General features: G+C 74.0%; 49 protein-coding genes and 3 pseudogenes (1 of these 52 only partly in view). 26 read left to right on the top strand and 26 right to left on the bottom strand.

The window, feature by feature from the left end:
• The 7 genes from AC07DA_RS34075 to AC07DA_RS34045 form a co-directional block, all read right to left on the bottom strand.
• Nucleotides 1–670 carry the 5' portion of a serine/threonine-protein kinase gene (locus AC07DA_RS34075; RefSeq protein ID WP_479132091.1) on the bottom strand. 746 nt of this gene lie to the left of the window's left edge, so only the first 670 of its 1416 coding nucleotides appear in the window; it begins with the start codon at nt 668–670; its stop codon lies beyond the left edge, outside the window.
• 219 nt (nt 671–889) lie between these two features.
• Nucleotides 890–2251, bottom strand: coding sequence for an MDR family MFS transporter (locus tag AC07DA_RS34070; protein ID WP_479132090.1), 1362 nt, complete (start codon nt 2249–2251; stop codon nt 890–892).
• Nucleotides 2248–4155, bottom strand: a complete 1908-nt coding sequence (locus AC07DA_RS34065) for an ABC transporter permease subunit (protein ID WP_479132089.1) — start codon at nt 4153–4155, stop codon at nt 2248–2250. Before AC07DA_RS34065 ends, AC07DA_RS34070 begins: the two co-directional genes overlap by 4 nt.
• A 56-nt stretch (nt 4156–4211) precedes the next feature.
• A complete protein-coding gene (locus AC07DA_RS34060) occupies nt 4212–4748 on the bottom strand; it encodes a GNAT family N-acetyltransferase (RefSeq protein WP_479132088.1) in 537 nt (178 codons plus the stop codon).
• Nucleotides 4749–4829: 81 nt separating this feature from the next.
• Nucleotides 4830–5627, bottom strand: coding sequence for a VOC family protein (locus AC07DA_RS34055; RefSeq protein ID WP_479132087.1), 798 nt, complete (start codon nt 5625–5627; stop codon nt 4830–4832).
• 168 nt (nt 5628–5795) lie between these two features.
• Nucleotides 5796–6659: an SDR family NAD(P)-dependent oxidoreductase gene (locus AC07DA_RS34050; protein ID WP_479132086.1), complete on the bottom strand. Its 864-nt coding sequence runs from the start codon at nt 6657–6659 to the stop codon at nt 5796–5798.
• Between the two features lie 46 nt (nt 6660–6705).
• Nucleotides 6706–7026: a hypothetical protein gene (locus tag AC07DA_RS34045; RefSeq protein ID WP_479132085.1), complete on the bottom strand. Its 321-nt coding sequence runs from the start codon at nt 7024–7026 to the stop codon at nt 6706–6708.
• Between the two features lie 125 nt (nt 7027–7151).
• Between AC07DA_RS34045 and AC07DA_RS34040 the strand changes: the two genes are divergently transcribed.
• Together AC07DA_RS34040 and AC07DA_RS34035 are read left to right on the top strand one after the other, a co-directional pair.
• Nucleotides 7152–7826 carry a hypothetical protein gene (locus tag AC07DA_RS34040; protein ID WP_479132084.1) on the top strand — a complete coding sequence of 225 codons (675 nt, stop codon included), beginning with the start codon at nt 7152–7154 and terminating at the stop codon, nt 7824–7826.
• A gap of 225 nt (nt 7827–8051) precedes the next feature.
• Nucleotides 8052–8666, top strand: coding sequence for a sigma-70 family RNA polymerase sigma factor (locus AC07DA_RS34035; protein WP_479132083.1), 615 nt, complete (start codon nt 8052–8054; stop codon nt 8664–8666).
• 567 nt (nt 8667–9233) lie between these two features.
• Here AC07DA_RS34035 and AC07DA_RS34030 read toward each other — a convergent pair.
• The 3 genes from AC07DA_RS34030 to AC07DA_RS34020 are packed head-to-tail and all read right to left on the bottom strand — an operon-like array spanning nt 9234 to nt 11892.
• On the bottom strand, nt 9234–10130 hold the full coding sequence (locus AC07DA_RS34030; RefSeq protein WP_479132082.1) for a metal ABC transporter permease: 897 nt from the start codon (nt 10128–10130) through the stop codon (nt 9234–9236).
• Nucleotides 10127–10975, bottom strand: coding sequence for a metal ABC transporter ATP-binding protein (locus AC07DA_RS34025; RefSeq protein WP_479132081.1), 849 nt, complete (start codon nt 10973–10975; stop codon nt 10127–10129). The genes AC07DA_RS34030 and AC07DA_RS34025 overlap by 4 nt, the downstream gene beginning before the upstream one ends.
• A complete protein-coding gene (locus AC07DA_RS34020) occupies nt 10972–11892 on the bottom strand; it encodes a metal ABC transporter solute-binding protein, Zn/Mn family (protein ID WP_479132080.1) in 921 nt (306 codons plus the stop codon). Before AC07DA_RS34020 ends, AC07DA_RS34025 begins: the two co-directional genes overlap by 4 nt.
• 209 nt (nt 11893–12101) lie before the next feature.
• Between AC07DA_RS34020 and AC07DA_RS34015 the strand changes: the two genes are divergently transcribed.
• The 4 genes from AC07DA_RS34015 (at nt 12102) to AC07DA_RS34000 (ending at nt 15064) form a co-directional block, all read left to right on the top strand.
• Nucleotides 12102–12782: a helix-turn-helix transcriptional regulator gene (locus AC07DA_RS34015; protein ID WP_479132078.1), complete on the top strand. Its 681-nt coding sequence runs from the start codon at nt 12102–12104 to the stop codon at nt 12780–12782.
• A complete protein-coding gene (locus AC07DA_RS34010) occupies nt 12779–13759 on the top strand; it encodes a pyridoxal-phosphate dependent enzyme (RefSeq protein WP_479132077.1) in 981 nt (326 codons plus the stop codon). The genes AC07DA_RS34015 and AC07DA_RS34010 overlap by 4 nt, the downstream gene beginning before the upstream one ends.
• 61 nt (nt 13760–13820) lie before the next feature.
• The gene (locus tag AC07DA_RS34005; RefSeq protein WP_479132076.1) at nt 13821–14180 is read left to right on the top strand and encodes a cupin domain-containing protein; all 360 of its coding nucleotides are present in this window, start codon (nt 13821–13823) and stop codon (nt 14178–14180) included.
• A 182-nt stretch (nt 14181–14362) separates the two neighbouring features.
• The gene (locus AC07DA_RS34000; RefSeq protein ID WP_479132075.1) at nt 14363–15064 is read left to right on the top strand and encodes an SDR family oxidoreductase; all 702 of its coding nucleotides are present in this window, start codon (nt 14363–14365) and stop codon (nt 15062–15064) included.
• On the opposite strand, the gene AC07DA_RS33995 is transcribed toward AC07DA_RS34000, so the two are convergent.
• Together AC07DA_RS33995 and AC07DA_RS33990 are read right to left on the bottom strand one after the other, a co-directional pair.
• Nucleotides 15065–16423 (bottom strand): vWA domain-containing protein, encoded by a 1359-nt coding sequence (locus AC07DA_RS33995; RefSeq protein WP_479132074.1) that lies wholly within the window; start codon nt 16421–16423, stop codon nt 15065–15067.
• Nucleotides 16420–17277, bottom strand: coding sequence for an AAA family ATPase (locus AC07DA_RS33990; RefSeq protein WP_479132073.1), 858 nt, complete (start codon nt 17275–17277; stop codon nt 16420–16422). The genes AC07DA_RS33995 and AC07DA_RS33990 overlap by 4 nt, the downstream gene beginning before the upstream one ends.
• A 157-nt stretch (nt 17278–17434) precedes the next feature.
• On the opposite strand from AC07DA_RS33990, the gene AC07DA_RS33985 reads away from it, so the two are divergent.
• A complete protein-coding gene (locus AC07DA_RS33985; protein ID WP_479132072.1) occupies nt 17435–18007 on the top strand; it encodes a TetR/AcrR family transcriptional regulator in 573 nt (190 codons plus the stop codon).
• A gap of 37 nt (nt 18008–18044) precedes the next feature.
• On the opposite strand, the gene AC07DA_RS33980 is transcribed toward AC07DA_RS33985, so the two are convergent.
• The gene (locus AC07DA_RS33980) at nt 18045–19358 is read right to left on the bottom strand and encodes an FtsX-like permease family protein (RefSeq protein WP_479132071.1); all 1314 of its coding nucleotides are present in this window, start codon (nt 19356–19358) and stop codon (nt 18045–18047) included.
• Between the two features lie 3 nt (nt 19359–19361).
• The gene (locus tag AC07DA_RS33975; RefSeq protein WP_479132070.1) at nt 19362–20147 is read right to left on the bottom strand and encodes an ABC transporter ATP-binding protein; all 786 of its coding nucleotides are present in this window, start codon (nt 20145–20147) and stop codon (nt 19362–19364) included.
• Between the two features lie 159 nt (nt 20148–20306).
• Between AC07DA_RS33975 and AC07DA_RS33970 the strand changes: the two genes are divergently transcribed.
• Entirely contained in the window at nt 20307–21101 is a 795-nt protein-coding gene (locus AC07DA_RS33970; RefSeq protein WP_479132069.1) for an SDR family NAD(P)-dependent oxidoreductase, read from the top strand.
• Nucleotide 21102: 1 nt separating this feature from the next.
• On the opposite strand, the gene AC07DA_RS33965 is transcribed toward AC07DA_RS33970, so the two are convergent.
• The 6 genes and pseudogenes from AC07DA_RS33965 to rhaI all read right to left on the bottom strand — a co-directional run bounded on the left by AC07DA_RS33965 (nt 21103) and on the right by rhaI (nt 28818).
• Nucleotides 21103–21738, bottom strand: a complete 636-nt coding sequence (locus AC07DA_RS33965) for a LutC/YkgG family protein (protein WP_479132068.1) — start codon at nt 21736–21738, stop codon at nt 21103–21105.
• Nucleotides 21735–23236: pseudogene (locus AC07DA_RS33960) on the bottom strand (LutB/LldF family L-lactate oxidation iron-sulfur protein). The gene AC07DA_RS33965 and the pseudogene AC07DA_RS33960 overlap by 4 nt, the downstream one beginning before the upstream one ends.
• A complete protein-coding gene (locus tag AC07DA_RS33955; RefSeq protein ID WP_479132066.1) occupies nt 23233–23988 on the bottom strand; it encodes a (Fe-S)-binding protein in 756 nt (251 codons plus the stop codon). The pseudogene AC07DA_RS33960 and the gene AC07DA_RS33955 overlap by 4 nt, the downstream one beginning before the upstream one ends.
• A 68-nt stretch (nt 23989–24056) precedes the next feature.
• Nucleotides 24057–25445, bottom strand: coding sequence for a rhamnulokinase (locus tag AC07DA_RS33950; RefSeq protein ID WP_479132098.1), 1389 nt, complete (start codon nt 25443–25445; stop codon nt 24057–24059).
• A gap of 56 nt (nt 25446–25501) precedes the next feature.
• Entirely contained in the window at nt 25502–27541 is a 2040-nt protein-coding gene (locus AC07DA_RS33945; protein WP_479132064.1) for a bifunctional aldolase/short-chain dehydrogenase, read from the bottom strand.
• A 116-nt stretch (nt 27542–27657) separates the two neighbouring features.
• Nucleotides 27658–28818: an L-rhamnose isomerase gene (rhaI, locus tag AC07DA_RS33940; protein ID WP_479132063.1), complete on the bottom strand. Its 1161-nt coding sequence runs from the start codon at nt 28816–28818 to the stop codon at nt 27658–27660.
• Nucleotides 28819–29102: 284 nt separating this feature from the next.
• Between rhaI and AC07DA_RS33935 the strand changes: the two genes are divergently transcribed.
• The 11 genes from AC07DA_RS33935 to AC07DA_RS33885 all read left to right on the top strand — a co-directional run bounded on the left by AC07DA_RS33935 (nt 29103) and on the right by AC07DA_RS33885 (nt 40652).
• Nucleotides 29103–30620 (top strand): sugar ABC transporter ATP-binding protein, encoded by a 1518-nt coding sequence (locus tag AC07DA_RS33935; RefSeq protein ID WP_479132062.1) that lies wholly within the window; start codon nt 29103–29105, stop codon nt 30618–30620.
• Nucleotides 30617–31657 carry an ABC transporter permease gene (locus tag AC07DA_RS33930; RefSeq protein WP_479132061.1) on the top strand — a complete coding sequence of 347 codons (1041 nt, stop codon included), beginning with the start codon at nt 30617–30619 and terminating at the stop codon, nt 31655–31657. Before AC07DA_RS33935 ends, AC07DA_RS33930 begins: the two co-directional genes overlap by 4 nt.
• On the top strand, nt 31650–32645 hold the full coding sequence (locus tag AC07DA_RS33925) for an ABC transporter permease (protein WP_479132060.1): 996 nt from the start codon (nt 31650–31652) through the stop codon (nt 32643–32645). The genes AC07DA_RS33930 and AC07DA_RS33925 overlap by 8 nt, the downstream gene beginning before the upstream one ends.
• 29 nt (nt 32646–32674) lie before the next feature.
• Nucleotides 32675–33760: a rhamnose ABC transporter substrate-binding protein gene (gene rhaS / locus AC07DA_RS33920; protein ID WP_479132058.1), complete on the top strand. Its 1086-nt coding sequence runs from the start codon at nt 32675–32677 to the stop codon at nt 33758–33760.
• A gap of 20 nt (nt 33761–33780) precedes the next feature.
• The gene (locus AC07DA_RS33915; protein ID WP_479132057.1) at nt 33781–34101 is read left to right on the top strand and encodes an L-rhamnose mutarotase; all 321 of its coding nucleotides are present in this window, start codon (nt 33781–33783) and stop codon (nt 34099–34101) included.
• A gap of 17 nt (nt 34102–34118) precedes the next feature.
• On the top strand, nt 34119–35543 hold the full coding sequence (locus tag AC07DA_RS33910; protein WP_479132056.1) for a BNR repeat-containing protein: 1425 nt from the start codon (nt 34119–34121) through the stop codon (nt 35541–35543).
• Between the two features lie 87 nt (nt 35544–35630).
• Nucleotides 35631–36656, top strand: a complete 1026-nt coding sequence (locus AC07DA_RS33905; RefSeq protein ID WP_479132055.1) for a LacI family DNA-binding transcriptional regulator — start codon at nt 35631–35633, stop codon at nt 36654–36656.
• A gap of 108 nt (nt 36657–36764) precedes the next feature.
• Nucleotides 36765–38066: an alpha/beta fold hydrolase gene (locus AC07DA_RS33900; RefSeq protein WP_479132054.1), complete on the top strand. Its 1302-nt coding sequence runs from the start codon at nt 36765–36767 to the stop codon at nt 38064–38066.
• A 28-nt stretch (nt 38067–38094) separates the two neighbouring features.
• On the top strand, nt 38095–38838 hold the full coding sequence (locus AC07DA_RS33895) for a PIG-L deacetylase family protein (protein WP_479132053.1): 744 nt from the start codon (nt 38095–38097) through the stop codon (nt 38836–38838).
• Nucleotides 38839–38865: 27 nt separating this feature from the next.
• The gene (gene sigJ, locus AC07DA_RS33890; protein WP_479132052.1) at nt 38866–39816 is read left to right on the top strand and encodes an RNA polymerase sigma factor SigJ; all 951 of its coding nucleotides are present in this window, start codon (nt 38866–38868) and stop codon (nt 39814–39816) included.
• On the top strand, nt 39810–40652 hold the full coding sequence (locus AC07DA_RS33885) for a pentapeptide repeat-containing protein (protein WP_479132051.1): 843 nt from the start codon (nt 39810–39812) through the stop codon (nt 40650–40652). The genes sigJ and AC07DA_RS33885 overlap by 7 nt, the downstream gene beginning before the upstream one ends.
• Here the strand turns inward: AC07DA_RS33885 and AC07DA_RS33880 are convergent.
• Nucleotides 40614–42110, bottom strand: a complete 1497-nt coding sequence (locus AC07DA_RS33880) for a cytochrome P450 (RefSeq protein WP_479132050.1) — start codon at nt 42108–42110, stop codon at nt 40614–40616. The two genes, AC07DA_RS33885 and AC07DA_RS33880, sit on opposite strands and share 39 nt — an antisense overlap.
• 109 nt (nt 42111–42219) lie before the next feature.
• On the opposite strand from AC07DA_RS33880, the gene AC07DA_RS33875 reads away from it, so the two are divergent.
• Nucleotides 42220–42828, top strand: a complete 609-nt coding sequence (locus tag AC07DA_RS33875) for a TetR/AcrR family transcriptional regulator (protein ID WP_479132049.1) — start codon at nt 42220–42222, stop codon at nt 42826–42828.
• Between the two features lie 87 nt (nt 42829–42915).
• Nucleotides 42916–43641 (top strand): DUF2470 domain-containing protein, encoded by a 726-nt coding sequence (locus AC07DA_RS33870; RefSeq protein ID WP_479132048.1) that lies wholly within the window; start codon nt 42916–42918, stop codon nt 43639–43641.
• Here the strand turns inward: AC07DA_RS33870 and AC07DA_RS33865 are convergent.
• The 4 genes from AC07DA_RS33865 to AC07DA_RS33850 all read right to left on the bottom strand — a co-directional run bounded on the left by AC07DA_RS33865 (nt 43609) and on the right by AC07DA_RS33850 (nt 47979).
• On the bottom strand, nt 43609–44799 hold the full coding sequence (locus tag AC07DA_RS33865; protein ID WP_479132047.1) for a lactonase family protein: 1191 nt from the start codon (nt 44797–44799) through the stop codon (nt 43609–43611). The genes AC07DA_RS33870 and AC07DA_RS33865 overlap by 33 nt on opposite strands.
• Nucleotides 44800–44911: 112 nt before the next feature.
• Complete coding sequence (locus AC07DA_RS33860) at nt 44912–46078, bottom strand: hypothetical protein (RefSeq protein ID WP_479132045.1); 1167 nt, start codon at nt 46076–46078, stop codon at nt 44912–44914.
• Nucleotides 46079–46122: 44 nt separating this feature from the next.
• Nucleotides 46123–47376, bottom strand: coding sequence for an FUSC family protein (locus AC07DA_RS33855; protein ID WP_479132044.1), 1254 nt, complete (start codon nt 47374–47376; stop codon nt 46123–46125).
• A 108-nt stretch (nt 47377–47484) separates the two neighbouring features.
• Entirely contained in the window at nt 47485–47979 is a 495-nt protein-coding gene (locus AC07DA_RS33850; RefSeq protein ID WP_479132043.1) for an FBP domain-containing protein, read from the bottom strand.
• Nucleotides 47980–48111: 132 nt separating this feature from the next.
• On the opposite strand from AC07DA_RS33850, the pseudogene AC07DA_RS33845 reads away from it, so the two are divergent.
• Nucleotides 48112–49038: pseudogene (locus AC07DA_RS33845) on the top strand (DUF3626 domain-containing protein).
• On the opposite strand, the gene AC07DA_RS33840 reads toward AC07DA_RS33845, so the two are convergent.
• Entirely contained in the window at nt 48978–49622 is a 645-nt protein-coding gene (locus AC07DA_RS33840; RefSeq protein ID WP_479132042.1) for a PAS domain-containing protein, read from the bottom strand. The pseudogene AC07DA_RS33845 and the gene AC07DA_RS33840 overlap by 61 nt on opposite strands.
• 151 nt (nt 49623–49773) lie before the next feature.
• Here AC07DA_RS33840 and AC07DA_RS33835 point away from each other — a divergent pair.
• The 4 genes and pseudogenes from AC07DA_RS33835 (at nt 49774) to AC07DA_RS33820 (ending at nt 55693) form a co-directional block, all read left to right on the top strand.
• Nucleotides 49774–52969, top strand: a pseudogene (locus AC07DA_RS33835) (cytochrome P450).
• A gap of 110 nt (nt 52970–53079) precedes the next feature.
• A complete protein-coding gene (locus AC07DA_RS33830; protein ID WP_479132096.1) occupies nt 53080–53973 on the top strand; it encodes a phosphotransferase family protein in 894 nt (297 codons plus the stop codon).
• 94 nt (nt 53974–54067) lie between these two features.
• Nucleotides 54068–55357 (top strand): ROK family transcriptional regulator, encoded by a 1290-nt coding sequence (locus tag AC07DA_RS33825; RefSeq protein ID WP_479132041.1) that lies wholly within the window; start codon nt 54068–54070, stop codon nt 55355–55357.
• A 60-nt stretch (nt 55358–55417) separates the two neighbouring features.
• Nucleotides 55418–55693, top strand: a complete 276-nt coding sequence (locus tag AC07DA_RS33820; protein WP_479132040.1) for a hypothetical protein — start codon at nt 55418–55420, stop codon at nt 55691–55693.
• Nucleotides 55694–55872: the final 179 nt, after the last annotated feature.

Genomic DNA, 55872 nt, shown 5'->3' with positions numbered 1-55872 from the left:
GCTGGTGCAGGAGCGCGACGGCGGTGTCGGCCTGGAACGGCGGGCGGCCGCTGAGCAACTGGTAGAGCACGCACCCCAGGGAGTACATGTCGGACGCGGGGCCGGCGGGCTTGCCCAGCGCGCGCTCGGGCGCGAGGTAGAGGCCGGTGCCGACGATCTGCCCGGTGGCGGTGAGCGCGGCCCCGGGGTCGTCGAGGAAGCGGGCGATGCCGAAGTCCCCGATCTTCAGCGTCCCGTGGGCGTCCAGCAGCAGGTTGGCGGGCTTGATGTCGCGGTGGACGATGCCCTGCGCGTGCGCGGCGGCGAGTCCCGCGGCGGCCTGGGCGGCGAGGTCGGCCACCCGGCCCGCCGGGAGTGCGCCCGACGCGGCCAGCACCCCGGCGAGGCTGTCGCCGTCGACGAGTTCCATCACCAGGTACAGCCGGTTGTCGTACTCACCGAAGTCGAGCACGCCGACCAGGTTCGGGTGGTTGAGACGCCCGGCGGTCTGGGCCTCCAGGCGGAACCGGGAGGCCGCCGTGGCGTCGGTGTCCTGGGGCAGCAGCAGCTTGACGGCCACCGCTCTGGCGAGCGTCTCGTCGTACGCCCGCCAGACCTCTCCCATTCCACCGCGCCCGATCTCAACATCCAGCCGGTAGCGGCCCGCTAGCAGCACTCGTCCTCGTCTCATGCAGTGGGAAGCTCGTCGCCGCAGCCCGAACTCCCCGCGTCCGGGCGGGGATTGGTGGGGGGTGCCACAGCCGACCCAGGATACTGGCGCCGGATGATCATTATGCGCCGCGGCGGTGAGCCCGGGCGGTACGGCCCCGGAAACAGGTCGCAGACCCGGGGCGCACGCGGGGCCGCACTCCGGGTGGCGCGTCCGCGGGCGTGCCCGCCGGAGGCCGGATCAGCCCGCCGGAGCCGTTCCCTTCTCCCCGGCCTCCCGTTCCTCCCCGGCCTCCCGTTCCCCCTCGGCGTCCCGGTGCGGCAGCAGCGCCACCGCCAGGGCCGGTACGGCCGCCAGGACCAGCCACGGCACGGCGGCCGGCAGCCCCAGGTCGAGCAGGGAGCCGGTGGCCGCGCTGCCGGCCAGCACGATCAGGCCGGAGACGGAGGACAGCGCCCCCATGTACAGGCCGATCCGGCCGTCTTCGGCGAGGTCGGGCACCCAGGCGCGGGCGGCGGGTACCACGAGCATCTGCCCCACGGTGAGCAGCACGACGAAGCCCGCGGCCGGCAGCAGCCCGGCGGTGCCCGTCCACCCGGCCGGGCGCGCGGCGGCCACCACCGCGAAACCGGCCGCGATCAGCAGCAGTCCGGCGGCCATGGAGCGGCGCAGGTCGAGCCGGTCGCCCGCCCAGCGGGTCACCGGGAGCTGCGCGCACACGACGAGGACCGACGACAGGGCGAACAGCCAGGACAGCGGCGCCTGCGAACCCGCCGCGCGCTGCACCTCGTCCGGCAGGGCCAGATACAGCTGGTTGTAGCCCAGCAGGTACGTGCCGTACGCACAGCACAGCGCCAGGAAACGGCGGTTGCGCAGGACGCGGGCTCCGCCGCGCTGCCGGACGCGGACCCGGCCGGGGATGTGCTGCGGCATCAGCCGCAGGTGCCCGGCGAGGACCAGCACGAAGACCGCCGCGCCGGCGAGGCAGGCCGTACGGAAGCCGACGGCGAGCAGCAGCGCGCCGAGCAGCGGCCCGGCGAAGGCGCCCACCTGTCCCGCCACGCTGAACAGCGCCAGCACACGGGTGCGCGGTCCGTGCCCGTCCGCCTCCCAGACGACCGCCTGGCGGGCCACCTCGGACTCCACGGCGGGGGAGAACAGGGCGGCGGCGAAGCCGATCACCAGCACCGCCCCGATGACGGCCCAGGTCGCCTCCGCGTACCCGAGCCAGGCGAACCCGGCGATCCGCAGCGCGCAGCCGGCCAGCACGACCGGCCGCACGCCCCACCGGTCCACGAGCCACCCCCCGACCACGAACAGGCCCTGCTGGCTGAAGGTGCGCAGCCCGAGCACGAACCCGACCAGCCAGCCCGCCATGCCGATCGCGGTGCCGAGGTGCTCGGCGAGGAACGGCAGCACGGCGTAGAAGCCCAGGTTGAAGGCGAGCTGGGTCAGGATCAGCAGCCGCAGCAGCCCGGACAGGTCCTTCCAGAGCCGCCGGGTGCTCTCGCGCGGCGCCCGGGGCGGCTCGCCGTCGGTCATGGCGCCACGGGGCACACGGGCGGCCCGGCGGGCCAGGACACGGGAGATGAGGTCGGTCATCGTTCTTCTGTCGGTGAGGTCGGTGAGGCGGACACGGGGGCCAGGAGGCGGTCGGGGCGGCTCGCGTGCCGCTGTGGCACCCGGGGTGCGGTGCGCCGCGGAGGCGGACCGGGCGGCCCGCCGGGGCGCCCGCGCCTCCCGGGCAGGCGTACGCCCCCGGCGGCCGTGACGGCCAGCGCCCCCAGCAGGGCGAGCGCGGCCGCGGGGAAGAGGACGGCCCAGGGGGCGCGTTCGGCGTAGGCCTGGTTCTCGGAGAGCAGCAGGCCCCACTCGGGCGACGGCGGCTGGGCGCCCAGTCCGAGGAACCCGAGCGCGGCCAGGCCCAGCGCGATGCCGGGCAGTCGCAGCAGGGCGTGCCGGGTGACCGGCCCCAGCACCGCCGGCAGCAGTTCGCGCCGCAGCAGGTACCAGCGGCCGGCGCCCAGCGCACGCGTGGCGGCCAGGTGGGTGGTGGCGCGCTCCTGACGCAGCAGCGCGGAGGTGTGGGCGGCCAGTGGTGCCCAGGCGACGACGCCGACGGCGACGGCGGGGGTCCACGGACCACCGCCCGCCACCCCGGCGGTGAGCAGACCGGCCAGCACGGGCGGCACGGCGCTGACCGTGTCGGCCATCGGCCCGGACAGCCGCGGCAGCAGCCCGAGCAGCAGCCCGGCGGCCAGGGCGGCGGCGCTCACGGCGAGGGCGACGGCGAGGGTGGTCAGCGCCCCGTGGGCGACCCGGGCGAGCACGTCCCGGCCCAGCGCGTCCGTGCCGAAGGGGTGGGCGGGGGACGGCGCCCGGAGCCGGGCGAAGGGGTCCAGGGCGAGCGGGTCGCGCGGCAGGCCCAGCGCGATCACACCGGTCAGCACCGCACCGTGGAGCAGGGGGAGGGAGCGGGGCGCGGGCGGGGCGGGCCGGTGCAGGGAGTGCAGGGCGCCGTCCCGCAGGGCGGGGCCGGTCAGCAGCCGGGCCGCGAGCCGGGCGAGGAACGTGGCGGCGGCCGCCAGCAGGACCAGGGTGAGGGTGCCGGTCTGCAGCACGGGCAGGTCCTGGGCCAGGGCGGCGTGCAGGGTGAGCCGGCCGAGGCCCGGGATGTCGAAGATCTGCTCGACGGCGACCGAGCCGCCGGTCAGACCGACCACGAACAGGCTCAGGTTCGGCAGCAGGGCCGGCACGCAGCGGCGCACCGCCTGCCGCGCCACCGACACCGGCGGGACGCCGCGTGCGGCGGCCGCCAGCGCCCACGGCTCGGCGAACGCGCCGGGCAGCAGGTCGTCCAGCATCCGTCCGAGGACCGCCCCGGCGGGCAGGCCGAGGGCCAGCGAGGGCAGCACCATCCACTGCGGCCCGTACCAGCCCAGGGCGGGCAGCCAGCCCAGCTGCACCCCGATCACCGAGGCCAGCACCGAGGCGACCAGGAACTCGGGCAGCGCGGCCAGTACGGCCGCCGCCGTACCGCCGGGCCGGAGCGCGCCGAGCCGCCGCCGCGCACCGAGCCGGAGCGTGCGGGCACACACCGCCGCGGCCGTGAGGGCGGCGACGGCGAGCGCCCCCGACATCAGCAGCAGCGACACGCCGAGACCTTGCACGACCCCGGGCAGCACCTCGGAGCCGGACACCCACGAGGTGCCCGCGTCCCCGTGCAGCAGCCCGCCCAGCCAGCGGCCGAGCAGCCGCACGGGGCCGTCGTCCAGGCCCAGTTCGTCCCGGACGGCGCTCAGCGTGGCGGGGGTCGGGTCGCGCTCCGCCGACCGGGCCTTGAGGACCGTGAGCGCCGGGTCGGTGCGCGACAGCCACGGCAGCAGGCCGATCCCGCCCACGAGGGCGGCGGTGAGCACGGCCCGCCACAGCAGCGTGGGGCCGCCGCCGCGCGCGAGGACGCGCAGCCGCCTCGCACCGGCGAAGGCCGTGGCCACGAACGGCATACGGAGGGCTGTCGGGCGGTGGACCGTCGTGCGGAGGGCTGTCGGGCGGCGGACCGTCATGCGAAGGGGATCTCGAAGTGCACGGCCCCGCTGCCCCCGCCGGGCACGTCCTCCCGCTCGTCGCACAGCACCTTGCCCAGCGTCCGCCACAGGCCCATCGCGCCCGGGGAGTCCGGATAGGTGTGCAGGTACACCGACCGGTAGCCGCCGTCGGCGCGCGCGAAGTCCAGCAGACCCGCCACCAGCCGCCGGGCCAGTCCCCGCCTTCGGTGCTCGGGCCGCACGTACACCCGGCGCAGCTGCGCGGTCTGACCGGACGGGAACCGCTCGGCCAGCCAGCGCGGGTTGGGCGGATGCGCCGGGCCGCGCGCGTCCAGCGCGGCCGTGGCCGCCACCGTGCCGTCCCCGCCGTCCACCGCGACCAGGAGCGTGTGCCGGGCAGGGGTGAGATAGAACGACACCGGATCGATGATGTCGGCGTGCCAGTGCGGCACGTAGCCCGTCCCGAAGTCCCGGTACACCGCGTCCAGCATCACCACCCGGGCCCCGTCGACGTCGTCCGGCGTGGCTTCCCTGATGATGTAGTCGCGCATTTGCGCATCATATGCAAGTAGTGCGGGAGTGCTCCGAGCGGTCCCCGCACGCCCGGGGCCAGGGCCTGCGGGAGGCGGCGCTCACATCCCGGACGGAGTGAGCAGCACGAAGTCCGCGTTCGCCCGGTCGAGGCAGACGGCGAGACGGCCCACGCCCTCCACGTCCTCGGGGCCCATCTGGACGCTGCCGCCGTTCTCCTCGACCCCGGCCACCGCCGCGTCGCAGTCCTCCACGGCGAACACCGGGTGCCAGTACGGCCGGCCACCCGCGAGCGCGAGGACGTCCCCGCCGACCTCCACGAGGCCGCCGTGCATGCGCTCCTCGGGGAGCCCCGCCGGGGTGATCAGGGTGTACGTGCCTGTCCCGCCCGGCATCGGCATGTCACTGAACCGCCAGCCGAAGAGGCCGCCGTAGAACTCCTTCGCGGCGGCGGCGTCGCTCGTGTACAGCTCCGTCCAGGACAGCGAGCCCGGCTGGTCCACCAGCTCCAGGCCCGCGCTCGTGCCCGGCTGCCAGACGGCGAACTGCCCGCCCAGCGGGTCGCTGAACTGCGCCATCCTGCCCCACTCCGCGAGGTCCGTCGGCGCCACCCGGACCGTGCCGCCCGCCTGTCGCACGGCCTGGGCCGCCGCGTCCGCGTCGGTGACCCGGTAGTAGAGCATCCAGGCCGAGCGGGCGCCCTCCTCGGTGAGCCTGCCGAGACCGGCGACGACCTTGCCGTCCTTGCGGAACATGCCGCCTTCGAAGTCCTCGCTCCCGCCCATGGACTCGTACTCCCACCCGAGCACGGCACCGTAGAAGGCCGCGGCGGCCCGGACGTCCGGAGCGCCGAGGTCGAGCCAGCAGGGGGAACCGGGGGCGTACTCCGTGGTGATCATGGCGATGCTTCCCTTTCGCAGATCCTCCGCCCAGCCTGACACCGGGCACCGACGGGCGCCCGTCGGAGCGACAGCCGCCGCCGGACGGGTGGGGGCGCAGCCAGTCAAGGACCGTGGACGGCGTGACGACCGGCGGGGAATGGGGTCGCCTGGGCGCCGCCGGGGGTCTCAGTGGACGGACAGGCCGCCGTCCACGAAGAGGGACTGCCCGGTGATGTAGGCCGACGCCGGGCCCGCCAGGAAGACCGCCGCGCCCGCGAAGTCCTCGGCCAGGCCGTTGCGCCCGACGAACGTGCGCGCGGCGAGAGCGGCCACCGTCTCCGGTTCCGACGACAGCCGTGCGTTGAGCGGGGTCATGACGAAGCCGGGCACCAGGACGTTGCAGGTGACGCCGCGCGGCGACCACGCCTCGGCCTGGGAGCGGGTCAGCGCCTCCAGTCCGCCCTTGGACGCGCCGTAGGCACCGCTCTGCACGAACGCCCGGTGCGCCTGCTGCGAGCTGATGTTCAGGATCCGCCCGTACCCGCGCTTCGCCATGCCGGGGCCGAAGCGCTGTCCCAGCAGGAAGGGGGCCTCCAGGTTGACGGCCATCGTGGCGTCCCACACGTCCTCGGTGAGCTCGTCCAGGTGCGGACGGAGGTTGATCCCGGCGCAGTTGACCAGGATGTCGGGCTCGCCGAACGCCTCGACCGCTCGCTCGGCGGCCGTCCGCACCCCCTCCCGCGTGCCCAGGTCCGCGCTGACCCAGGCCGCGCGGCAGCCCTCGGCCGCCAGTTCCCCGGCCGTCGCCTTCAGGGCGGCCTCCGTACGGGCCACCACCACGACGCTCGCCCCGGCGCGCGCGAGGGCGCCGGCGATGGCCCGGCCGATGCCGGAACTGCCGCCGGTCACCACCGCGACCCGGCCCGCCAGGGAGAACAACTCGCAGAGATAGGCCTGTGCCGCCCGGCCGGTCGGCCGCGCCCGCTCATCCTGGTCCCTCTGCTCCACCTGGTCCGCCTGCCGTGCCTGCTCCGCCGGATTCGTCGTCATGCCGAGCACCCTAAGCGGACCGGCCGGGGCACGGGCGCCGCCCCCGTCAGCGGAACACCATGATGGCGACACCCGCCACCGCGAACAGCACGCCGCCCCACGCCCAGTGCTGCATGGGCACGTTGAAGAACCTGTGGTCCTCCCGGAACTCGTTGAGTCTCACGCCGACGACCCGGATGAGCGCCGCCGCCACCAGGCAGCCGACGACGAGCCCGATGTCCTGGGCGAGCGGCGACCCGCCGAGCAGCCGGCCCAGCGCGATCCCCACCGCGACGCCGGCGCCGGCCAGCGGCAGGACGAGGATGCCCCACCCGGACCACAACACCACGAACATCCGCGCCTCCCGCCTCGTGCCCTGGTCCGTCACTGCCCCCCGGATCCCTGGACGAACCCCTGTGACGTGGTTCACAGTTGGTCGATTGAGTGTCCGGCCCCGGCGGCGTCCGTACTGGTGGGTGTTCACGCGGAGCCGGAATGCGAGGATGAGGCGCCATGACGGCTGGGTGGGGTGTGCGCGCGATACGGGCCGCGGTGTTCGCGGCCGTCTGTGTCGTGCTCGCCGCCCTGGGGCACGTCATGATGTCCGGCGATCACGTGCCCGTGCCGGTCCTGCTGGCCGGCTGGGGCGGGACCGGCGCCGCGGGCTGGTGCCTGGCCGGCCGCGAGCGCGGACTCCGGTTCGTCGTCGCCGTGGCCGTGGTGGTCCAGGCGGCACTGCACTCGGCCTTCTCGCTCGCGCCGCAGGCCGCGGGCGGGCCGCCGCCGGCGCACGGCATGAGCCCCATGGAGTCCGCGCCCGCCTCCCTGTCCGCGTCCATGCCCGTGCACACGCACCCCGGCGCGGAGCACTTGGGGCATCCGGGACACATGGGCGACATGGGGCACACCCTCGGCGGTGACTCCTCTCTCGGCATGCTCGCCGCCCACCTGCTGGCCGCCCTGTTCTGCGGACTGTGGCTGGGGCACGGCGAGCGTGCCGCCTTCCGGCTCCTGCGCGCCGTGGGCAGCCGGCTGGCCGCGCCGCTGCGGCTGCTGCTCGCCCGGCCCGCGCCGCCGCCCCCTGTCGCGTGTGTACGACGGCCGTCGTCCGACCGCGCCCCGCGCCTGCTCCTCCTCGTCCACGCGATCACCTCTCGCGGGCCGCCCGTGGGGACCGCTGCCGCCTGACGGCAGCCGGCACTCCCGGGGCAGCCCTGCGCGCCCCGGTCACGGCCGTACCCCGGTACGCCACTGCCCCGGCCGGTCACCCCTGCCCTCGGCGGGCGGCCCCGGCGGCACGGCCGTGTCCCCACTCAGCTCACCGGACAGCGCGGCCCCGCGCGCACGCCCCGGCACCCGTGTGCCGCCGTGCCCGCCCGCCCGCGGTCCCGGACACCCCGAGAAGGACTTCAGGTGATCACTCCTGCCCTGCCCCTCGCACACGAGAGAACGGCTTCGGCCGACGCGTCGATAACCGCCTGGGCGCTGGCCGCCCGCGGCGGTGACGCCGCCGCCGTGGAGCGGTTCGTGCGCGCCCTGCACCGCGACGTCATCCGGTACGTCGCCCATCAGTGCGCGGATCCCCAGGCCGTGGACGACCTGGCGCAGGACACGTTCCTGCGGGCGCTCGGCAGTCTGCACCGGTTCGAGGGCCGCTCCTCGGCCCGCACCTGGCTGCTGGCCATCGCCCGGCGCGCCGTCGCCGACAGCATCCGGTACACCGCCGTACGACCCCGCCCGGCCGACCTGCCGGACTGGGAACCGGCGGCCGAACTCGCCCAGCCGCGCGGCCTGCCCGGCTTCGAGGACGGTGTGGCTCTGCGGGAGCTGCTGGCCGCGCTGCCCGACGAGCGGCGCGAGGCGTTCGTCCTTACCCAGCTGCTCGGGCTGCCGTACGCGGAGGCCGCCGCGCTGAGCGGGTGCCCCGTCGGCACCGTCCGCTCCCGGGTGGCCCGCGCCCGGGCGACGCTCCTGGCGCAGCTCGCCGAGGCGGAGGAACCCACGGCGCCCGCGCTGGCCGCGGCCTGACCCGCCCGCCCCGCCGCTGCCCGCCGGTCCCCCCGACGGGCAGCGGCCCCAACGACCCTGCCGCACGCCCCGACCGCCCCGGCGGCGCGCTTGGCCCCGGCCGCCCTCGTGGCAGGCGGGGCGCTTCGCCCGGTCAGGCGGTGCGCTTCGTCCCCGCTGCCTTGGCCCGTCAGTTCGCGCGCCCCACCCTTGCCGCCCCGCTCCGCCCGGCCACGCGCCCTGAGCCGACAGGCGGCGTGCTTCGTCCCGTCAGGCGGTGCGCTTCGACCGGCCCCTGCCGCCCCGCCAGTCCGCGCCCACTGACTCGTCAGGCGGCGCGCCTCGCCCCGGCCGCCTGGCCCCGCCCGGCCGCGCGCCCCCTTCCCGGCTACCCGGCCCCGTCAGGCCGCGCGCCCGCTCCCGCCCACCCCGCCGCCGTCAGGCCGCGCGCCCCGGCCCCGCAGCTCCGGACGGTCCGGCCGCGGTCCCGTGTTCCGGGCCCTTCGAGGAGGAATCCCGATTCGCGCGCCCGCGGCCGTGCCCGCCGCACCGCGGTGTGCGACGGGCGGGTGGTCGGCGAACGCCGCGTCACCCCCGGGCCGGTCGCGGCACTGTCCGCCTCGCCCCCCAGCGCCGCCTGCGGTACCGGCCCGTCACCCGGCACAGCGCGTAGACGGTGAAGGAGATCGTGGTGACGTAGGGGCTGATCGGGACGCTGCCGCCCAGGGCGAGCAGGATGCCGCCCTCGATCGACACCACGGCGAACAGCACGCTCAGCGCGGGCAGCAGGACCGGTGAGGCGGTCACGCGGGCCGCGGCCGCCGCCGGTGTGACGACCAGGGACAGCACCAGCAGCGCCCCGACGACCTGCACCGACAGGGCCACCGCGAGCCCCAGCAGCAGCATGAACGCGAAGGACAGCCCCCGCACCGGCACCCCGCGCGCCTCCGCCACGTCCGGGTCGGCGCTGGCGAAGGCGAGCGGGCGCCACAGGAACGCCAGCGCGGTCAGCACCAGCGCGGCCGTGCCGAGCAGCCACGACATCTGCGGGGTGTCCACGGCGACGATCTGTCCCGTCAGCAGTCCGAACTTGTTCGCCGCCCGGCCGTGGTACAGGGCGAGGCAGAGCACCCCGAGCCCCAGCCCGAACGGCATGAGGATGCCGATCACCGAGTTCCGGTCCCGGGCCCGCGTCCCCAGCGCCCCGATGACCCCGGCCGCGAGCAGCGAACCGGTGATCGAGCCCGCCACGACGTTCGCCCCCGCCAGCAGCGCGGCCGCCGCACCAGCGAAGGACAGTTCGCTGATGCCGTGCACCGCGAACGGCAGGTCCCGCATCAGCACGAAGACCCCGGCCAGCCCGCCCACGAGCCCGAGCGCCGCACCGGCGACGAGCGAGTTGCGGACCAGGGACAGCAGCGCGCCGTAGTCGGTGAAGTCGAAGAGCTGGTGCCAGACGGCGTCGGCGTATGCGGTGTGTGTCATGCGCGCACCCCGCCCGTCCGGTGCGCCCGCTCGGGGTGGTGCGGCGGCGTGGCACCCCCGTCGGGTGCTCCCACGACCAGCACCCTGCCCCGGACGCGGACGACGTCGACCGGGGTGCCGTAGAGGCGGGACAGCGACGCGGAGGTCAGCACCTCGTCCGGGCTGCCGACGCGATGGCCGCCGCGGGCCAGGTACAGCACCCGGTCGGCCATCCCCAGCACCGGGTTGATCTCGTGCGTCACGAAGACCACCGCCGTGCCGTGGGAGCGGCGCCGGGCGTCGACCAGACCGGTGACGGCCCGCTGGTGGTGCAGGTCGAGCGAGAGCAGCGGCTCGTCGCACAGCAGGATCCGCGGGTCGGTGGCCAGTGCCTGCCCGATGCGCACCCGCTGGCGTTCACCGCCGGAGAGCATGCCGAGCGGGACGTCGGCGTAGGCCGAGGCGCCGACCGACTCCAGGATCTCGTCCACGCGGCGGCGGACCCCGGCGCGGCGCGGCCGCGGGCCGAAGCGGTGCCCGTCGATGCCGAACCGCACCAGGTCCCGGGCCCGCAACAGGGCCTGCGCGGACAGCGCCGCCTGCTGCGGGACGTAGCCGATGTGCCGGGCGGCCTCGCGCGCCGGCCGGTCCAGGACGGTCAGCGTCCCGGCGGACAGCGGCCGCAGTCCCAGCAGGGCCCGCACGAAACTCGTCTTGCCCGCGCCGTTCGGGCCGAGCACGGCCAGGAACTCCCCGGGCCGCACGTCGAGGTCGAGGCCGCTCCACACCCGGCGCTCGCCGTAGGACAGGGCGGCGCCGCGCAGCCGGACCACGGGCGGCGCGTCCGGCCCGGATACGGCGGTCACCGGTCCAGCGCGCCGGCGAGCGCGTGGAGGTTGGCGGTCATCCACCGGAGGTAGTCCTCGCCCCGGGGCAGGGTCTCGGTCACCGGCACCACCGGGACGCCGGCCGCCTCGGCCGCCTCCTTGGCCTTCTCGGTCTGCGGGCCGGAGGTCTGCTCGTTGTAGACGAGTGCCTTCACCCTCCCCTCGCCGAAGAGGGCCAGGCTCTCGCGCAGGACGCGCGGGGAGACGTCGTCGCCCTCCTCGACGGCCTCGCTGAACGCCGGAGGCGTCCTGTCGACCAGACCGCTCGCCTCCGTCAGGTACAGCGGCACCGGTTCGGTGATCGCGATGCCCTCGCCGGCGTGCTGCCTCCTGATCCGCGCCTCCCCGGCCTCCAGGGAGGTGAGCCCGGCCTCGAAGGCCGCGGCGTTCTTCGCGAAGGTGCCCGCGTGGTCCGGGTCGGCCTGGGCGAGGGCGGCGGATATCCGGTCGGCGACCTTGGCGACGGTGGGGAAGTCGTACCAGACGTGTTCGTTGAGCTCGCCGCCCGGGGGCGCGGTTCTGCGGGACACCTTCACCGCGTCGACCACCCGCGCGGAGCCGTTGCGGCCGGCCCGGAGCATGCGGTCGACGAAGTCGTCGTAGCCGCCGCCGTTCTTAATGACGATCTCGGCCCGGGACAGGGCCAGTTGATTGTGCGGATCGGCCTCGTAGGAGTGCGGGTCCTGGTCGGGGTCGCTGATGACGGACGTGACGTCGACCCGGTCGCCGCCGATGTGCCGGGCGATGTCGCCGTAGACGTTCGTGGAGGCCACCACCGCCACACGGTCCGGTGCGCCCCTGCCGCCGGCCGGGTCCGGCGCACTGCCGCAGCCGGCGAGCAGGGCCAGGGACGCGCCGGCCAGCAGTGCCAGGCGATGGGTCGGGGACAGGGGCATGGCTCCTCCAGGGCGGACGTGCGCGGTGGGGTCGGTCGGCAGCGCCACGCTAGATGACAATGAATGTCAAGAGCGGTTCCTGGTCGAAGTCATGTGAGAACCATTGCCAGGTGTTGGGTATGGCTGGACGGTCTATCCAGGAGCTGGACTCCTGGTCTAGAGTGGGGGTCGGTGAGAGGTCCGGGAAGGACCCGGTGAGAGGAGATGGCATGGCCACCGCGCCGGACGCCGAACGCGACGCGATCCTCGCCGCGCTGACGCCGGTGGTGCACGGCATCGCCGCGACCTTCGGCCCGGTCTGCGAGGTCGTGCTGCACGACTACCGGGACCCCGGGAAGTCGGTGGTCGCCGTGGCCGGATCGGTGACCGGCCGGACGGTGGGCGGTGCGATGAGCGAGATCGGCATGCGCGTCCTCGCGCACGGCGACGAGGCGGCCGACGAGCTGAACTACGTCACCCGCGCCCGGAACGGGACGGTCGTGAAGTCCTCCACGATGGTGCTGCGCGACTCGGCCGGAGCCGTCTTCGGCGCCCTCTGCGTCAACGTGGACGTCAGCGCGATCACGAAGGTCCACGACCTGCTCGGCGCCCTCGCCGGAGCCGGCTCCGCCCCGGCCGAGCTGCCGGTCACCACCTTCGGCAACGACATCGACTCCGTGGTCGACGCCCTCGTCGACGCCCACCACACCCGGCAGCGGGGCAGCTGGCCCGAACTCGGCCGCGAGGAGCGCCTGGAACTGTTCGACGGGCTGGACGCGCGGGGTGTCTTCGCCGTGCGCGGCGCGGTCGAGCAGGTCGCCGCCCGGCTCGGCATCTCCCGCGCCTCCGCCTACCACTACCTCGCCCGGGCCCGGGCGGCCCGCGACACCTCCCCTGGAGAGCACTCGTGACGACCACCACCCCACCGGTCACCGTCGACGACGTCCGGGACGCCGCCGCCCGGCTCAAGGGCGTCGCCCACCGCACGCCCGTCCTGCGCTCGCGCACGCTCGACGCGCTGGTCGGCGCCGAGGTCCACCTCAAGTGCGAGAACTTCCAGCGCGCCGGCGCCTTCAAGTTCCGAGGCGCCTACAACGCCGTCTCCCGCCTGACCCCCGAGCAGCTGTCCCGGGGCGTCGCCGCCTACTCCTCCGGCAACCACGCCCAGGCCGTCGCCCTGGCCGCCCGCGAGCTCGGCTCCACCGCCGTGATCGTCATGCCCGAGGACGCCCCGCCGTCCAAGCGCGCGGCCACCGCCGGCTACGGCGCCGAGATCGTCACGTACGACCGCTACACCGGCGACCGCGTCGCCGTCGCCGAGGCCCTCGCCGCCGAGCGGGGCCTCGCCCTCATCCCGCCCTACGAGCATCCGCACGTCATGGCCGGGCAGGGCACGGCCGCTCTCGAACTCCTGGAAGAGGCGGGGGAGTTGGGTGCGCTGCTGACGCCGGTCGGCGGCGGCGGGCTGATGGCAGGCAGTGCCACGGCCGCCAAGGCCCTGCACCCGGGCATCCGGATGATCGGCGTCGAGCCGGAAGCCGGGGACGACACCCGGCGCTCGCTCCAGGCCGGGCGGCGCGTCAGCATCCCGGTCCCGCACACCATCGCCGACGGCCAGGCCCTGCACACGCCCGGGGAGCTGACCTTCTCCGTCAACAGGCGGCTCGTCGACGCGATCGCGCTGGTCGGCGACGACGAGATCCGGGAGGCGATGAGGTTCGCCTTCGAGCGCCTGAAGATCGTCCTCGAGCCGAGCGGCGCCACGCCCCTGGCCGCCCTCCTCACCGGACGGGTGGGCCCGCTGCCCCCGCGGGTCGGCGTGATCCTCTCCGGTGGCAACGTGGACGCGGAACGCTTCGCGGCGCTGTGCGGGCCGGGCGCTGCCTGAATGGCGTCGCGCGACGGCCGGACGGACGATGGAGGCAAACCCCTGACCGAGGAGGAGCGTCATGCTTGAGGTGAAGACGCTCGACAAGCCGGACGAGCGGCGTGACTACCCCCGAGGCCACCTCGAAGCCGTCCACCTGACCGGACTGGACTTCGCCGTGGCCACGTTCGAACCGGGCTGGCGCTGGTCGGAGTCGGTGGCCCCGATCGCCGGGACGGACAGCTGCCGGATCCACCACAACGGCTATGTCGTCTCGGGCCGTATGCACATCCGCATGGACGACGGCGCGGAGAGCGAGGTGGGACCCGGGGACGTGTTCGTCTGCCCGCCCGGGCACGACGCCTGGGTCGTCGGCGACGAGCAGTGCGTGGTGTACGACTTCGCGGGCAGCATGGCCAAGGAGTACGCCAAGAAGGACTGAGGTCCGTCCCCTGCCGAGAAGGCGGCCGTCACACGGTGACGGCCGCCTTCTCGCGCGCTCCCCGCCCCGCGGTCCGGTCCCTCGGCCGGGCTCCGCCCTTGCCCTGGGAAACCGATCGGTTTACGCTTCCGGGCATGGGAAACCGATCGGTTTCCCATCGAGGCAATGTGAGGGAGACTCCCATGACCGCCATCGAAGGTTCCGTCGCCCTGGTCACCGGCGGCAGCCGCGGCATCGGCCGCGCCCTGGTCGCGGGCCTGTACGAGCGGGGCGCGAAGAAGGTGTACGCCACCGCCCGCGACCCGCGTACCGTCACCCACCCCGAGGCCGTGCCGCTCGCCCTGGAGGTCACCGACCCCGCCTCCGTCGCCGCCGCGGCCGAGCGTGCCCAGGACGTCACCCTGCTGATCAACAACGCCGGTGCCTCGGTGAAGGCGAACTTCCTGGACTCGCCGGTGGAGGACGTGCGCCGCGAGTTCGAGACCAACTTCTACGGGCCGCTCCTGGTCACCCGGGCCTTCGTCCCCGTCATCGAGCGCAACGGCGGCGGCCACATCCTCAACGTCCACTCCGTGCTGTCGTGGATCGGCCTCGCCGGGTCCTACAGCGCCTCCAAGGCGGCCTTCTGGTCGCAGACCAACTCACTGCGCCTCGACCTCAAGCCGCGCGGCATCGACGTCACCGGCCTGCACGTCGGCTACGTCGACACCGACATGACCGTCGGCGTCGACGCCCCGAAGTCCACGGCCGGGAGCGTCGCGGCCCAGGCGCTCGACGGCGTCGCCTCCGGCGCCTACGAGGTCCTCGCCGACGACGTCTCGCGCCAGGTCAAGGCCGGGCTGGCGGCCGACCCGTCCGCCCTGTACCCGCAGCTCGCCGCCTGATCACACCGGCAGCAGCCGCGCCACCAGCGCGCTCAGCTGCCGGGCGGTGCGGCACTCGTGCATCTCGACCAGCTCGGCGTAGGCGGGCGCGACCGAGTCGCCGGTGCCCCAGCGGGAACGCTGCTCCGGGTTCAGCCAGTAGACGCGGCGGGCGCGTCCGGCGATGTGCCGCGCGGCCGGCAGATTGGGGTCGCCGCCGTTCGTGCGGGCGTCCCCGAGGACGAACACGGTCGTGCGCGGACCGGCCGCGTCGGCGTAGCGCTCCGCGAACTCGCCGAGGGCCGTGCCGTAGTCGCTGCTGCCGTGCCAGCCGGTGATCGCCGCCTGGTCCCGGATGCGGGCGCCCAGCCCCTCCGGATCGGCCCCGCCGTGCTCCAGCAGCCCGGTCACCTCGTCGATCCGGTTGACGAAGGCGAACACGCGCACCTTGCTGAACTGGTCGTGCAGCGCCTGTACCAGCAGCATCGTGAAGTCCGAGAACCCGGACACCGAGCCCGACACGTCGCACAGCAGCACCAGCTCGGGCCGGGCCGGACGCCGTCGGCGCAGCACCGGCTTCACCGGCACCCCACCCGTCGACAGCGAACCGCGCAGCGTGCGCCGCAGGTCGATCGTGCCCCGGGCCGCGCGGCGGCGTCGGGCCGCCAGCCGGGTGGCGAGCTTGCGGGCGAGCGGCCGCACCGTCCGGCGCAGTTCCGCCAGGGTGTCCCTGCCCGCGAAGAGGAAGTCGACCCGGTCGGCCGTCGGGGCGACCGCCCGCCGGGCGATCTCGTCCCGGCCGCGCCGCTCGGCGACCCGGCGCCGCGCCTCCGCCGCCACCAGCGCCCGGAAGGCCTCGATGCGCCGCCGCACCTCGTCCTCCAGCAGCCGGTCCGTGAAACCGGAACTCCCGCCCCCCGCGCGCACCTCGTCCCGGACCCGGGCCATCAGGGTCTGCGGCCGCAGCCGTTCCAGCGTCTGGTACGACGACCAGCCGTCCGACTCCGGCGAGGAGCCGTAACCGCCGAAGCCGTCGACCGCCTCGATCGCCAGCCGGCCCAGCATCGCCCGGTCGTCGGCGGCCAGCGCGGCCGCCAGCCGGTCGCGCAGCTCCTGCCGCCCGGCCGGCTCCTGCTCCGCGCTGCCGACCCCGCGCGGGAAGTACAGGTCGAAGACCGGATCGAACACCTCCCGCTGCCCGGTCCCGTGCAGCAGGGTCGCGGCGAGCCCCTCGCGCAGCAGGTCCCGGTCGGCCAGGCCGAGTTCCCCGATGGCCCGCGCCGCGTCCACCGTCTCACCCGTGCCGATCCGCACACCGTGCGCGCGCAGCGCCCCGACCAGGGACGTCAGCCGCTCGGCGACGCCCTCCGCCGTGGTCACAGCGCGTCCAGGTCGAGCTTGGCGGACGCCTTCAGGACGTCGTCCTGGTGCTTGAGGAGCACGCCGAGGGTGGCCCGCACGACCGTCTCGTCCAGCGTGCCGGCACCGAGCGCGAGCAGCGTGCGCGCCCAGTCGATGGTCTCGGCGACCGAGGGCACCTTGCGCAGGTCCATCGCCCGCAGCGCGCCCACGACCCGCACGACGGAACGGGCCAGCGCCTCGTCGAGCCCCGGCACCCTCAGCCGTACGATCCGGCGCTCCAGCTCCTCCTCCGGGAAACCGATGTGCAGGAACAGGCAGCGGCGGCGCAGCGCCTCGGACAGCTCGCGGCTCGCGTTGGAGGTCAGGACCACGAAGGGGCGGCGCGTCGCGGTGATCGTGCCCAGCTCCGGGACGGTGACCTGGAAGTCGCTGAGCACTTCCAGCAGCAGGCCCTCCACCTCGACGTCCGCCTTGTCGGTCTCGTCGATCAGCAGCACCTTCGGGTCGTCGCCCCGGATGGCCGTCAGCAGCGGCCGGGTGAGCAGGAACTCCTCGCCGAAGATGTCCGTGCGGGTCTCGTCCCAGGTCTCGTCCCGGCCGGCGCTGATGCGCAGCAGCTGCTTGGCGTGGTTCCACTCGTACAGCGCCCGGGACTCGTCGACGCCCTCGTAGCACTGGAGGCGGACGAGCCGCGCCCCGGCGACCTCGGCGACGGCCTTGGCGAGCTCGGTCTTGCCGACGCCGGCCGGGCCCTCCACCAGCAGCGGCTTGCCGAGACGGTCGGCGAGGAAGACGGTCGTGGCGACCGCGGGCGAGGCGAGATAGCCGGTCGTGGCCAGACGGGCGGAGACGTCGTCGACGGAGGTGAACACCGGAGCCTCCAGGGCGGGGCGGCGGGCAGGACGGTCAGGGCGATCCGAGCGCCTGTCCAAGCGCTTGTTCAGCGATGCTGTCACGGGGGCGGCACCGCGGAACAGGGGTAAAACCGATCGGTTTCCTCCGGGGCAGCGGCGCGGTAACCTCACCGGTATGGCCACCACCGACAAGGCGTCCACCAGGGACCGGCTCCTCGACGCGGCGTCCGAGCTGTTCTACCGCGAAGGCGTCTCCATCGGGGTCGAGACGCTGTGCCGGAGCGCCGGGGTCTCCAAGCGGTCCATGTACCAGCTGTTCGCCAGCAAGGACGAGGTCCTCGCGGCGAGCCTGGCCCGGCGGCTGCCGGAGTACGCCGCGCGGCTCGCGCCCGACGCGCGGGAACCCGAGCGGACCCCGCGCGAGCGGATCCTGGACGTCTTCGAGCGGCTGGAGAAGGGCGCGACCGACCCGGACTACCAGGGCTGCCCCTACCTCGCCGCACTCGTCGAGCTGAAGGACCCCGAGCACCCGGCGAGCGCGGTCGCCCGCGGGGCGAAGGAATGGATGCGCGACTACTTCCGCACCCGGGCCGAGGAGGGCGGAGCCCGCGACCCGGAGCTGCTCGCCCGCCAGCTGATGCTGGTCTTCGACGGCGCCAGCGCCCGGGCCGGCGCCGGGATCGAGACCCTGGACGGCCTGACGACGACGACCGCGGCCGCGCTGCTGGACGCGTCCGGGACGCGGTGAGGGGCGGCCGCCGCGGCGACCGCCCCCGACCCGCGCGTCACGCCGCCGACGTCACCGCCCGCACCGCCGGAGTGCGCAGCACCCGGCGGGCCGTCGCCAGACCCGTGCCGGCCGTCACCGCCGCCGCGACCGCCACGACCGCGAGCCACACACCGAGCATCTGCCCGGGCAGCACCCCGTCGGTGCGCACCATCGTGAACGGCACGACCCCCGCCAGCGCCGCCAGCGTGCCGCAGCAGACGCCGGTCACCATCAGGACCAGCCCTTCGGCCGCCACCATGCCCAGCACCTGCCGGGGCGTCGCCCCGGCGAGGCGCTGCTGCCCGAACTCCCGCCCGCGGTACGACGTCGCCGCGTACAGGGAGTTGACGAGCATGACGCAGACGAAGACCACGATGATGCCGACGACCGTGAAGTTGAGCGTCTCCAGGTTCTTCGCGTCGACCGACTTCACCGCGCCCGAGGCCGCCACGGCGTCGCTCTCCACCGCCTGCATGGTCAGCGTCGCCGTGGCGACGGCCGTGAACAGGATCAGCGACATCAGGATCCCGGCGAGTTCCGCGGCCCGCACGCGCAGGTTCCGCACCGCCAGCCAGCCGCTCGCCCCGCCGAGCGGGAGCCGGTCCAGCACCGCCGACAGCAGCCCCGGCGCGCGCAGCGCGCATCCGACGGACAGCAGGATCGCCCCGTAGGCGGGCGGCGCCATCAGCGCGGCGTCCGTCGCCGAGAACACGAACGTCGAGCTCACGGCGATGGCACCGGCCACCAGTGCCGCGTAGGCCAGGACCCTCCGGGCCCGGCCCGGCCGCTTCCCGCCGCCCGCCGTCGCGCGCCGCACCGCGAGGAACGCGGCGCCCGCGGCGGCGAGCAGCGTGATGCCGAAACCGGTCGCGCAGGCCACCGTCCCGAAGGAGTACCCGACCGACCGCGCGACCTGGCCGCTGTCCTGGAACACCGCCAGCAGCGCCCGTCCGCCGAGCATCGCCGGGCCGATCGCCGGCACGGCCCCCACCAGGGCCACCGCCACCGCCTCGCCCACGACCATCCGTTGGAGCTGCGCCGGAGTCGCCCCCGAGCGGCGCAGCAGCTCCATCTCGGCGGCCCGCTGCCGCACGTTCACCGTCAGCGTCGAGGCGATCGCGAAGAACACCAGCGCGGTGCCGTACCCGCCGACCACGCCCGCCGCCGTGGAGAGGGTCTGCGCGCTGACCGGATCCACGCCCGGCTGCCCCGCCGTGTCGTGCATCGAGTTGAACGTCATGATGATCGCCGCGCCCAGGAACGCGGACAGCAGCGTCGCGAGGAACCGCCCGGGCCGCTGCCGGACCGAGCGCATGGCCAGCACGAACATCCCTCACACCCCCGCGGCCACGTCGTCGCCCAGGTGCGCCAGCCGCTCGGCGACCGCGTCCGCCGTCGGGGCGTCGAGCCGGCCCGCCAGGCGGCCGTCCGCGAGGAACAGCACGGTGTCGGCGTAGGAGGCGGCGACCGGGTCGTGCGTCACCATCACCACCGTGCGGCCGTGCACCCGCACCGCCTGCCGCAGCAGATCGAGCACGTCCCGCGCGCTGCGCGAGTCCAGGGCGCCCGTCGGCTCGTCGGCGAAGACCACCCGCGGCTCGGTGACCAGGGCCCGGGCGATCGCCACCCGCTGGCGCTGGCCGCCGGAGAGCTGGTCCGGCCGGTGCCCGAGCCGGTCACCGAGCCCCAGGGACGTCAGCACCTCGCGCACCCGCCGCCGGTCCACGCGCCGCCCGGCCAGCTTCAGCGGCAGCACCGTGTTCTGCGCGACGGTCAGCGTCTCCAGCAGGTTGTACTGCTGGAACACGAAGCCGATCCGGCCGCGCCGGAACTTCGTCAGCTCGGCCTCGCCGCCGCCCGTCAGCTCGGTGCCGTCCACCCGGACGATCCCGCTGTCGGGCCGGTCCAGGCCCGCCGCGCACTGCAGCAGCGTCGACTTGCCGGAACCGGACGGTCCCATGACCGCCGTGAACGTGCCGCGCCCGAGCCCGAGCGTCACCCCGTCCAGGGCGGTCACGGCGCTGCCGGCGCTCCCGTACGTCTTGGTGACCTCGACCAGCCGCAGCGCCTCCGCGGCGGGCTCGGGGTCCTGGTGCTGCCGTGGGCCGGTGCGGATCATCTCGTCGTCCCCCTTCGTCCGACACGCCCTGTGTCTCGCCCTCGACGCTACGGAGGAGGGGGGCGTGACCGCACTGGCCGCAGAACCCGTATCGCGGGGTGTACTCAGCGACACCCCCCGGGTACTCGATCACCCCCGAACGGAAAGGGCTGACTCGGCATGCAGATCGATCTGAAGGGCCGCACCGCTCTCGTCACCGGCTCCACGCAGGGCATCGGCGCCGCCATCGCCACGGGCCTGGCCCGGGCGGGCGCCCGGGTGGGCGTCAACGGCCGTTCGCCCGCGCGGGTGGAGGAGGCCGTGGAACGCCTGCGGGGCGAGGCCCCCGGTGCCGACCTGGTGCCCGTCGCCGCCGACGTGACCGGCGACGAGGGCGCCCGGCAGGCGGTGGACACCCTGGGGCAGGTGGACATCCTCGTCAACAACCTCGGCATCTTCGAGTCCGCCGACCCCCTGGAGATCAGCGACGAGGAGTGGCTGCGCTACTTCGAGGTGAACGTGCTGTCCGCGGTGCGCCTGACCCGGCTCGTCCTGCCCGGCATGACCGAACGCGGCTGGGGCCGCGTCCAGAACATCGCCAGCGACTCGGCGGTCGTCGTCCCCGCCGAGATGATCCACTACGGCATGTCCAAGACCGCCCTGCTCGCCGTGAGCCGGGGCTTCGCCAAGCAGGCCGCCGGGACCGGCGTCACGGTCAACTCCGTCATCGCCGGGCCGACCCACACGGGCGGCGTGGAGGACTTCGTCTACCAGCTCGTGGACCGCGACCTGCCCTGGGACGAGGCCCAGCGCGCCTTCATGCGGCAGCACCGGCCGCAGTCGCTGCTGCAGCGGCTGATCGAGCCGGAGGAGATCGCCCACATGGTCGTCTACCTCGCCTCCGACCAGGCCTCGGCGACCACGGGCGGCGCCCTGCGCGTCGACGGCGGCTACGTCGACTCGATCCTGCCCTGAGTCACGCCCGGCCCACCAGGATCACCTCCAGCGTGCGCGGTCCGTGCACCCCCTCGACCCGGTCCAGCTCGATGTCACTGGTCGCCGAAGGGCCGGAGATCCAGGTCAACGGGCGCGCCGGGTCGAGGCGTTCGAGCCCCTGCGGCACGGACGACACGACTTGCTCCGGCACCCGGACCACACAGACGTGATGGTCCGGCACGAGCGTGATCCGGCGCCGCCCCTGGTCGGGCGAGCCGTCCAGCACGATCGTCCCGGTCTCGGCGATCGCCACCGCACAGGCCGTCACGACGCTGTCCACCCGGTCGAGTTCGTCCGCGGTGCTCTCGGCCCGGTCGGCCACGCGCGTCACCCCGGTCGCCGCCAGCCACCCCTCGTCCAGCCCCGGCGGCACCAGCACGGAGGCCGATCCGTGCTGCTCCAGCAGCCCCGCGATCAGCCCGGCCAGTCCGGCCTCGTCCGTGCGGTGCACGATCGCCCGGTAGTCGGCCAGGTTCTCGGCGAGCAGCTCCACCGTCTCCGCGACGGTCCGCGTCCCGTGCTCGCGCAGGTAGTCCCGCGCGATCGGCGTCTCGTCGGCGGGCGCGTCCGCGAGCGCCCGCCGCACCCGGCCCAGGATCCGTTCCCTGCTGTTCACTTCGCCCCGTCCTTCCCGCCGCGCGTGCGCTGCCACCAGTCCCGGAACGGCTCGGCCGGCACCGGCGGCAGCTCCCGGGACCCGCTCCACGCCCGGCCGGGGCCCGGCAGGGTACGGGGATGGAAGCGGCGGGTCCGGGAGGCGGCGCGCTGGCCGGTGCGCAGGGCGCCCGGGTGCGTGAACGCCCAGCGGGCCGCGCGCATCGCCGCCCGCTCCGCGGCATGGCCCTTCGCCGGCCGCAGCACCACCCGGTTGCCCTCCCGGGTGACCTCACCGCCCTCGACGACCCGCTCCCGCAGGTGCACCAGCACCTCGGGGATGTCGATGGCGACCGGGCACACCTCGTAGCACGCCCCGCACAGCGAGGACGCGTACGGCAGCGAGGCGTCGATCTCGCTGCCCGTGCCGCGCAGTTGGGGGCTGAGGATCGCGCCGATCGGGCCCGGATACACCGAACCGTAGGCGTGGCCGCCGGCCCGCTCGTACACCGGGCACACGTTCAGGCACGCCGAGCAGCGGATGCAGCGCAGGGCCTGCCGGCCGACCTCGTCGGCGAGGGTGTCGGTGCGGCCGTTGTCCAGCAGCACCAGGTGGAAGGTGCTCGGCCCGTCGTCGTCCCTCGTGCCGGTCCAGGTGGAGGTGTAGGGGTTCATGCGCTCGGCCGTCGAGGAGCGGGGGAGGGTCTGCAGGAACACCTCCAGGTCCCGCCAGGTCGGCACGATCTTCTCGATGCCGACGACGGAGATCAGGGTCTCGGGCAGGGTCAGGCACATCCGTCCGTTCCCCTCGGACTCCACGACCACGAGCGTGCCCGTCTCGGCGACCATGAAGTTGGCGCCGGAGACGCCGACCTTGGCCCGCAGGAACTTCTCCCGCAGGTGCAGCCGGGCCGCCTCGGCGAGTTCGGCGGGCGTGTCGGTCAGGCCCTCGGGGGCGGGGCGGCCCCACGCGCTCATCTCCCGGGCGAAGATGTCGCGGATCTCGCCCCGGTTGCGGTGGATGGCCGGCACCAGGATGTGCGAGGGGCGGTCCTTGCCCAACTGCACGATCAGCTCGGCGAGATCGGTCTCGTAGGCGCGGATGCCCGCGGCCTGAAGCGCCTCGTTCAGCCCGATCTCCTGCGTGGCCATCGACTTGACCTTGACGACCTCGGACTCGCCGGTCATCTTCACGAGCTGGGTGACGATCTCGTTGGCCTCGGCCGCGTCGGCGGCCCAGTGCACGACGCCGCCGGCGGCCGTGACCGACTCCTCCAACTGCACGAGGTAGCGGTCGAGATGGCGCAGCGTGTGGTCCTTGATGCGCTTGCCCGCCTCGCGCAGCTCGGCCCAGTCGGACACCTCCGCCACGGCCTTCGCGCGCTTGGCGCGGATGGTGTGCGTGGCGTGCCGCAGATTGCCGCGCAGGGTCGCGTTGCCGACGGCCTCCCGCGCGGCCTGTGGGAACGCAGGGGGGCGGGTGGGGGAAACGCAGGCATCCCGACGAACGTTCCGCTCATAGGGCCGGTTCCTCCTCCGTGCTCGCCAGGATCTCCGCGAGGTGCACCGGCCGCATGCCGGTCCGCAGCCGGGCCATCGTGCCGCCGAGGTGCATCAGGCAGGAGTTGTCGGCCGCGCACAGCACCTCGGCGCCCGTCGACTCGGCGTTGCGCACCTTGTCCGCGCCCATCGCCGCCGAGACGTCGGCGTTCTTCAGCGCGAAGGTGCCGCCGAACCCGCAGCACTCGTCGGCCCCGGGCAGCTCGGCCAGTTCCAGCCCCTTCACGGCCCGCAGCAGCCGCAGGGGCCGCTCGCCCAGGCCCAGTCCGCGCAGCCCGTGGCAGGTGGGGTGGTAGGTCACCTTGTGCGGGTAGTACGCCCCGACGTCCGTCACGCCCAGCACGTCCACCAGGAACTCGGTGAGCTCGTACGTCTTGGGCACCACCGGCGCCAGCGTGGCCGCCAGGGCGCCCCCGCGCCCCTCGGCCCGGGCCCGCTCGCCCATGCGCGGGTACAGCTCCCGCACCATCGCCCCGCAGGACCCGGAGGGCGTCACGATCGCCTCGTACCCGCCGAAGACATCGGAGAAGTGCCGGGCGAGCGGCTCGGCCTCGTGGCGGTAGCCGGTGTTGTAGTGCGCCTGCCCGCAGCAGGTCTGCGCCATCGGGAAGTCGACCTCGACGCCCAGTCTGGTCAGCAGCTTCACCACGGCGCGGCCGGTGTCCGGATACAGCGTGTCGTTGACGCAGGTCAGGAACAGGGCGACACGCATCGCGGCTCCTCGGGGTCGATCATCGGATGAGTGCAGGGTAGTCCGGGCGCACGGCCCGGGGGAGGCCGTCAGGCCCCGGCGAGCCGGTCCCGCGCGGCGCGCCACCGCTCGGTGCCGCCGCGCGGTTCGTACCGGGTGAGCGGCTGCGTCCGGGCGAGCAGTCGCCGCGTTCCGGCCAGGTCGCCGACCAGTCCGTGTGCCCGTGCCTGCACGAGCACGTTCCCCAGGGCGGCCGCCTCGGTCGGCCCGGCCACCACCGGCAGCCCGCAGGCGTCGGCGGTCAGCTGGCACAGCAGCGCGTTGCGCGTGCCGCCGCCCACCACGTGGACGACGTCGACCGGGTGCCCGGCCAGCCGCTGCGCGTCGTGGACCGCCTCGCGGTGGGCCAGGGCGAGGGAGTCGAGGATGCAGCGCGTCACCTCGCCCGGGGTCCGGGGCACCGGCTGTCCCGAGGCCCGGCACGCCTCGGCGATCCGCTCGGGCATGCGCCCCGGCGCGAGGAACGCGGCGTCGCCCGCGTCCACGACCGACCGCAGCGCCTGCGCCTTGGACGCCTCCAGCAGCAGCCCGCCCAGGTCCGGGTCGCCCCAGGCCCGCACGCACTCCTGGAGCAGCCACAGCCCCATGATGTTGCGCAGGTACCGGACGGTGCCGTCCAGCCCCAGCTCGTTGGTGAAGTTGGCCGCCCGGCTCTCCTCGGTGAGGACCGGCGCGTCCAGCTCCAGACCGGCCAGCGACCACGTGCCGGTGCAGATGTAGGCGAACCGCTCGCCGGCCGCGGGGACGGCGGCGACCGCCGACGCCGTGTCGTGCGAGCCGACGGCCGTCACCGGCACGGGACCGGCCAGCCCCGTCTCCTGAAGGACCTCGGGCCGCAGCACCCCCGCCGGGTCCCCGGGCCGGCGCAGCGGCGCGAACAGCCCGAGGTCGATCCCGAGGCGCCCGGCGAGGCCGTAGGCCCAGTCCCGGGTGCGCGGGTCGATCAGCTGGGTGGTCGAGGCGTTGGTCAGCTCGGTGCCCTGCTCGCCGGTGAGCCAGTACGTCAGCAGATCCGGCATCAGCAACAGCCGCTTCGCCTGCGCGAGTTGGGCCGTGGAGCGGGCTGCGGTCAGCTGGTACAGGGTGTTGAAGGGCGCGTACTGCAACCCGGTGGCGGCGTACAGCTCCCGCGCGGGCACGCTCGCCCACACCTTCTCGGGGACGCCCTCGGTCCGCGCGTCCCGGTAGTGCACGGGGTTGCCGAGCAGCGCCCCGTCGGCGTCCAGCAGCCCGTAGTCGACGGCCCAGCTGTCGATGCCGACGGAGTCGACCTGCCCGGCCGCCCTCAGCCCCTCCAGGACTCCGGCGTACAGCGCGAGGACGTCCCACCGCAGCCCCTCGGGCACCCGCACGGGCCGGTTCGGGAAGCGGTGCGCCTCGGTGAGCTCCAGGCTGTCCGGACCGACGCGGCCGACCATCACGCGCCCGCTGGACGCGCCGAGGTCGACGGCGGCGTACGCCCTCACGTCCGCGCTCACCGCAGGAAGGCGGCCGCGACACCGGCGTCCACGGGGACGTGCAGGCCGGTCGTGTGGGTGAGGTCCCCGCCGGTCAGCGCGAAGACGGCGTTGGCCACGTGCTCGGGGAGCACCTCGCGTTTGAGGATGGTCCGCTGCGCGTAGAACTCGCCCAGCTTCTCCTCCTCGACCCCGTACACGGCGGCCCGCTGGGCGCCCCACCCTCCGGCGAAGATCCCCGACCCGCGCACGACGCCGTCGGGGTTGACGCCGTTGACGCGGATCCCGTGCTCGCCCAGCTCGGCGGCGAGCAGCCGCACCTGGTGGGCCTGGTCGGCCTTGGTGGCCGAGTAGGCGATGTTGTTGGGCCCGGCGAACACGGCGTTCTTCGAGGCGATGTAGACGATGTCCCCGCCCAGCCCCTGCGCGATCATCACCCGCGCCGCCTCCCGCGACACCAGGAAGGACCCGCGCGCCATGATGTCGTGCTGCAGGTCCCAGTCCTTCGCGGAGGTCTCCAGCAGCGGCTTGGAGATGGAGATGCCCGCGTTGTTGACCACGAGATCGACACCGCCGAAGGCGAGCACCGCCGCCCGGAAGGCCTCGGCGATCTGCTCCTCCTGCGTCACGTCGACCGTCACGGCGACGGCCTTGTCGGGGCCGCCCAGCTCCTCGGCGACGGCCTCGGCGTTTGCCGTGTTCAGGTCGGCGACGACCACGCACGCGCCCTCCGCCACGAGCCGGTGCGCGATGGCCTTGCCGATCCCGCTGCCGGCCCCGGTCACCAGCGCGACCCGGGTGGCGAGCGCCTTGGGCTTCGGCATCCGCCGGAGCTTGGCCTCCTCCAGCGCCCAGTACTCGATGCGGAACTTCTCCGACTCCTCGATCGGCGCGTACGTGGACACGGCCTCCGCCCCGCGCATCACGTTGATGGCGTTGACGTAGAACTCGCCCGCGACCCGGGCGGTCTGCTTGTCCTTGCCGAAGGAGAACATGCCGACCCCGGGGACCAGCACGATCGCCGGGTCGGCGCCGCGCATGGCGGGGGAGTCCGGCTCGGCGTGCCGCCGGTAGTAGGCGGCGTACTCCTCGCGGTACCCGGCGTGCAGCTCCTTCAGCCGCGCGAGCGCCTCGTCGAGCGGGGCGGTCGGCGGCAGGTCCAGCACCAGGGGCCGGACCTTGGTGCGCAGGAAGTGGTCGGGGCAGGAGGTGCCGAGCGCGGCGAGCCGCGGGTGCTCGGCGCTCGCGAGGAAGTCCAGGACGACCTCGGAGTCGTCGAAGTGCCCCACCTGGGGCCGGTCCTGCGAGGCGAGGGCGCGCACGTGCGGCGCGAGGGCGGCGGCCCGCTCCCGCCGCTCGGCGGCGCCCAGCGCCGCGTACCCCTCGATCACCGGCCCGAAGGGCTCCGCCTTGCCCCGCTCGGCGAGGAACCGCTCCGCGGTCCGGATGATGTGCAGCGAGTTGCGCTCGCACTCCTCGGAGGTGTCCCCCCAGGCCGTGATCCCGTGCCCGCCGAGGACGCAGCCGATCGCCTGGGGGTTGGCCTTCTTCACGGCGGCGATGTCCAGCCCGAGCTGGAACCCGGGCCGCCGCCACGGCACCCACACCACGCTGTCCCCGAAGCACTCGGCGGTCAGCTTCTCCCCGTCGGCCGCGCAGGCGAGCGCGATCCCGGAGTCCGGGTGGAGGTGGTCGACGTGCGCGGCCTCCACCAGCCCGTGCATGGCGGTGTCGATGGACGGCGCCGCCCCGCCCTTGCCGTGCAGGCAGTAGTCGAACGCGGCGACCATCTCGTCCTCGCGCTCCACCCCCGGATACACGTCGACGAGCGCCCGCATCCGGTCCAGCCGCAGCACGGCCAGCCCCGCCTCGGTCAGCGTCCCGAGGTCCCCGCCGGACCCCTTGACCCACATCAGCTCGACGTCCCCGCCGGTGACGGGGTCGGTCCCGACACCCTTGGCGGAGGCGTTGCCCCCCGCGTAGTTGGTGTTCCGTGGATCGGCCCCCAGCCGGTGCGACCGGGCGAGCAGGGCGTCGGCTTCGGGATGAACAGCCATGAACAGTTCCTTTTCCAGAGGGAGGGGGTGAGGTGCCTTCTTTTCAGGGGCGCGGGGAACGGCGCGGTCGACCACACGCGACCCGCACTCCGCGGATCACGGAACTCGGCGGACGCCTACGCACCCCACCCCGCCTGCTGCCCGCCCACCCGCTCGGCGACGATCTTCTCGGCCCACCCGGACCGCCGGTACGCGGCGAGCGGCTCGGGGTCCAGCCCCATCTCCTCGCGCACCTCCCGCAGCAGCGGCCGCACGTCCGTGTTGTACGCGTCCATCAGCACGGCGTTCGCCTCCAGCACGTCCCCCGCCCGCTGCGCCGCCGCCAGCGCGTCCCCGTCGACCAGCAGCGCCTTCGCCGTGGCCTCCTGCACGTTCATCACCGACCGGATGATCGCCGGGATCTTCGCCTCGATGTTGTGGCACTGGTCGAGCATGAACGCGACCTCGGGCGAGAACCCGCCGCCGCGCACCACCTCGTACATGATCCGGAACAGCTGGAACGGATCGGCCGCCCCGACCATGAGGTCGTCGTCCGCGTAGAACCGCGAGTTGAAGTCGAAACCGCCGAGCTTGCCCTCGCGCAGCAGCGTCGCCACGATGAACTCGATGTTGGTCCCGGGCGCGTGGTGCCCCGTGTCGACGACGACCCGGGCCTTGGGTCCGAGCTTCAGGCAGTGGGCGTAGGCGGTGCCCCAGTCCGGCACGTCCGTCGTGTAGAACGCCGGCTCGAAGAACTTGTACTCCAGCAGCATCCGCTGCCCGTCCCCGAGCCGCTCGTACACCTCGGCCAGTCCCTCGGCCAGCCGGTCCTGGCGGCTGCGGATGTCGTCCTGGCCGGGATAGTTCGTCCCGTCGGCGAACCACAGCTTCAGGTCCGTGGACCCGGTCGCGTCCATGATGTCGACGCACTCCAGCAGATGGTCCACGGCCTTGCGCCGCACCGCGGCGTCCGGGTGGCAGATGCTGCCCAGCTTGTAGTCGTCGTCCTGGAAGGTGTTGGAGTTGATCGCCCCGAGCCGCACGCCCCGGTCCTCGGCGTGCTTCGCCAGCGCCGCGTAGTCGTCGACCCTGTCCCACGGGATGTGCAGCGCGACCGTCGGGGCGACGCCCGTGAACTGGTGGACCTTCGCCGCGTCGTCCAGCTTCTCCTGCGGCGTGCGCGGAACGCCCGGCTGGGCGAACACCTTGAACCGCGTGCCGGAGTTCCCGTACGCCCACGACGGCGTCTCGACGGCCTGTGTCTGGAGAGCGGCCTTCGCCGCGGCGAGCTCGGTCACGTCAGAACTCCTGAGACATCGGGTCGCGACGGCCACGCGTGACGACCACTGAATGAAACGATTCAGGACGCGAAGCTATGGGCCCCCCGAAGGGGTGTCAACCCCTGCGGTGAAGACGTTTTCCCGTGACCAGGGCGTGACCTTCCCGGGCCGAAACTTTTTCGACCGGAACCCATTGACGTGACATGCGCCGCACGCCTAACGTCCCGGCAATCCAGTTGAAACCTTTCACGACGCCCACGACGCCGCGAGGCCGTCCCGCCGGCGTCGTCGAGGAGCCCCCAATGACCCACCCGTCCACCACGGGTACGGCCCCGGTCCTGGCGCTGAGGGACGTCTCCAAGTCCTTCGGGGCGGTCCGCGCCCTGCGGGACGTCTCCCTGGAGCTGTTCCCCGGGGAGGTGCACGCCCTGGCCGGAGAGAACGGTGCCGGCAAGTCGACCCTCATCAAGACGCTCGCCGGAGTGCACCGGCCGGACGCCGGCCAGGTGCTGCTCGACGGTGCGCCCGTCGCCTTCCACGGGCCCGGCGACGCCCGCGACGCCGGCATCGCCGTGATCTACCAGGAGCCCACGCTCTTCCCCGACCTGTCGATCGCCGAGAACATCTACATGGGCCGCCAGCCGCGCCGCGCGCTCGGCCGGATCGACCACAAGGCCACACACCACGCGACCGCCGAGCTGATGAAGCGCCTCGGCGTGGAACTCGATCCCGACCGTCCCGCGCGCGGCCTGTCCATCGCGGACCAGCAGATCGTCGAGATCGCCAAGGCCCTCTCCTTCGACGCCCGCGTCCTGATCATGGACGAGCCGACCGCCGCCCTCACCGGCAGCGAGGTCGCCCGCCTCTTCGGCGTCGTGCGCACCCTGCGCGAACAGGGCGCCGCCGTGCTGTTCATCTCCCACCGGCTGGAGGAGATCTTCGAGATCAGCCAGCGGGTCACCACCCTGCGCGACGGCGCCTGGATCGCCAGCGAGCCCCTGGCGGGCATGACCGAGGACGACCTCGTGCGCCGCATGGTGGGCCGCGACCTCGACGAGCTGTACCCGAAGCAGGAAGTCGAGCCGGGCGAGGTCGCCCTGAGCGTGCGCCGGCTGACGCGCGAGGGCGTCTTCACCGACGTCTCCTTCGACGTCCGGCACGGCGAGATCGTCGGTCTCGCGGGCCTGGTCGGCGCCGGGCGCACGGAGGTCGCCCGGGCCGTCTTCGGCATCGACCGCTGGGACGCCGGTGAAGTGACCGTCCAGGGCAGGCCCTTGGTCAACGGAGCTCCCTCCACGGCCATGGCCGCCGGTCTCGCCCTGGTCCCGGAGGACCGCCGCGCCCAGGGCCTGGTGATGGACATGTCCATCGAGCGCAACATCGGCCTCACCGGACTGCGCACGACCGTGAAGGCCGGGCTCATGGACCGAGGCGCCGAACGCAGCCGCTCCCTGGACTGGGCCGTCAAACTCCAGGTGAAGTACGCCCGGATCGCCGACACGGTCAACACGCTCTCCGGCGGCAACCAGCAGAAGGTCGTGCTCGCCAAATGGCTCGCCACCGGCCCGAAGGTGCTGATCGTCGACGAGCCGACCCGTGGCATCGACGTCGGCACCAAGGCCGAGGTGCACCGGCTGCTGTCCCAACTGGCCGCCGACGGCGTGGCCGTCCTGATGATCTCCTCCGACCTGCCCGAGATCCTCGGCATGGCCGACCGCGTGCTGGTGATGCACGAGGGCCGCCTCACCGCCGAGATCCCGCGCTCCGACGCCACCGAGGAAACCGTGATGGCCGCAGCCACCGGGAGGGCCGCCGCATGACGGTCGTGACCCCGCAGGAGGCCTCCGTGGCCGACGTGCCCCAGTCGAGCGGCACCCGCCTGGTCGACCGCGTCTTCAAGATGCGCGAACTCGCCATCCTCGTCGTCTTCCTGGTGATGATCGCCGTCACCCAGGCCGGCAACAGCGAGTTCCTCTCCGAGCAGGGCATCAAGGACCTGCTGCTGAACGCGACGATCCTCGTCCTGGTCGCCACCGGCCAGTCCCTCGTCGTCATCACCCGCAACGTCGACCTGTCCGTCGGCTCCACGCTCGGCATCAGCGCCTTCGCCGCCGGCACCTACCTCCAGGGCGGCGGCAACCCGGTCGTCGCGATCGCCCTGGCGGTCCTGCTCGGCGTCGGCTTCGGTCTGCTCAACGGACTGCTCGTCAGCCTCGGCCAGGTGCCCGCGCTCGTGGTGACCCTCGGCACGCTGTACATCATCCGCGGCATCGACTCCATCTGGGTCGGATCCCGCCAGATCACCGCGGCCGACCTGCCCGGCGGATTCGTCGACTTCGGCTCCGGCGGCATCTCCGCGGTGCCGTACCTGGCCCTGATCGCCCTGGCGGTCCTCGTCGCCACCGCCTACTACCTCAAGCACTTCGGCAGCGGCCGCGAGCTGTACGCCCTCGGCTCCAACCCGGAGGCCGCACGCCTCGCCGGCATCCCCGTGCGCAAGCGGATCCTCGCCGCGTACACCTTCTGCGGCGCCCTCGCCGGACTCGCCGGCGCCATGTACCTCGCCCGCTTCGGCAACGTCGACTCCGGCACCGGCACCGGCTACGAACTGACCGTCGTCAGCGCGGTCGTGGTCGGCGGTGTCGTCTTCACCGGCGGCTCCGGCAGCGTCTACGGCGCGGCCCTCGGCGCGCTGCTGCTGACCTCCGTCAACAGCGTGCTGCCCGCCCTCGGCGTCAGCTCCGTCTGGGTGCTCGCCATCAACGGCATCCTGCTCATCCTCGCCATCGCGGTCGACCGGATCGTCGCGCTGCGCGTGGCCTCCGCCCTGAAGAAGAGGAACGCCCGCCATGGCTGACATCTCCCTGAGCCGAGCGGTCCGCTGGGACACGGTCGTCGGCGCCCTCCTCGTCGTGGTCCTGCTGTTCTCCTTCGGCTTCGTCGACGGGTTCGGCAACGCGCTCAACCTGTCGTTCCTGATCGGCAACACGCTGCCCATCGCGCTGATCGCGCTGCCGATGACCCTGCTGGTCGTCTCCGGTGAGATCGACCTGTCGGTCGCCTCCACGGCCGGCCTGTCCGGAGCGGTGATGGGCGCCTTGTGGAACCAGGGCATGGCCATCGAGACGATCATCCCGATCTGCCTGCTGCTGGGCGTGGCGTGCGGGCTGGTCAACGGGCTGCTGGTGACGCGGCTGGGGCTGCCGTCGCTGGCCGTCACGATCGGCACGCTGGCCGCCTACCGGGGCATCGCGCAGATCGTGCTCGGCTCCGACGCGGTGACCGACTTCCCCACCCAGTACCTGGACTTCGCGGCCGGGCGCATCGGGAACACCTTCGTCCCGTACGCCTTCCTGCCGTTCCTCGTCCTGCTCGCCATCGCCGTCATCGCGCTGCACGCCACGCCGTTCGGGCGGTCGCTGTTCGCGACAGGGGCGAGCGAGGAGGCCGCCCGCTTCGCCGGGATCCGGGTCAGGCGGCAGAAGCTGATCCTGTTCACACTGACCGGTCTGATGGCCTCGCTGACCGGCGTCTTCTGGGCGCTGCACTACGCCAGCGCCCGCTACGACAACGCCACCGGTCTGGAACTGTCCGTCGTGGCGGCCGTGTTGCTCGGCGGTATCGACTTCGACGGCGGCAAGGGCACGCTGGGCGGCGCGATCGCCGGGGTGTTCCTGCTGGGGGCGCTGCAGAACGTGATGAGCCTCCAGGACGTCTCGGCGCAGTCGCAGATCGTCGTCACCGGCGTCCTGCTCGTTCTCTCCGTGCTCGGCCCCCGGGTCGTACGGCAGATCTCCACAGCGAGGGCGGGCCGCAGAGCCGCCTCCTCGACTCCCACCTCATAACCAGCCCTTCCTCGTAAAGGACGACAGCCATGCGCAAGACGACCCTCCGCCGCAGCTGCGCGGCGCTCGCCACCGCCACCTCGCTCGCCCTGGCGCTCACCGCCTGCGGCGGCGGCACCACCAAGAAGGACGTCGCGAACGAGGGCGGTTCCGCCGCCACCGCCGGCAAGGCCGACCCCGACGCCGAGCTGAAGAAGGGCCTGACCGTCGGCTTCCTGCCCAAGCAGGTCAACAACCCCTACTTCACCACCGCCGACAAGGGCGGCGAGAAGGCCCTGAAGGAACTGGGTTCCCGCTACAAGGAGGTCGGGCCGTCCAGCGCGACCGACACCGCCGGGCAGGTCTCCTACGTCAACACGCTCACCCAGCAGCAGGTCGACGCGATGGCCGTGTCCGCGCAGGACCCGGGCGCCCTGTGCACCGCGCTGAAGCAGGCCATGAAGAACGGCATCAAGGTCGTCACCTACGACTCCGACACCACCCCCGACTGCCGCAACGCCTTCGTCTCCCAGGCCTCCGCCGAGGACCTCGGCCGCACCGAGGTGCAGCTGCTCGCCCAGCAGATCGACTACAAGGGCGAGATCGCGATCCTGTCCGCCGCGCAGACGGCGACGAACCAGAACACCTGGATCGACTTCATGAAGGACGAGCTGAAGAAGCCCGAGTACAAGAACATGAAGCTGGTGAAGGTCGCGTACGGCAACGACGACGCCCAGCAGTCCTTCCAGCAGACCCAGGGCCTGCTCCAGGAGTACCCGAACCTCAAGGGCATCATCTCCCCGACCACCGTGGGCATCAAGGCCGCCGCCCAGTACCTGTCGGGCTCCAAGTACAAGGGCAAGGTCAAGCTGACCGGCCTCGGCACCCCCAACGACATGCGCAAGTACGTCAAGAACGGCACCGTCGAGGCGTTCGAGCTGTGGGACCCCGCCAAGCTCGGCGAACTGGCCGCACGGACCGCCGTCGCCCTGTCCTCCGGGCAGATCACCGGCAAGGAGGGCGAGACCTTCAAGGCCGGCGCCATGGGCGAGTACACCATCGGCGAGGACGGCGTGATCAGCCTCGGCAAGCCGACCGTGTTCGACGCCAAGAACATCGACCAGTTCAACTTCTAGTCATAACCGGAGGATCGTTGATGCAGCGCGTGTGCTTCCTGCTCAAGGTCCGGGCGGACCGCCTCGACGAGTACCGCGAGCGGCACGCCGCCGTGTGGCCGGAGATGCTGCGGGCCCTGTCGGAGACCGGCTGGCACAACTACTCGCTCTTCCTGCGCGAGGACGGACTGCTCGTCGGCTACCTGGAGACCGAGGACTTCGCCGCGGCCCGGGCCGGTATGGAAGCCACCGACGTCAACGCCCGCTGGCAGAGGGAGATGGCGCCGTTCTTCGAGTCGCTGGACGGCGCCCGGCCCGACGAGGCCATGAAACCGCTCACGGAAGTGTTCCACCTCGCCTGAACGATGGAGTTCATGAGATGCGCAGACGTACGTTGCTGGCCGCCACCCTCGCCGGGGCCGTGGTGACGCCCGCCCTCGCCTCCGGCACGGCCCGGGCCGCCGACCCGGGCCCGTCGGTCACCCGGACCGGCACCACCACCCTCGACAGCCAGGCCCTCTACTTCGTCTCCTACGACGGACTGGTCAACAACAACGCGTTCCAGAAGAACGGCCTGCTGACCTACAAGGGCTACCAGTACGCCGTCTGGTACACCGCCGACCGCAACGCCGTCGTCGGCCGCCGCGCTCTCGGATCGAGCACCTGGGCGACGGTGAAGGCCGGCCACACCCTGCGCTACAACGACTCCCACAACGTCATCTCCATGGGCGTCTCCAAGGTCGACGGCCGGCTGCACCTCAACATGGACTCCCACAGCGACGGCTTCACCTACGTCAAGTCGGCCGCCGGGCTGATGGACGACCCCGCAGGGCTGAGCTGGACCGCGAGCCGCTTCGGCGCACCCCAGTCCACTCTGGACGGCCTGGCGCTGACCTCGCAGTTCACCTACCCGCAGTTCATCTCCACACCGGAGGGCAGGCTCCAGCTCAGCTACCGCGTCGCCGTCTCCGGCAACGGCCGCAACGCCCTCGCCGAGTACGACGGCACCAGGTGGACCAACCTGGGGGAGTGGACGAGCTCCACCGGCACCTACACCAGCGAGCACGGCTCCTCCACCGCCCGCAACATGTACCTGCACGGCATCGACTACGACCGGGGCGGCCGGCTGCACTCCTTCTTCACCTGGCGCGAGCAGAACGGCGCCGTGATGTGCAGCAGCGGCGGCATCACCAACCACGACACCGGCTACGTCTACTCCGACGACCGCGGCCGCACCTGGCGCAACAACGCCGGCGCCGTCGTGGGCACCACCGGCGGCTCCGACAAGGTGTCCGTCACCGACGCCGGCCTGGTCGTCGACCCGCTCAACCCGGACCACTCCCTGATGAACCAGGAGAGCCAGTTCACCGACTCCGCGGGACGGCCACACGCGATCATCTCCTACGTCCCCGGCCGCTTCGGGCAGTGCACCACGAACTACGTCTCCGACCGGACCAGGAACGGCCGCGCCTTCCACGTCCGCAGGAACGCCTCCGGCACCTGGCAGAAGACGGAGATACCGGTCCCGCTCAACTCCAGCCAGCGCACCAAGCTGATCCTGGACAGGTACGACAACGCCTACGCGATCTTCCCCTTCGGCCGCATCGCCGGTGCCTCGGCGGCCTCCGGGTACACCGACTGGAGGATCCTGTTCGACGGCAGCGGCCTCAACGCCTTCGGCGAGGTCGTCATCGACGAGACCCGCGTCGCGCAGGACGGGGTGCTGTCCTTCATGTACCAGGAGAAGTCCAGCGGCACGACACCCTCGGCGCTGCACGTCGCCGACTTCCGGCTGCCCGCCTGACCGCGACCGGTTCCCGGGGCGGTGTGCCGGTAGTGTGAGGCCGCCCCGGCCGCCGCCCCCTCGTCTCCCTCTGGAGGTCCCTGCCCGATGGCCCAGTCGGTGGGTATCAAGGACGTCGCCCGCGCCGCCGGAGTCTCCGTCGGCACCGTGTCGAACGTGATCAACCGCCCGGACACGGTCGCCACCGAGACCCGGGCCCGCGTGCTGTCCGCGATAGACCGGCTCGGCTACGTCCGCAGCGAGTCCGCGCGCCAGCTGCGCGCCGGCCGCAGCCGCATCATGGGGCTGCTCGTGCTCGACATGGGCAACCCCTTCTTCGTCGACGTCGCGCGCGGCGCCGAGCGCGCCGCCCGGAAGGCCGGGCTCGGCGTCATGGTCTGCAACAGCGCCCAGAACCCGGGCGAGGAGGCCGAGTACCTGTCGCTCTTCGCCGAGCAGCGGGTGCGCGGCGTGCTGCTCACCCCGGCCGACGCGACCGGCCGCAACATCGCGGCGTTCCGCCGGCACGGCATCCCGTTCGTGCTGGTCGACCGGGTCGCCGAGGGCACCACCGAGTGCTCGGTCTCCGTCGACGACGTGGCGGGCGGCGCCCTCGCGGTACGCCACCTCGTCGACGCCGGGCACCGCTCCCTGGCCTACGTCAGCGGCCCGCCCGGCCTCAACCAGGTCCGCGACCGGCGCACCGGCGCCCTCGAAGCGCTCGCCGAGGCCGGGCTCGGCCCGGACGCGCTGCGCGAGCTGCCCACCGAACGGCTGGACGTCGCTGCCGGCCGCGACGCCGGGGCCCGCCTGCTCGGGCTCGCCGACCGGCCCACCGCCGTGTTCTGCGCCAACGACCTGCTCGCCCTCGGCGTGCTCCAGGCCATGTACGCGGCCGGGGTGCGCGTCCCCGACGACCTCGCCATCGTCGGCTACGACGACATCGAGTTCGCGGCCGCCGCGGCCGTCCCGCTCACCTCGGTCCGCCAGCCCGCCGTCACCATGGGCGCCATGGCGGCCGACCTGCTCCTGGAGGAGACGGAGGAGGAGGGCGCCGCCCGGCCGCACGAGCACCGGCGGGTCGTGCTCCAGCCCGAGCTCGTGGTCCGCCGCTCCAGCCTGGCCGCCCGCTGAGGCTGAACGGCCGTTCAGCAGGGTTCCATGATCGAAGGCCGCACACCCGGACGATCCCTGTGATGGACTGGGACGCGGTCCGAGCATCCGTCCGTCCCGGGAGCCCTGTTGATCCTCAGCTACCGCCAGCCCGGAGTCGTCCTCACCGACCGGCGCTTCACGGTGCCCCTCGACCACGACCGCCCCGGGGGCGAGACGATCGAGCTGTACGCCCGTGAGGTCGTCGCCGGCGACAAGGCCCGCCAGGAGCTGCCCTGGCTGCTCTACCTCCAGGGCGGGCCGGGCTTCGGCGCCGACCGCTCCGTCGGCCGGCCCGGCTGGCTGGGCAGGGCGCTGAAGGAGTACCGCGTGCTCCTGCTGGACCAGCGCGGCACCGGCCACTCCACGCCCGCCAACCGGCAGACGCTCCCGTTGCGCGGCGGCCCCGCCGAGCAGGCCGACTACCTCACCCGCTTCCGCGCCGACTCCATCGTCCGCGACTGCGAGGCCGTGCGGGCCGAGGTCACCGGCGGGGCGCCCTGGACCGTCCTCGGCCAGAGCTTCGGCGGCTTCTGCGCGACCACGTACCTCTCCCTCGCCCCCGAGGGCCTGGCCACCGCCGTGATCACCGGCGGGCTGCCCTCGCTGGACGCCCACGCCGACGACGTCTACCGGGTCGCCTTCCCGCGGATCGAGCGCAAGGTCGCCGCCCACTACGCCCGTTACCCGCAGGACGTCGAACGCGCCCGGCGCATCGCCGACCACCTGCTCACCCACGACGTGGTCCTGCCGAGCGGCTACCGGCTCACCGTGGAGGCCTTCCAGTCCCTCGGCATCCTCCTCGGCACCGGCGACGGCACCCACCGCCTCCACTATCTCCTGGAGGACGCCTTCGTCCGCACCCCGCGGGGCCTCACCCTCTCCGACGCCTTCCAGGAGCAGGCGCAGGGCATGCTCTCCTACGCCCGCCACCCGCTGTACGCCCTGATCCACGAGTCGATCTACGGCCAGGACGCCCGGCCCACCGCCTGGTCGGCCGAGCGGGTCCGCGCGGAGTTCCCGCAGTTCGACGCCGCCAAGGCGCTCGCGGGCGACGAACCGCTGCTGTTCACCGGCGAATCGATTCATCCCTGGATGTTCGCGTGCGACCCGGCCCTGCGCCCGCTGCGCGAGACCGCCGACCTGCTCGCCGCCCGCACCGACTGGACACCGCTGTACGACCCCGCGCGCCTCGCCGCCAACGACGTACCGGTGGCCGCCGCCGTCTACCACGACGACATGTACGTCGACACCGCCCACTCCCTGCGCACCGCCGGGACGATCCGCGGCCTGCGCACCTGGGTCACGGACGAGTACGAGCACGACGGCGTGCGCACCGGCGGCCCCCGGGTCCTTGACCGGTTGCTGGCCCTCGCGCGTGACGAGGCGTGATGCCGGTGCCGCGGACTAGTCTGCCGGCATGACGGAGCCGACGAGCACTCAACTCCAGCCCATGCCGGAGGACTGGCGGCGCGCCCTCGCGGTCGTCGCCCACCCGGACGACCTCGAGTACGGCTGTTCCGCGGCCATCGCCGCCTGGACCGACGCGGGCCGCGAGGTCGCCTACGTCCTCGCCACCCGCGGCGAGGCCGGCATCGACACCCTCGCCCCCGAGCAGTGCGGCCCGCTGCGCGAGCGGGAGCAGCGGGCGAGCGCGGCGGTGGTCGGCGTGAGCGAGGTCGAGTTCCTCGACCACAGGGACGGTGTCATCGAGTACGGCACCGCCCTGCGCCGCGACATCGCCGCCGCCATCCGCCGGCACCGGCCCGAGCTGGTCATCACCCTCAACCACCGGGACACCTGGGGCGGCGTCGCCTGGAACACCCCGGACCACGTGGCCGTCGGCCGGGCCACGCTCGACGCGGCCGGCGACGCCGGCAACCGCTGGATCTTCCCGGAACTCACCGAGCGCGGCCTCGAACCCTGGGACGGCGTGCGCTGGGTCGCCGTCGCCGGATCCAGCTCACCCACCCACGCCGTGGACGCGGCACCCGGCATGGAGCGCGCGGTGCGCTCGCTGCTGGAGCACCGCACCTACATCGAGGTACTGACCGACGAGGACCCCGAGACGTACGTGCGCGGCTTCCTGACGCAGCACGCCGAGGCGATGGGGGAGCGGTTCGGGGGCCGGCCGGCGGTGGCGTTCGAACTGTTCAGCAGATGATCTGAGACGGCCATCACGGGGGAGAGCATGACGGGCAGTGAGGAACTGGCCGGCCGGTTCGAGGAGCACCGGGGCCGGCTGAGAGGCGTCGCGTACCGCATGCTGGGCTCGCTCAGCGAGGCGGAGGACGCCGTGCAGGAGACCTGGCTGAGACTCGGCCGTGCCGACGCGGACGGCATCCGGAACCTCGGCGGCTGGCTCACCACCGTGACCGGCCGGGTCTGCCTCGATCTGCTCCGCTCGCGCGCCGCACGCCGCGAGGAACCGATGGACGACACGCTGGGCACGTTCGTCCCGGACCCCGTGCTCAGGCCCCTGCCGCAGCTCGACCCGGCGGAAGAGGTGCTCCAGGCCGACTCGGTGGGCCTGGCCCTGCTCGTCGTCCTGGAGAACCTGGCGCCCGACGAGCGGCTCGCGTTCGTGCTGCACGACCTGTTCGCCGTGCCGTTCGACGACATCGCGCCCGTCGTGGAGCGCAGCCCGGCCGCGACCCGGCAGCTCGCCAGCCGAGCCCGGCGCCGGGTGCGCGGTGCCACGCCCTCGGCGGAACCCGACCTCGGACGGCAGAAGGAGGTGCTCCACGCCTTCCTGGCCGCCTCCCGTGCCGGCGACTTCGAGGCGCTGCTGGCGCTGCTCCACCCGGACGTGGTGCTGCGGGCCGACTCGGGTGCGCTGCTGCGCGGGGCGGCCGTGTCCAAGGTCGTCCAGGGGGCGAAGGCGGTCGCGGAGCAGGCGCTCATGTTCGCCCGGTTCTCGCAGGACGCGGAGCTGGTCTTGGTCAACGGCTCGGTCGGGGTGGTCAACGCGCCGGGCGGACGCCTGCGTTCGGTCATGGGCGTCACGCTCGCCGGCGGCCGCGTCACCGCCCTGTACATCCTGGCCGACCCCGAGCGGCTGGCACGCCTGGAGGCACCCGGGCGCGCGGACCGAGCCGGGCCACCGCGGCCACCGGACCCCGGGCTGTCGTCCGTATGCTGAACGGCATGCGAGATCACCAAGCCGCGCGAGCGGACCTGCGCGGCGCGTGCGAGCGGTGCTTCGGGCTCTGCTGCGTCGCCCTGCCCTTCGCCGCCTCGGCCGACTTCGCCGTCTCCAAGGACGCCGGCACGCCCTGCCGCAACCTCCGGGACGACCACCGCTGCGGCATCCACGCCACACTGCGGCAGAAAGGATTCACCGGCTGCACGGTCTACGACTGCTTCGGCGCCGGGCAGCGGGTCTCGCAGGTCACCTTCGAAGGGCGGGACTGGCGGACCGGGCCGCCCGGGCACGCCCGCCGCATGTTCGACGTGTTCCCGGTCGTCCGTCAGCTGCACGAACTGCTGTGGTACCTGACCGAGGCGCTCACCCTGCCCGCCGCCCGGCCCCTCCACGGCGAGCTGCGCACGGCGCTGGAGCGGACGGAGGAACTGGCCGGCGGCACCCCCGCGCGGCTGGCCGCCCTGGACGTGGCGGCCCACCGCCAGGAGGTCAACGTCCTGCTGCTGCGGACCAGTGAGCTGGCCCGGGCCGGCACCAAGGGCCGCGGGAAGGACCGCAGGGGCGCGGACCTCGTGGGCGCCCGCGTCAAGGGCGCCGACCTGCGCGGTGCCACGCTCCGCGGCGCCTGCCTGATCGCCGCCGACCTCACCGGCGCGGATCTGCGCGGGGCCGACCTGATCGGCGCGGACCTGCGCGACACGGACCTCACGGACGCCGACCTGACCGGGGCCTTCTTCCTCACCCAGCCGCAGCTCAACGCGGCGCGGGGCGGCGCCGGCACCCGCCTGCCCGCGTCAGTCACCCGCCCCCGGCACTGGACGGCGCAGCTCTGAGGCCGGTTCCGGCACCGGTGTGCGACGCTCCGGGCGCAGCCGCAGGCCCTGCGGCATCAGCGTCAGACGTTCCGTGACCCGCAGCCGGTAGGCGGGGTCGGGCCGCAGCTCGTAGCGGCGCAGCAGCAGGCCGAGCACCAGCGTCGCCTCGTGCAGGGCGAACTGGCGCCCGATGCACGCCCGCGCCCCCGTCCCGAACGGCTTGAACGTGTGCGGGGCCCGGGACCGTACCGCCGCTGCCTCGAAGCGGTCCGGGTCGAACCGCTCGGCGTCCGGACCCCACACCTCGGGGTCCCGGTGCAGCATCGGCGTCAGCACCAGCGCCCACGCCCCGCGCCGCATCGGGTGCTCCCCGGCCAGCACGGTGTCCTCCCGGGCCTCCCGGGCGAAGGCCGGCGCGGTGGGCCACAGGCGCAGCGACTCGTCCAGCACCCGGCGGACGTAGCGCAGCCGGGCCACCTGTTCGTAGGCCGGTTGCTCCGCGTCCGCCCAGACCCGGTCCACCTCGGCGCGGGCCCGGGCCGCGGCCTCGGGGTGGCGGGAGAGGTAGTGCAGGGCGAAGGAGAGCGCGCCGGACGTCGTCTCGTGGCCGGCCACCAGGAACGTGATGACCTGGCGGCGCACGTTGCGGTCCGTCAGCCGCTCCCCGGTCTCGGGGTGGGCCGTCAGGAGCATCCGGTCGAGCAGGTCCCCGTCCCCTCCGCCCCCGGCGCGCCGGGCCCGGACCAGTTCGTCGACCGTGCGGTCGAGGTAGGCGATGTCGGCCGCGTTGCGCCGGCTCGCGCCGCGCAGCAGCAGCGGGGCCAGCGGGAACGGCACCGTGTTGAGCCGCTGCGCGTAGGTCAGGGTGCCGACCATCGCGGTCACGAAGGGGTGTGGCCGGGTGCGTTCGAACGAGCCGAAGTCGTGCCCGAAACCGGTGCGCGCGATCGTCTCCAGCGTCAGTTTGGTCATGTCGCCCGGCACGTCCACGGTCCGCCCCGCCGCTGCCGCCCGGTCCCAGTGCTCCGTCAGCCGCCGTGCCACGGACAGCATCATCGGGTGGTAGCCGGCCATGGCCTCCCGGCTGAACCCCGGGGCGAGGACGTCGTGCGCCAGCTGCCAGTTCGGCTCGTGGTTGTACGCCGTGAACAGGCCGTCCCCGGCGACCGGCCGCAGATTGGCGACGCCGAGCCCCACGTGCTTGGCGAACCGCGACTCGTCCGCGAGGTCGGCCGTGTGCCGGGCGCCCCAGACGAACACGAACTCCTTGCCGAAGGCCTTGCGCCGGAAGACCGGACCCAGTTGACGGGCGTACCGGAGCGAGTCCTGCAGCGGAGTGCGCCGGTTCACGCCCACCACGTCCCCGAGCAGCGGGATCCGGTGCGGGGGGTGCGGGATGCGGTCCAGCTCCGGCCAGCCCAGCTCGGCACCGCGGAAACCCTTGGGCTGCTCCGGCCGTGTCGGCGCCTCCGTCATGACGCGATCTCCCTTGATCCAGCGGCGGCTTGGCGCGTGTTGTACGTGGGTTCAACAGCGCGGTTCAGTCTGGTCCCGTTGTTGAACCGGCGTCAAGTAAAGTGCGGGCATGGCCGCGAACCAGGGCGGGCGCACGCGCCGCCGGCTCAGCACCGAGGAGCGCCGGGAGCAGCTGCTGTCGGTGGGGGCGCGGCTGTTCTCGGACAGCCCCTACGACGACGTGTGGATCGAGCAGGTCGCCGAGATCGCCGGGGTGTCGCGCGGGCTGCTGTACCACTACTTCCCGACCAAGCGGGACTTCTTCGCGGCGGTCGTCGAGCGCGAGAGCGAGCGGATGCTGCGCATGACGGCGGCGGTGCCCGGTGTCCCGGTGCGCGCCCAGCTCGCGGCCGGCCTGGACACCTTCTTGGAGTACGTGCGGGCGCACGCCCACGGCTACCGGGCCTTCCACCGCGCCGACGCGGCCGGGGACCAGGCGGTGCGGCGCGTCTACCAGCGGGCCCTGGCCGCGCAGGAGCGGCAGATCCTCGCCGCCCTCGCCGCGGACCCCGAGTTCGGTCCCGCCTTCGAGGAGCGCCCCGAGGTGCGGCTGGCGGTGCGCGGGTGGCTCGCCTTCACCACGTCCGTGTGCCTGGAGTGGCTGCGCGACGCCGAGTTGAGCCGGGATCAGGTGCGCGACCTGTGCGCCCGCGCTCTGCTGGGCGTCCTCGCGCCCTGAAAAGGCTCCGTAAAGAACACCTGCCCTGGTTGGCGCACACCTCGATCTTCGATAGGTTAGGTAAGGCTTACCTAAAGGAGGTCTGGGATGGGTGACGGCAGCAGCTGGACGGCGGCCCCCGCCGCCGCGGAGCGGGCGCGCTCGGTGCTCGCCGCCGCGTGGTCCTGCTCGGTGACCGCGGAGGGCACGCGGGAGGAGCTGGTCGGCGCGCACACGGTGGCCGAGGACGGCCGGGTGAGGGTGACCGTGCCCGAGGACAGCGCCCTGCTCGGGGCCGCGATCTGTGCGCCCCGAGGCGAACCGTCCGCGGTGCTGGAGTTCGCCGACGTCGCCCCGGTCCCGGTGCGCAGCCGGATCCGCGCCCGGCTGTGGCTCGCCGGCTGGTTCGCCGTCGAGGAGGACCGGCTGGCCTTCACCCCCACGCGTGTGGTGCTGCGCCGGCCGTCGGGAGCCGTGGTCGTGGACCTCGACGAGTTCGCCGCGGCCGAACCGGACCCGCTCACCACGGCCGAGGCCCGCCTGCTGACCCACCTCGCCGACTGCCACGCGGACGCGGTCGAGCGGCTCACCCGGCTCGTCGAGCCGGACAGCCTGCACGGCGCGGTCCGCGTCCAGCCGCTCGCCGTCGACCGGCACGGGCTGACGCTGCGCATCGAACGCGCCCGCGCCCACGGCGACGTACGCCTGGCCTTCCACCGGCCCGCCGACGACGTCGCGCAGCTCACCGAGCGGATGCACGTGCTGCTCGGCCAGGCGGCCGCCGCCTCCTGCCCCCGGGCGCTACAGCGGCAGCGCACAGACGGCGACCGGTGAGGGGAACGATTCGCCCGTGGCCCGCAGGGCGCCGCTCTCCCCGTCGACGCGGAAGACCGTGACGCTGGAGGACTTCTGGTTCGCCGCGAACAGCAGCGTGCCCTCGGGGGAGAAGGCGATCTGGCGCGGGAAGTCCCCTGCCACGGGCACGGTGTCCAGCAGCCTCAGGCGGGCTCCGTCCGCCTCGATCGCATAACGCGTGAGGCTGTCGTGGCCCCGGTTGGCGAGGTACGCGTACCGGCCGTCGCCGGTCACCAGGAGCTGCGCGGGATAGTTCGTGCTCGGACCCGTGCCCGTCGGCTGCCCCGCGCCGACGCGCAGCCGCCCGGAGGCCGGGTCGTAGGCACAGACGGTGACCGTGTTGCCGGCCTCGTCGGCGAGGTAGGCGTGGCGGCCGCCCGGATGGAAGGTGAGGTGCCGGGGACCGGCGCCCGGCCGGGTCCGCGCCCGGGCGACCTCGGTGAGCGTGCCGGCCTTCTCGTCCAGCCGGTAGGTGTACACGGTGTCCGTGCCCAGGTCGACGGCGAGCACATGGCGCCCGTCGGGACTGGTGACGACCTGGTGGGCGTGCGGCCCGTCCTGGCCCGGTCCGGGCTGCGGGCTGGAGTGCCGGACCAGGTCGGTGCGCTCGCCCAGCGCCCCCGTGGCGTCGATGGGATGCACGGCCACGCTGCCCGAACCGTAGTTCGCGCTGAGCAGCCAGCGGCCCCCCGGATGCACCGACAGATGGCAGGGCGCCGCCCCGCCGGTGCTCCGGCTGCCCAGCACCTTGCGGTCGGACAGCCGCACGGCCGTCACGGCGCCGTCCTCGCGCTCGTCCACCGCGTAGAGCGTGCGCCGGTCCGGGTGGAGCGCGAGGTACGACGGGTCGCCGACGCCGGTGACGGTGCCCGTGCCGGTGATCCGGCCCGTCGCCGGGTCGTACGTCGCCAGGCCGATGCCCTTGCCGCCGCCCTCGACGGAGGTGTACGTGCCCAGGTAGAGGGGGCGGGGTCCGGAGGGGCGGCGGGCCTCGCCGGACGGGCTCGCGCCCGTGGCGGGCGAGGTCGTCGGAGCCGTCCCGGGCGCCGGCGCGTCGTCACAGGCCGGCAGTGCCGCCGCGGCGGCCCCGCCGGCCAGTGCGCCGACGAACCGGCGCCTGCTCCAGCCACTGTCCATGTCGCCCCTCCAACAGGTCCTCACTCGTCCCCGGCGCGGACAGCCACCTTGACCTGGATCACCTGTCGGGTGCAAACAACGGCCCGGGCGCCGCGCAACCCGCCCGTCGCGGCTACCAGTCGCCGTCCTCCACGGGCTCGCCCGGAGCGTCCTTGAGCGGCCGCACCTGCCCCGGCGCGGGCTGCTGCCAGGGCTCGTGGTCGTCGCCGAGCCAGTCGCCGACGGGCTTGACGGCCTGCAGCGCGTCCGGGGCCGACAGGTCCTCGGCGTCCTGGTCGTAGTAGTCGAACCAGGGCAGGCCCGCGCGGGTGTACGCGGCCCGGTCCACCGGGGAGGGCGGCGGGGCCTCGCCGGTGATGCGGTGCCACTCCGGCGGCGTCACCAGGTGCACGAACACCCGCCCGGCGGGCTGCTCGGACCAGTCGGTGAGCGGGCGGTCGTCCGCGTAGACCTCCTGCCGCATGGAGCCGCCGACGCCGAGGCCCATCGCGGCGGCCGCGCGGCGCGGGCTCACCGGGGCGGCACCGGCGGTCGGGGCCGCTGCGGGCGCGGACGGAGGGGAGCCGGGGGCGGGCGCCGCCGCCATCGGCATCGGGGGGACGCCGAAACCGCCGGTCGAGGGCGGTGCCGCCCCGGGCGCCGCCGCGCCGAAGCCCCCGGGCGGGCCGGCGGGCCCGCCCGCCATCAAGGCGCCGTAACCGCTCGGCGCGGCCGCCGACCGGGCCCGCTCCAGCCGCCGCTGCTGGGCGCGCCACGTCGCCAGCTCCTCGTCGTTCAGCGGGAAGGACCGCAGCTGGACGCCGCCCCACACCTCCTCGCCCGTGACCTGGCCCTCGACCGTGGCACCCAGGCCGAGCGGGACGGCCACGAACTGCCGCACCGTGCCCGTGCCGGAGTTGATGCCGTCCAGCCAGGGCTGGCGGGGCAGCACCACGTAGTTCTGCGGGTCACGGGTCAGCGCGTCGCTCCACGGCCGGCCCGAGACCGCGCACACCTTGCCGACGCCGACCTGCAGCGCCGCCGGCTCCGCCGTGCCCGAGAAGTTCAGCCACATCGCCTCGCGCAGGTACACCGGCAGCATCACACCGCCGCGCGCCCGCATCTCCTCGGGGATCCGGTCCGCGTGGTCCGCCACCCGCCGGACCGGGAACTCGCCCAGGCCCGGCGGCAGCGGATGCGTGCCCGTCTCCGGCAGGCGCAGGGTGCGGATGAACCGCACGGCCACACCGCCCGGCAGCCGCAGCGTGTTCCCGTCGATCCGCACGGTCGTGTCGGCCATCGGCCCGCCCCCTCGCCTCGGCGCCGGCCCCTCGCCGGCTTCCCTCAGCGAGAACGCCCGCCGAACCCCGCGCGGTTCCGCCACAGCTGTTCCTGAACGCCCAGGCGCTCCCGCAGGCGGGTCAGCCGCGGCATCCGGGCGCGCTGTTCCGCCGACACCCGGTCCAGCTCCTCGAACAGGCGCTTGGTGCGGTGCTCGGTGTCCAGCTCGTCGAGGATCCGGTTGACCTCCGCCAGGACGGCGCCCGGCAGCTGCCAGTTCCCCTTGTCGCGCTCGGCCTCCTGGCGCAGCAGCACGGCGAGCTTGTCGCGGGTGGCCGCGGCGGAGCGCAGCTCGGCGGCGAGACGTTCCTCCGCGGACTCGGCGCTCGCGCTCAGGTGGGTCGTCACCAGGACCGCGAAGCTGACCACGGCGTCGGCGATCTGCGACAGCAGCTGCTCCAGCACGGCGCCCGTCTCGGGCTCGAACAGCGGCTGCGGCTCGCGCTCCTTGGCGAGGTCGGTGAGGGAGCGGGCGAGCACGCGCAGGACGACCGTGCAGATCTCCAGCGTGTCCAGGCCGGTGCGCAGCACCACCCGGTGCAGCAGGCCCTCCCGCACGCGCGGGTTGAGCCGCAGGCTGTCCTCGGCCTGCCGGAGGGCGGCGTCCACCTCGACGATGTCGTGGTCCAGGCGCCGCGCCTCGTGCAGCCGCTCCGCGGCCCGGTCCACGGGCGGCGCGCCGGCGGCCTCCTCGCCCATGCGGAGCATCAGCTGACGCAGCCGGCGGGCCAGGCCCTCGATCGACGCGCCCGCCTCCTCCACCCACACCGGGGGTGCCAGCAGCAGGTTGCAGCCGAGCCCGACCACGGCGCCGATCAGCGTCTCCAGCACCCGGGCCCAGGCGGTGTCGCCGACCGTGGTGACCCCGAGGACCAGCATGGCGCTGATGGCGACCTCGGGCACGTACTCCTCGACCCGGACCAGTCGTCCCACGACCAGTGAGGCCACGAGCAGCAGCGCCAGGCTCCACCAGGTCAGGCCCACCAGCAGGCTGAACGCGATGGCGACGAGCACCCCGGTCACCACCGCGTTCACCCGCCGGAAGCCGTTGGTGAGCGTGGCGTACAGCGTCACCTGGACGACCAGCAGGGCTGTCAGGGGAGCGGTGAGCGGTGCCTTCTCGGGGCTCAGCCGGAGCGCGATCACGTAGGCGATCGTCGCCGCGAACGCCGATCGCAGCGTCTGGACGACCACGGGATCACGGCGCTTGCGCAGAATCCTGCCGGCCTGCACCGTCCACTCACGTGCCTGTCGCATCCTCGGGCCGTTCCCCTTCCTCCGGCGTTCCTCCGGCGTCGAACGCGTCCATGAAGGACGTTAGTGCCGTCGGGTACCACGGGCGAACGAGAGCGATCACGACGAAGATCACATGGTGAGCTTGTCGAGGAAGGCGGCCAGGTTGCCCCTGGTCCGCTCGATCTGCTCCTGAAGGGTGAGGCTCTCCTCGAACCGGGCCCCGGACTCCGGCTCCTTCTTGCCGCGCAGGTACAGGGAGCAGGCGAGGTCGGTGCACATGTACGCCCCGACGGTGTTGCCCTCACGGCCCGCCGCACCGGCCTTGGGCGCCGTCATCAGCGAGACGCCGCCGCGCGGGTGGGTGGTCAGGCACAGCGAGCACATGCTGCGGTGCAGGAAACCCCGCTGCGCGGCCTGGAACCGCATCGTCACGCCCACGAGCCGTCCGTCCCGCTCGGTCACCAGATAGCTGCGGTCGGGCGCGCCGGGATCGCGCCACCCGAGGAAGTCGAGATCGTCCCAGGGGCGCTCGGCGAGATCCCGGGGCACGGCCAGCCGCTTGGCCTCTCCCTTGGAGCAGTTGATGAAGGAGGTGCGGATGTCCTGCTCGGTGAGTGGTCTCATGGGAGGCTCCTGGTGGTCGTTTCCCGAACCTAGGGGTCCTAGGTTTCCGGGCAAGGGTAGGTGTCACCGACGAGGGGGAGCCAATGGATTTCCGTGAGGTCGTCCCCGCGCGCCCGGGCGGCGCTGCGCCATGTGGCGGCCCGCTCGGCGGGGCCCGCCGTCGACCCCCGGCTGCGCATCACGCTCAACTTCCACCCGGACCGGTCCACGTCCGCCGGTCCGCTCCTGGCGGGGCTTCGTCCGGGACGGCGCCTACCACTCGCAGTTCGTCACGGGCACCGGCAACCGCGGCCTCACCGCCCGTCCCGGGGGCGACCGCCGGCGCTGGGAGAGCGGGATCTTCGGCGGGGCGTACGACGGGGCGCCCGGCCGGGAACGGCCCGTGTACGGCGCCCTGAACGTCCGCGGACAGGTGATCGGCGCCGCGCCCCCCTTCGGCTCCGCGCACTTCCGGCTGCGCGCCGCGACACTGGCGCGTGCCACGTTCTGCCATCCCGGCAGCGCCGCCGAACCGGCCGACTTCGGCGTCGCGGCCGGCATGCCGCTGATCGCGCTCGGCGAGGCCGGTGAGCGGGACGCCCTCGACGACTACGTCGAGGCCCACGTGCACGGCGGCGTCGTCCTCGACCGGGACGTCGAGGCCCTCGTGCCGGACGCCTGCTACCGCGGCACGCCCGTGGAGACGGCGGCCCGGCGGCTGCCCTGCCCGGTGGAGTGGCACCCCGGCTACCGTCTCACCGTGGCCGGGCTGCGCCGCCCCGCGGACTACCGAGGCCCGAGTACGCCGAACTCGGCGCCCGGATCGCCCGGGACGGCGTGGTCGATCCGCGGGCCGTCGGCGACGCCGCCCGCGCCGGCCGCTTCGACCTCCAGGATCTGAAGAAGGTCTGGCACGTCCTCCCCCGTTTCGGCGCCCCGGAGGGCGCGGGCACGGCCAGGAGCCTGCCGGCGGAGCCGCCGGACGCCGCGCCGCCCGGCGCCCTAAGCTCCACGGCCACCTACTCCACGACCGCCGCCTCCGGCGGCCAGACCCCCGGCACCAGCACCCCCAACGCGTAGGCCCGGGCCACCAGTTCCGTGCGGTTGGCCGCCTGCCAGCGGGAGGACAGACGGCGCAGGTGGTAGGTCACTCCGTCGGCGGTCAGGCCGGTCTCGCGGGCGGCCCGGGCCGTGGTGGCGCCGGCGGCCAGCAGGGCCAGGATCCGCGCCTCCGCCGCCGTGACCCGGGCCTGCCCCGCGGGCGGCGCGCTGCGGGGTGCGCGCTCGCCGTCCACCCGCAGCATCACCAGCAGGGCCGGAGTCTCCTCGACCGTGTCGCTGACCGGGTCGGCCGTCAGCTCCCCGTACCGCTCGGCGCCGCCGGGCGCAGGCCAGCGCACCGACACCTGGTAGCGCGAGCGGTGCCGCAGCCGCAGCGCCTGGGCGATCCGCTCCACCTGCGTCGCCTCCCGCGGGCTGAACAGGTCCAGCACGTCACGGCCGCGCAACTGCCCCGGCGTCGCGCCGCACTCGGCCGCCATCGCCGGATTGGCGAGCAGTACCGCGCCGTACACGTCGCACACCGCGACCGGCATCGCGACCCGGTCGAAGAGGAGCAGGGCGCGGTTGCGCCACCGCACGGCCTCCAGCCGGGCCAGGTCCACGAACCCCTCCTGCCACGCCGGGCCGCCCCCGCGCAAGGGCGACGCGTCTGCTCGTCCTACACAATCATGTAGCGCGGTGAACCCGGCCGCCGGGGCCCGTGGACCACGCTGGAAGCAGTACTTCCGTACCGCGAAAGGCAGTTGTCGCGTCATGCCCCCCACCGGACAGACTCCCCCCACCGCAGACTCCTTCCCCGGCGCCCCCGTCGCGGACATCTCCGCCACGGGCCCCGGGGGCACGCCCGTCCAGCAGGCCATGGACCTCATGCGCGAGCACGGGCCCGTGTTCGTCCGGCGGCTGCACGGACGGGACACCCTGTTCGTGGGCGACCCCGACCTCGTGGCCGAACTCGCCGACGAGGAGCGGTTCGCCAAGCACATCGGCCCCGGTCTGGAGAACGTCCGCGAGTTCGCCGCCGACGGCCTGTTCACCGCCTACAACGACGAACCCAACTGGGCCAAGGCGCACGACATCCTCATGCCCGCCTTCGCGCTGGGCTCGATGCGCACCTACCACCCCGTCATGCTGAGGGTGGCCCGCCGGCTCATCGCCTCCTGGGACCGCGACGCCCGCGCCGGGCGGCCGGTGAACGTCCCCGACGACATGACCCGCATGACGCTCGACACCATCGGCCTGGCCGGCTTCGGCTACGACTTCGGCTCCTTCGAGCGGGCCGAGCCGCACCCCTTCGTGGAGTCGATGGTCCGCTGCCTGGAGTGGAGCATGACCCGCCTCGCCCGCGTCCCGGGCGAGGACCACTCGGCCGCGGACGCGGCCTTCCGGGACGACTCCGCCCACCTCGCCCGGGTCGTCGACGACGTCATCGCCGCCCGCGCCGGAACCGACCAGAGCGACGCCGGCGACCTGCTCGGCCTGATGCTGACCGCCCGGCACCCGGCCGACGGCACCACGCTCGACACGGCCAACATCCGCAACCAGGTCATCACCTTCCTGATCGCCGGCCACGAGACCACCTCCGGAGCCCTGTCCTTCGCGCTGTACTACCTCGCCAAGCACCCGACGGCGCTCGACCTGGTGCGGCGCGAGGCCGACGCCCTCTGGGGCGGCCGGGACGACCCCGAGCCGACGTACGACGAGGTGGGCCGGCTCACCTACACCCGCCAGGTCCTCAACGAGGCCCTCCGGCTGTGGCCCACGGCCGCCGTGTTCGCCCGGCAGGCCCGTGAGGACACCCTGCTCGGCGGCCGCGTCCCGCTGCGCGCCGGACAGGCCGCCCTGGTCCTCACGCCGATGCTGCACCGGCAGCCGGTCTGGGGCGACAACCCCGAGCTGTTCGACCCCTCCCGCTTCACGCCCGAGGCGGAGGCCCGGCGTCCGGTGCACGCCTTCAAGCCCTTCGGCACCGGTGAACGGGCCTGCATCGGACGGCAGTTCGCCCTGCACGAGGCGACGATGCTGCTCGCCATGCTCGTCCACCGCTACCGGCTGCACGACCACGCCGGCTACCGCCTCAGCGTCAAGGAGACCCTCACCCTCAAGCCGGACGGCTTCACCCTGGCCCTCACCCCGCGCACACCGGCCGACCGCAGCCACGCGCCGCTGCCCGGCGCCCGTCCGGCCGGGCGGACCCCCGCCTCCGAGCCGCAGGGCCTGCCCGCCCGCGTCCGCCCCGGCACCGCCGCCCTCTTCCTGCACGGCAGCAACTACGGCACCTGCCGCGACTTCGCCGCCCGGCTGGCCGACGAGGCCGCCGCCCTCGGCTGCGCGACCGAGGTGGCGCCCCTGGACGCCTACGCGCAGGGGCTGCCCGCCGACCGGCCCGTCGTCATCACGGCCGCCTCCTACAACGGCCGCCCCACCGACGACGCCACCGCCTTCGCCGCCCGGCTGGAGGAGGACCACGACCTGTCGGGCGTGACGTACGCGGTGCTCGGCGTCGGTGACCGCAATTGGTCCGCCACCTACCAGCACGTCCCCACCCGGATCGACGAACGGCTCGCCGAGCGCGGCGCCACCCGCCTGCTGCGGCGCGCCGCCGCCGACGCCTCCGGCGACCTGGCCGGCACCGTACGGCAGTTCACGGCCGCTCTGCGCACCGCCCTCCTGGAGCGGTACGGCGACCCGGACGCCACCGCGCCGCAGCACGCCGCGCCCACCGCCGCCTACGAGGTCCGCACCCTGACCGGCGGCCCGCTGGACGCCCTCGCCGAACGGCACGGCCTCGTCCCCATGCGGGTCACCGAGGCCCACGACCTCACCGCGCCCGGCCACCCGCGCCGCAAGCGGTTCCTCCGCGTCGCCCTGCCCGACGGCGTCACCTACCGCACCGCCGACCACCTCACCGTGCTGCCCGCCAACGCCCCGGACCTCGTCACCCGCGCCGCCGCCGCACTCGGCGCCGACCTCGACACCGTCCTGGACATCCGCGCCCGCCCGCGCCGCGACGGCATCGCCGTGGACCGCCCCCTGACGGTGCGCCGGCTCCTCACCCACCACGTCGAGTTGCAGGAGCGCCCGAGCGCCGGGCAGCTGGCCGCGCTCGCCGCCGCCAACCCGTGCCCGCCGGAACGCGCGGCCCTGGCCTCCCTCACCGACGACCCGCGCACCCTCGTGGAGATCCTGGAGGATCACCCGGCGCTGCGGGGGGGGGGGGGGGGGGGGGGGGCTGGGCTGGCCGCAACTGCTCGACCTGCTCACGCCGCTGCGCCCGCGCCACTACTCCATCTCCTCGTCGCCGGCCGTCGACCCCGGTCACGTGGACCTGATGGTCTCGCTGCTGAGGGCCCCGGCCCGCTCCGGCCGGGGCGTCCACCAGGGCACCGGCTCCGGTCACCTCGCCTCGCTGCGGCCCGGCGACACGGTGTACGCGCGCGTCCAGCCGTGCCGGGAGGCCTTCCGTATCGACGCCACCTCCACCACACCGATCGTCATGGTCGCCGCGGGCACGGGCCTCGCCCCGTTCCGCGGTGTCGTCGCCGACCGCGCGGTGGCCCTCGCGGCGGGCGCCCAACTCGCCCCCGCCGTGTGCTACTTCGGCTGCGACGCCCCCGACGCCGACTTCCTGCACGCGGAGGAACTGCGCGCCGCCGAGGCCGCCGGGGCCGTCTCCCTGCGCCCCGCCTTCAGCCAGGCCCCCGAGGGGGAGGTGCGGTTCGTGCAGCACCGCGTCGCCGCCGAGGCCGAGGAGGTCTGGTCCCTGCTCACCGCCGGAGCGCGCGTCTACGTGTGCGGGGACGGTTCCCGAATGGCGCCCGGGGTGCGGGAGGCGTTCCGTACGCTGTTCCGCAAGCACACACCGGACGCCGACGACACGGCCGCCGGGCAGTGGCTCGACGGACTGATCGCGGACGGGCGCTACACCGAGGACGTGTACGCCGCCGGCTGACGCCGGCACGGGGGAGGGGTGGGCACACGGTGGTGGACTCCTGGGAGCGGGCCCGGCACGTCCTTCAGGAGGCGGGCCTCGACCCGGGCCGCCTCGCCCACCTCGCCCCGATGGCCGGGGGCACGTACAACACCGTCGAGGAACTGGGCCTGACCGACGGCAGCCGCTACGTGCTGAAGATCCCGCCCGGCGCCGCCGTCCCCGGCCTGCGGCACGAGCGCGGGCTGCTGGTCTCGGAGGCCGGGTTCTTCCGCTCGGCCGCCCGCGCCGGGGTCACCGTGCCCCGGGTGGTGTCCGGGGGCGAGGGCTTCCTGCTGATGACGGCCTGCCCGGGCGAGCCGTGGGACGACACGCTCACCGACGCGGAACACGCCGCCCTGCGCGCGGAGCTGGGACGCCAGGTGGCCCTGCTGCACCGCGTGACGGGCCCCGGCCACGGCTACCCCTCGGGCGCCCTCGGCCCGCTCGCCCCCGACTGGCGGACCGCGTTCGCGGCGATGTTCGACGCCGTGCTCGACGACGCCCGGCGCTACGGGGCCTGGTTGCCCCGGCCCGTCGACGCGGTCGCCCGCACGGCCGCGTCCGCGTACGGCGCCCTGGACGCGGTCACCGTCCCGTGCCTGGTCCACTTCGACCTGTGGCGGGGCAACGTCCTCGTCGACCGCTCGGCCGGGCGGGCCCGGATCGGCGGCCTGATCGACGGCGAGCGCATGTTCTGGGGCGACCCCCTGGCCGACTTCGTCTCCCTGGCCCTGCTGGGCGACATCAGGGAGGACGAGGCGTTCCTGGCGGGCTACCGGGAGGCGGGCGGCCGGGCCGTGTTCGACGGACCCGCCCGCCTCCGCCTCGCCCTGTACCGCGCCTACCTGTACCTGATCATGCTCACCGAGACAGTGCCGCGCGCGGTCGGCGGCGAGCAGCGGCGGCGGGTGGGGGAGACGGTCGCGCCGGCCCTCCTCGCGGCCCTGGACGAGATCGCGGGGGCCGCCGGGGCCGTCGGTTAGCTCACATCGTGAAATAAGGGTTGGAGGAATGTCGCGCCACGCCCGGCCCCAACGGTATGTTGCAGGCCGGACAGGGGATGCCGGAAGGAGCCACATGGCGGGGCGGAACGGGCGCACGGTACGCGACCTCAGACGGGCCAACCGCACGGCCGTGCTGCAGCGGCTCTACTTCGACGGCCCGCTCAGCCGCTTCGAACTCGGCCCGGCGACCGGTCTGAGCTCGGGCTCGGTCAGCAACGTCGTCGCCGACCTGATCGCCGACGGGCTGGTCGAGGAGGCCGGGAGCGTCGACTCCGACGGCGGCCGTCCCCGCACCCTGCTGCGCGTGGCACCCGCCAGCGGCCACATGATCGGCGTCGACGTCGGCGAGACCCGGGTCCGGGTCGAGCTGTTCGACCTGACCCTCACCGAGCTGGCCCGCGCCGAGCGCCCGCTCACCCCGCAGCGGTACGAGGTCGAGGTGATCGTCGACCACATCCGCCACGGCATCGCCGAGGTGCTCGACGCGGCCGGACTCGCGCCCGAGCGGCTCCTCGGCGTCGGCATCGGCGTCCCCGGCATCGTCGAGCGCACCCCCGACCGCGGCGCGCTGGTGCATGGGCAGACCATCGGCTGGGACGCCGTCCCGCTGGAGGCGCTGCTGCGCACCGGTTCCCCGCTGCCGGACACCGTGCCGTACGTCATCGACAACGGCGCCAAGACCCTGGGCCAGGCCGAGATGTGGTTCGGCGCCGGCCGCGGCGCCCGCAACGCCGTCGTGGTCCTCTTCGGCTCCGGCGTCGGCGCCAGCCTCGTCACCCCCGACGCCGACCAGGGCCGGGCGGTCGAATGGGGGCACCTGACCGTACGGGTGCGGGGCCGCCGCTGCCGGTGCGGGGCGCTGGGCTGCCTGGAGGCCTACGCGGGCGCCGAGTCGCTGCTCGCCCGCTGGCGGGAGGAGGGCGGCCGCGTCCCGGAGGGCACCGACGAGGAGACCGCCCTCACCGCGATGCTCGCCGCGGCCTACCCGCCCGAGGGAGGTGCGTCCGACCCCGTCGCGCTGGCCGTCCTGGAGGAGACCGCCGAATACCTGGGCGCGGGCCTGTCCGACCTGATCAACCTCTTCCAGCCCGAGCGCATCCTCATCGGCGGCTGGGCGGGCCTGGCGCTCGGCTCCCGCTTCCTGCCCGCCGTACGCCGCCACGCCCTGTCCTACGCGCTGCGCCACCCGGCCGGGAAGGTGACCGTCGACCTCGGCCGGCTCGGGCCTGACGCGGTCACGGTCGGCGCCGCGATCCTGCCGCTCGCCGACTTCTTCGCGCGCGGCGGCCGGCGTCCCGACCCGGCCCCGCAGTCCCCGCTCCCGGCGTGGCACACGGCGCTGCAGGAGCGGGTGCCGCGCTGAGGTTTCGCCGATCACCGCGGAGGTACTCGCGAGGCGCCCGACGACCGAAGGGAGTACGCCGTGACCGACCACCGCCTCGACGCACCCGGCGAGAACGGTGATCCCGTTCCGCGGGACATGCCGGACCAGCAGGCCGATGCCGGCGAGGACCCGTGGGAGGTCGCACCGCGCTTCACGGGTACCGGCAAGGACGACGACGAGGACCGGGCCGGCGGGTCCGACGAGCCGGCCGGAGACGTCCCCGACACCGACGAGGCGGGGACGGGCCGGCAAGGGGCACCGAGCTCGGGTACGGGACCGACCGAGAACCCGGTGCCGGACGAGCCCTCCGGCTGAGGCCGAGGAGGGCGTACACCGAGGGCCGCGGCCGACTGTGGGGGTCGGCCGCGGCCCTCGATCCCGTTCCGGGCCAGGCTTCCCCCTTCGCGGGGGGGGCCCCCGGCCCCCCCCCCCGGCCCCCGCGCCGGCCCCACCCCCCCACCGCCCCCGCCCCGGCGCCGGCCCAGCCCCCCCCC

The organism is Streptomyces sp. NPDC044921, from assembly GCF_056432865.1.
This window is presented reverse-complemented; position numbering and strand designations above follow the sequence as displayed.

What these genes read in the sequence shown, in the direction of transcription:
- AC07DA_RS34050 (WP_479132086.1), bottom strand. Translation starts at nt 6,659, where the DNA reads ATGACGACGAATCCGGCGGAGCAGGCACGGCAGGCGGACCAGGTGGAG.
- AC07DA_RS33885 (WP_479132051.1), top strand. Translation starts at nt 39,810, where the DNA reads ATGCTGAACGGCATGCGAGATCACCAAGCCGCGCGAGCGGACCTGCGC.
- AC07DA_RS33855 (WP_479132044.1), bottom strand. Translation starts at nt 47,376, where the DNA reads ATGCGACAGGCACGTGAGTGGACGGTGCAGGCCGGCAGGATTCTGCGC.
- AC07DA_RS34015 (WP_479132078.1), top strand. Translation starts at nt 12,102, where the DNA reads ATGGCCACCGCGCCGGACGCCGAACGCGACGCGATCCTCGCCGCGCTG.
- AC07DA_RS33945 (WP_479132064.1), bottom strand. Translation starts at nt 27,541, where the DNA reads ATGGCTGTTCATCCCGAAGCCGACGCCCTGCTCGCCCGGTCGCACCGG.
- AC07DA_RS33925 (WP_479132060.1), top strand. Translation starts at nt 31,650, where the DNA reads ATGGCTGACATCTCCCTGAGCCGAGCGGTCCGCTGGGACACGGTCGTC.
- AC07DA_RS34020 (WP_479132080.1), bottom strand. Translation starts at nt 11,892, where the DNA reads ATGCCCCTGTCCCCGACCCATCGCCTGGCACTGCTGGCCGGCGCGTCC.
- AC07DA_RS33915 (WP_479132057.1), top strand. Translation starts at nt 33,781, where the DNA reads ATGCAGCGCGTGTGCTTCCTGCTCAAGGTCCGGGCGGACCGCCTCGAC.
- AC07DA_RS33850 (WP_479132043.1), bottom strand. Translation starts at nt 47,979, where the DNA reads ATGAGACCACTCACCGAGCAGGACATCCGCACCTCCTTCATCAACTGC.
- AC07DA_RS34070 (WP_479132090.1), bottom strand. Translation starts at nt 2,251, where the DNA reads ATGACCGACCTCATCTCCCGTGTCCTGGCCCGCCGGGCCGCCCGTGTG.
- AC07DA_RS33870 (WP_479132048.1), top strand. Translation starts at nt 42,916, where the DNA reads ATGGGTGACGGCAGCAGCTGGACGGCGGCCCCCGCCGCCGCGGAGCGG.
- AC07DA_RS33950 (WP_479132098.1), bottom strand. Translation starts at nt 25,445, where the DNA reads ATGGTCGGCCGCGTCGGTCCGGACAGCCTGGAGCTCACCGAGGCGCAC.
- AC07DA_RS33830 (WP_479132096.1), top strand. Translation starts at nt 53,080, where the DNA reads ATGGCCGGGGGCACGTACAACACCGTCGAGGAACTGGGCCTGACCGAC.
- rhaS (WP_479132058.1), top strand. Translation starts at nt 32,675, where the DNA reads ATGCGCAAGACGACCCTCCGCCGCAGCTGCGCGGCGCTCGCCACCGCC.
- AC07DA_RS34040 (WP_479132084.1), top strand. Translation starts at nt 7,152, where the DNA reads ATGACGGCTGGGTGGGGTGTGCGCGCGATACGGGCCGCGGTGTTCGCG.
- AC07DA_RS34060 (WP_479132088.1), bottom strand. Translation starts at nt 4,748, where the DNA reads ATGCGCGACTACATCATCAGGGAAGCCACGCCGGACGACGTCGACGGG.
- AC07DA_RS33955 (WP_479132066.1), bottom strand. Translation starts at nt 23,988, where the DNA reads ATGCGTGTCGCCCTGTTCCTGACCTGCGTCAACGACACGCTGTATCCG.
- sigJ (WP_479132052.1), top strand. Translation starts at nt 38,866, where the DNA reads ATGACGGGCAGTGAGGAACTGGCCGGCCGGTTCGAGGAGCACCGGGGC.
- AC07DA_RS33975 (WP_479132070.1), bottom strand. Translation starts at nt 20,147, where the DNA reads ATGATCCGCACCGGCCCACGGCAGCACCAGGACCCCGAGCCCGCCGCG.
- AC07DA_RS33930 (WP_479132061.1), top strand. Translation starts at nt 30,617, where the DNA reads ATGACGGTCGTGACCCCGCAGGAGGCCTCCGTGGCCGACGTGCCCCAG.
- AC07DA_RS33875 (WP_479132049.1), top strand. Translation starts at nt 42,220, where the DNA reads ATGGCCGCGAACCAGGGCGGGCGCACGCGCCGCCGGCTCAGCACCGAG.
- AC07DA_RS33970 (WP_479132069.1), top strand. Translation starts at nt 20,307, where the DNA reads ATGCAGATCGATCTGAAGGGCCGCACCGCTCTCGTCACCGGCTCCACG.
- AC07DA_RS33880 (WP_479132050.1), bottom strand. Translation starts at nt 42,110, where the DNA reads ATGACGGAGGCGCCGACACGGCCGGAGCAGCCCAAGGGTTTCCGCGGT.
- AC07DA_RS33860 (WP_479132045.1), bottom strand. Translation starts at nt 46,078, where the DNA reads ATGGCCGACACGACCGTGCGGATCGACGGGAACACGCTGCGGCTGCCG.
- AC07DA_RS34030 (WP_479132082.1), bottom strand. Translation starts at nt 10,130, where the DNA reads ATGACACACACCGCATACGCCGACGCCGTCTGGCACCAGCTCTTCGAC.
- AC07DA_RS33865 (WP_479132047.1), bottom strand. Translation starts at nt 44,799, where the DNA reads ATGGACAGTGGCTGGAGCAGGCGCCGGTTCGTCGGCGCACTGGCCGGC.
- AC07DA_RS34065 (WP_479132089.1), bottom strand. Translation starts at nt 4,155, where the DNA reads ATGCCGTTCGTGGCCACGGCCTTCGCCGGTGCGAGGCGGCTGCGCGTC.
- AC07DA_RS34005 (WP_479132076.1), top strand. Translation starts at nt 13,821, where the DNA reads ATGCTTGAGGTGAAGACGCTCGACAAGCCGGACGAGCGGCGTGACTAC.
- AC07DA_RS33895 (WP_479132053.1), top strand. Translation starts at nt 38,095, where the DNA reads ATGACGGAGCCGACGAGCACTCAACTCCAGCCCATGCCGGAGGACTGG.
- AC07DA_RS33980 (WP_479132071.1), bottom strand. Translation starts at nt 19,358, where the DNA reads ATGTTCGTGCTGGCCATGCGCTCGGTCCGGCAGCGGCCCGGGCGGTTC.
- AC07DA_RS34055 (WP_479132087.1), bottom strand. Translation starts at nt 5,627, where the DNA reads ATGATCACCACGGAGTACGCCCCCGGTTCCCCCTGCTGGCTCGACCTC.
- AC07DA_RS34000 (WP_479132075.1), top strand. Translation starts at nt 14,363, where the DNA reads ATGACCGCCATCGAAGGTTCCGTCGCCCTGGTCACCGGCGGCAGCCGC.
- AC07DA_RS33985 (WP_479132072.1), top strand. Translation starts at nt 17,435, where the DNA reads ATGGCCACCACCGACAAGGCGTCCACCAGGGACCGGCTCCTCGACGCG.
- AC07DA_RS33825 (WP_479132041.1), top strand. Translation starts at nt 54,068, where the DNA reads ATGGCGGGGCGGAACGGGCGCACGGTACGCGACCTCAGACGGGCCAAC.
- AC07DA_RS33935 (WP_479132062.1), top strand. Translation starts at nt 29,103, where the DNA reads ATGACCCACCCGTCCACCACGGGTACGGCCCCGGTCCTGGCGCTGAGG.
- AC07DA_RS33910 (WP_479132056.1), top strand. Translation starts at nt 34,119, where the DNA reads ATGCGCAGACGTACGTTGCTGGCCGCCACCCTCGCCGGGGCCGTGGTG.
- AC07DA_RS33905 (WP_479132055.1), top strand. Translation starts at nt 35,631, where the DNA reads ATGGCCCAGTCGGTGGGTATCAAGGACGTCGCCCGCGCCGCCGGAGTC.